This is a genomic window from Pseudoalteromonas sp. McH1-42 (assembly GCF_022347845.1).
Lineage (GTDB): Bacteria > Pseudomonadota > Gammaproteobacteria > Enterobacterales > Alteromonadaceae > Pseudoalteromonas > Pseudoalteromonas rubra_D.
Window position 1 is genome coordinate 57,672 of the sequence record NZ_JAKRFU010000014.1, and the last position, 57,671, is coordinate 115,342.

The 57,671-nt window shown below is 47.4% G+C and carries 55 protein-coding genes (2 of these 55 cut by a window edge); 30 read left to right on the plus strand and 25 right to left on the minus strand.

Annotation, left to right across the window (positions count from 1 at the left end):
• Positions 1-1,389, plus strand: the 3' end of a protein-coding gene (locus MHN31_RS14130; protein ID WP_239444542.1) for a PAS-domain containing protein. It extends 2,040 nt beyond the left edge of the window; 1,389 of the gene's 3,429 nt are visible here — the last part of the coding sequence; its start codon lies off the left edge, out of view; its stop codon occupies positions 1,387-1,389.
• Positions 1,390-1,419: 30 nt separating this feature from the next.
• On the opposite strand, the gene MHN31_RS14135 is transcribed toward MHN31_RS14130, so the two are convergent.
• Together MHN31_RS14135 and panP are read right to left on the minus strand one after the other, a co-directional pair.
• A complete protein-coding gene (locus tag MHN31_RS14135) occupies positions 1,420-2,454 on the minus strand; it encodes a sensor domain-containing diguanylate cyclase (RefSeq protein ID WP_194868496.1) in 1,035 nt (344 codons plus the stop codon).
• A 146-nt stretch (positions 2,455-2,600) separates the two neighbouring features.
• Complete coding sequence (panP, locus tag MHN31_RS14140; protein ID WP_194868497.1) at positions 2,601-4,229, minus strand: pyridoxal-dependent aspartate 1-decarboxylase PanP; 1,629 nt, start codon at positions 4,227-4,229, stop codon at positions 2,601-2,603.
• A gap of 314 nt (positions 4,230-4,543) precedes the next feature.
• Between panP and MHN31_RS14145 the strand changes: the two genes are divergently transcribed.
• Positions 4,544-6,442, plus strand: coding sequence for a GGDEF domain-containing protein (locus tag MHN31_RS14145; protein WP_194868498.1), 1,899 nt, complete (start codon positions 4,544-4,546; stop codon positions 6,440-6,442).
• Positions 6,443-6,478: 36 nt separating this feature from the next.
• On the opposite strand, the gene MHN31_RS14150 is transcribed toward MHN31_RS14145, so the two are convergent.
• The 7 genes from MHN31_RS14150 to rph form a co-directional block, all read right to left on the minus strand.
• Complete coding sequence (locus tag MHN31_RS14150) at positions 6,479-7,144, minus strand: SAM-dependent methyltransferase (RefSeq protein ID WP_125559092.1); 666 nt, start codon at positions 7,142-7,144, stop codon at positions 6,479-6,481.
• Between the two features lie 122 nt (positions 7,145-7,266).
• Positions 7,267-8,034 carry an ABC transporter permease gene (locus tag MHN31_RS14155; protein ID WP_125559197.1) on the minus strand — a complete coding sequence of 256 codons (768 nt, stop codon included), beginning with the start codon at positions 8,032-8,034 and terminating at the stop codon, positions 7,267-7,269.
• 2 nt (positions 8,035-8,036) lie between these two features.
• Positions 8,037-8,957: an ABC transporter ATP-binding protein gene (locus MHN31_RS14160; protein WP_010383482.1), complete on the minus strand. Its 921-nt coding sequence runs from the start codon at positions 8,955-8,957 to the stop codon at positions 8,037-8,039.
• 125 nt (positions 8,958-9,082) lie between these two features.
• Complete coding sequence (locus MHN31_RS14165) at positions 9,083-9,700, minus strand: flavin prenyltransferase UbiX (protein WP_010383483.1); 618 nt, start codon at positions 9,698-9,700, stop codon at positions 9,083-9,085.
• Between the two features lie 4 nt (positions 9,701-9,704).
• The gene (gene mpl, locus MHN31_RS14170; protein ID WP_239444543.1) at positions 9,705-11,054 is read right to left on the minus strand and encodes a UDP-N-acetylmuramate:L-alanyl-gamma-D-glutamyl-meso-diaminopimelate ligase; all 1,350 of its coding nucleotides are present in this window, start codon (positions 11,052-11,054) and stop codon (positions 9,705-9,707) included.
• Positions 11,055-11,246: 192 nt separating this feature from the next.
• Entirely contained in the window at positions 11,247-11,891 is a 645-nt protein-coding gene (gene pyrE, locus MHN31_RS14175; protein ID WP_125559088.1) for an orotate phosphoribosyltransferase, read from the minus strand.
• A 25-nt stretch (positions 11,892-11,916) separates the two neighbouring features.
• On the minus strand, positions 11,917-12,630 hold the full coding sequence (gene rph / locus MHN31_RS14180; RefSeq protein WP_010383487.1) for a ribonuclease PH: 714 nt from the start codon (positions 12,628-12,630) through the stop codon (positions 11,917-11,919).
• Positions 12,631-12,855: 225 nt separating this feature from the next.
• On the opposite strand from rph, the gene MHN31_RS14185 reads away from it, so the two are divergent.
• The 11 genes from MHN31_RS14185 (at position 12,856) to MHN31_RS14235 (ending at position 24,712) form a co-directional block, all read left to right on the plus strand.
• Complete coding sequence (locus MHN31_RS14185; RefSeq protein WP_125559086.1) at positions 12,856-13,716, plus strand: YicC/YloC family endoribonuclease; 861 nt, start codon at positions 12,856-12,858, stop codon at positions 13,714-13,716.
• Positions 13,717-14,282: 566 nt separating this feature from the next.
• Positions 14,283-15,260, plus strand: a complete 978-nt coding sequence (locus tag MHN31_RS14190) for a hypothetical protein (RefSeq protein WP_125559084.1) — start codon at positions 14,283-14,285, stop codon at positions 15,258-15,260.
• 12 nt (positions 15,261-15,272) lie between these two features.
• Positions 15,273-16,310: an SPASM domain-containing protein gene (locus tag MHN31_RS14195; RefSeq protein ID WP_239444544.1), complete on the plus strand. Its 1,038-nt coding sequence runs from the start codon at positions 15,273-15,275 to the stop codon at positions 16,308-16,310.
• On the plus strand, positions 16,294-16,722 hold the full coding sequence (locus MHN31_RS14200; protein ID WP_239444545.1) for a hypothetical protein: 429 nt from the start codon (positions 16,294-16,296) through the stop codon (positions 16,720-16,722). The genes MHN31_RS14195 and MHN31_RS14200 overlap by 17 nt, the downstream gene beginning before the upstream one ends.
• A 173-nt stretch (positions 16,723-16,895) precedes the next feature.
• Positions 16,896-17,093 carry a hypothetical protein gene (locus MHN31_RS14205; protein ID WP_239444546.1) on the plus strand — a complete coding sequence of 66 codons (198 nt, stop codon included), beginning with the start codon at positions 16,896-16,898 and terminating at the stop codon, positions 17,091-17,093.
• A 664-nt stretch (positions 17,094-17,757) separates the two neighbouring features.
• The gene (locus MHN31_RS14210; RefSeq protein WP_239444547.1) at positions 17,758-18,930 is read left to right on the plus strand and encodes a MerR family transcriptional regulator; all 1,173 of its coding nucleotides are present in this window, start codon (positions 17,758-17,760) and stop codon (positions 18,928-18,930) included.
• Positions 18,931-19,040: 110 nt separating this feature from the next.
• Positions 19,041-19,664, plus strand: a complete 624-nt coding sequence (gene gmk / locus MHN31_RS14215; protein ID WP_239444548.1) for a guanylate kinase — start codon at positions 19,041-19,043, stop codon at positions 19,662-19,664.
• A gap of 164 nt (positions 19,665-19,828) precedes the next feature.
• On the plus strand, positions 19,829-20,104 hold the full coding sequence (gene rpoZ, locus MHN31_RS14220) for a DNA-directed RNA polymerase subunit omega (protein ID WP_010383499.1): 276 nt from the start codon (positions 19,829-19,831) through the stop codon (positions 20,102-20,104).
• A gap of 260 nt (positions 20,105-20,364) precedes the next feature.
• The gene (gene spoT / locus MHN31_RS14225; RefSeq protein WP_010383500.1) at positions 20,365-22,467 is read left to right on the plus strand and encodes a bifunctional GTP diphosphokinase/guanosine-3',5'-bis pyrophosphate 3'-pyrophosphohydrolase; all 2,103 of its coding nucleotides are present in this window, start codon (positions 20,365-20,367) and stop codon (positions 22,465-22,467) included.
• Positions 22,468-22,477: 10 nt separating this feature from the next.
• Complete coding sequence (locus MHN31_RS14230) at positions 22,478-22,870, plus strand: RidA family protein (protein ID WP_010383501.1); 393 nt, start codon at positions 22,478-22,480, stop codon at positions 22,868-22,870.
• Between the two features lie 231 nt (positions 22,871-23,101).
• Entirely contained in the window at positions 23,102-24,712 is a 1,611-nt protein-coding gene (locus MHN31_RS14235; RefSeq protein WP_138539327.1) for a FapA family protein, read from the plus strand.
• A gap of 42 nt (positions 24,713-24,754) precedes the next feature.
• Here MHN31_RS14235 and asnA read toward each other — a convergent pair whose 3' ends face one another.
• Positions 24,755-25,750, minus strand: coding sequence for an aspartate--ammonia ligase (gene asnA, locus MHN31_RS14240; RefSeq protein WP_125559070.1), 996 nt, complete (start codon positions 25,748-25,750; stop codon positions 24,755-24,757).
• Positions 25,751-25,929: 179 nt separating this feature from the next.
• Between asnA and asnC the strand changes: the two genes are divergently transcribed.
• From asnC to recG, 3 genes are read left to right on the plus strand one after another with little or no spacing between them, the layout of a single operon-like run.
• Positions 25,930-26,388: a transcriptional regulator AsnC gene (asnC, locus tag MHN31_RS14245; protein WP_239444549.1), complete on the plus strand. Its 459-nt coding sequence runs from the start codon at positions 25,930-25,932 to the stop codon at positions 26,386-26,388.
• Between the two features lie 52 nt (positions 26,389-26,440).
• Positions 26,441-27,139: a tRNA (guanosine(18)-2'-O)-methyltransferase TrmH gene (trmH, locus tag MHN31_RS14250; protein WP_239444567.1), complete on the plus strand. Its 699-nt coding sequence runs from the start codon at positions 26,441-26,443 to the stop codon at positions 27,137-27,139.
• Between the two features lie 2 nt (positions 27,140-27,141).
• Positions 27,142-29,226 (plus strand): ATP-dependent DNA helicase RecG, encoded by a 2,085-nt coding sequence (gene recG / locus MHN31_RS14255; RefSeq protein ID WP_239444550.1) that lies wholly within the window; start codon positions 27,142-27,144, stop codon positions 29,224-29,226.
• 17 nt (positions 29,227-29,243) lie between these two features.
• On the opposite strand, the gene MHN31_RS14260 is transcribed toward recG, so the two are convergent.
• Positions 29,244-29,639: a VOC family protein gene (locus tag MHN31_RS14260; RefSeq protein WP_125559067.1), complete on the minus strand. Its 396-nt coding sequence runs from the start codon at positions 29,637-29,639 to the stop codon at positions 29,244-29,246.
• 13 nt (positions 29,640-29,652) lie between these two features.
• Between MHN31_RS14260 and MHN31_RS14265 the strand changes: the two genes are divergently transcribed.
• Together MHN31_RS14265 and MHN31_RS14270 are read left to right on the plus strand one after the other, a co-directional pair.
• Positions 29,653-29,928 (plus strand): ribbon-helix-helix domain-containing protein, encoded by a 276-nt coding sequence (locus MHN31_RS14265; RefSeq protein WP_125559065.1) that lies wholly within the window; start codon positions 29,653-29,655, stop codon positions 29,926-29,928.
• A 134-nt stretch (positions 29,929-30,062) separates the two neighbouring features.
• Positions 30,063-30,746 (plus strand): hypothetical protein, encoded by a 684-nt coding sequence (locus MHN31_RS14270; RefSeq protein WP_194868361.1) that lies wholly within the window; start codon positions 30,063-30,065, stop codon positions 30,744-30,746.
• A gap of 92 nt (positions 30,747-30,838) precedes the next feature.
• Here MHN31_RS14270 and galU read toward each other — a convergent pair whose 3' ends face one another.
• From galU to rplU, 6 genes are all read right to left on the minus strand, one after another.
• On the minus strand, positions 30,839-31,714 hold the full coding sequence (gene galU / locus MHN31_RS14275; protein WP_125559063.1) for a UTP--glucose-1-phosphate uridylyltransferase GalU: 876 nt from the start codon (positions 31,712-31,714) through the stop codon (positions 30,839-30,841).
• Between the two features lie 209 nt (positions 31,715-31,923).
• A complete protein-coding gene (locus MHN31_RS14280) occupies positions 31,924-32,298 on the minus strand; it encodes a DUF3718 domain-containing protein (RefSeq protein ID WP_010383515.1) in 375 nt (124 codons plus the stop codon).
• A gap of 77 nt (positions 32,299-32,375) precedes the next feature.
• On the minus strand, positions 32,376-32,867 hold the full coding sequence (gene folA, locus MHN31_RS14285; protein WP_230090587.1) for a type 3 dihydrofolate reductase: 492 nt from the start codon (positions 32,865-32,867) through the stop codon (positions 32,376-32,378).
• Positions 32,868-32,957: 90 nt separating this feature from the next.
• Positions 32,958-34,106, minus strand: coding sequence for an Obg family GTPase CgtA (gene cgtA, locus MHN31_RS14290; RefSeq protein ID WP_239444551.1), 1,149 nt, complete (start codon positions 34,104-34,106; stop codon positions 32,958-32,960).
• A gap of 194 nt (positions 34,107-34,300) precedes the next feature.
• Positions 34,301-34,558, minus strand: a complete 258-nt coding sequence (gene rpmA / locus MHN31_RS14295; protein ID WP_010383519.1) for a 50S ribosomal protein L27 — start codon at positions 34,556-34,558, stop codon at positions 34,301-34,303.
• A gap of 17 nt (positions 34,559-34,575) precedes the next feature.
• Entirely contained in the window at positions 34,576-34,887 is a 312-nt protein-coding gene (rplU, locus tag MHN31_RS14300) for a 50S ribosomal protein L21 (protein ID WP_010383520.1), read from the minus strand.
• 358 nt (positions 34,888-35,245) lie between these two features.
• On the opposite strand from rplU, the gene ispB reads away from it, so the two are divergent.
• The gene (gene ispB / locus MHN31_RS14305; protein ID WP_125559061.1) at positions 35,246-36,217 is read left to right on the plus strand and encodes an octaprenyl diphosphate synthase; all 972 of its coding nucleotides are present in this window, start codon (positions 35,246-35,248) and stop codon (positions 36,215-36,217) included.
• Positions 36,218-36,271: 54 nt separating this feature from the next.
• On the opposite strand, the gene MHN31_RS14310 is transcribed toward ispB, so the two are convergent.
• Positions 36,272-36,544 (minus strand): oxidative damage protection protein, encoded by a 273-nt coding sequence (locus tag MHN31_RS14310; RefSeq protein WP_125559059.1) that lies wholly within the window; start codon positions 36,542-36,544, stop codon positions 36,272-36,274.
• A gap of 34 nt (positions 36,545-36,578) precedes the next feature.
• Positions 36,579-37,637: an A/G-specific adenine glycosylase gene (mutY, locus tag MHN31_RS14315; RefSeq protein ID WP_239444552.1), complete on the minus strand. Its 1,059-nt coding sequence runs from the start codon at positions 37,635-37,637 to the stop codon at positions 36,579-36,581.
• A 130-nt stretch (positions 37,638-37,767) separates the two neighbouring features.
• Here mutY and trmB point away from each other — a divergent pair, with 130 nt between their 5' ends.
• From trmB to arcA, 5 genes are all read left to right on the plus strand, one after another.
• Positions 37,768-38,493: a tRNA (guanosine(46)-N7)-methyltransferase TrmB gene (trmB, locus tag MHN31_RS14320; RefSeq protein WP_049864640.1), complete on the plus strand. Its 726-nt coding sequence runs from the start codon at positions 37,768-37,770 to the stop codon at positions 38,491-38,493.
• 49 nt (positions 38,494-38,542) lie between these two features.
• A complete protein-coding gene (locus tag MHN31_RS14325; RefSeq protein ID WP_239444553.1) occupies positions 38,543-39,580 on the plus strand; it encodes a methyltransferase in 1,038 nt (345 codons plus the stop codon).
• 187 nt (positions 39,581-39,767) lie between these two features.
• Complete coding sequence (locus MHN31_RS14330) at positions 39,768-41,390, plus strand: HAMP domain-containing sensor histidine kinase (protein WP_125559053.1); 1,623 nt, start codon at positions 39,768-39,770, stop codon at positions 41,388-41,390.
• A gap of 5 nt (positions 41,391-41,395) precedes the next feature.
• Positions 41,396-41,914: a YfiR family protein gene (locus MHN31_RS14335; protein ID WP_125559189.1), complete on the plus strand. Its 519-nt coding sequence runs from the start codon at positions 41,396-41,398 to the stop codon at positions 41,912-41,914.
• A gap of 107 nt (positions 41,915-42,021) precedes the next feature.
• On the plus strand, positions 42,022-42,741 hold the full coding sequence (gene arcA, locus MHN31_RS14340; protein ID WP_010383531.1) for a two-component system response regulator ArcA: 720 nt from the start codon (positions 42,022-42,024) through the stop codon (positions 42,739-42,741).
• Positions 42,742-42,748: 7 nt separating this feature from the next.
• Here arcA and arcB read toward each other — a convergent pair whose 3' ends face one another.
• On the minus strand, positions 42,749-45,076 hold the full coding sequence (gene arcB, locus MHN31_RS14345; RefSeq protein ID WP_239444554.1) for an aerobic respiration two-component sensor histidine kinase ArcB: 2,328 nt from the start codon (positions 45,074-45,076) through the stop codon (positions 42,749-42,751).
• Positions 45,077-45,347: 271 nt separating this feature from the next.
• On the opposite strand from arcB, the gene folE2 reads away from it, so the two are divergent.
• The 4 genes from folE2 (at position 45,348) to MHN31_RS14365 (ending at position 48,790) form a co-directional block, all read left to right on the plus strand.
• Complete coding sequence (folE2, locus tag MHN31_RS14350) at positions 45,348-46,268, plus strand: GTP cyclohydrolase FolE2 (RefSeq protein WP_239444555.1); 921 nt, start codon at positions 45,348-45,350, stop codon at positions 46,266-46,268.
• Positions 46,269-46,412: 144 nt separating this feature from the next.
• Entirely contained in the window at positions 46,413-47,003 is a 591-nt protein-coding gene (locus MHN31_RS14355; protein WP_010383537.1) for a DUF2726 domain-containing protein, read from the plus strand.
• A 127-nt stretch (positions 47,004-47,130) separates the two neighbouring features.
• Positions 47,131-47,838, plus strand: coding sequence for a 5'-methylthioadenosine/S-adenosylhomocysteine nucleosidase (mtnN, locus tag MHN31_RS14360; RefSeq protein WP_010383539.1), 708 nt, complete (start codon positions 47,131-47,133; stop codon positions 47,836-47,838).
• A 1-nt stretch (position 47,839) separates the two neighbouring features.
• Positions 47,840-48,790 (plus strand): cobalamin biosynthesis protein, encoded by a 951-nt coding sequence (locus MHN31_RS14365; protein WP_239444556.1) that lies wholly within the window; start codon positions 47,840-47,842, stop codon positions 48,788-48,790.
• Between the two features lie 56 nt (positions 48,791-48,846).
• On the opposite strand, the gene tyrS is transcribed toward MHN31_RS14365, so the two are convergent.
• Positions 48,847-50,046, minus strand: a complete 1,200-nt coding sequence (gene tyrS / locus MHN31_RS14370) for a tyrosine--tRNA ligase (protein ID WP_239444568.1) — start codon at positions 50,044-50,046, stop codon at positions 48,847-48,849.
• Between the two features lie 162 nt (positions 50,047-50,208).
• Between tyrS and MHN31_RS14375 the strand changes: the two genes are divergently transcribed.
• Positions 50,209-51,546 (plus strand): peptidoglycan DD-metalloendopeptidase family protein, encoded by a 1,338-nt coding sequence (locus MHN31_RS14375; protein ID WP_125559047.1) that lies wholly within the window; start codon positions 50,209-50,211, stop codon positions 51,544-51,546.
• A gap of 62 nt (positions 51,547-51,608) precedes the next feature.
• On the opposite strand, the gene MHN31_RS14380 is transcribed toward MHN31_RS14375, so the two are convergent.
• On the minus strand, positions 51,609-52,526 hold the full coding sequence (locus MHN31_RS14380; protein ID WP_125559045.1) for a hypothetical protein: 918 nt from the start codon (positions 52,524-52,526) through the stop codon (positions 51,609-51,611).
• Between the two features lie 13 nt (positions 52,527-52,539).
• On the minus strand, positions 52,540-53,910 hold the full coding sequence (radA, locus tag MHN31_RS14385) for a DNA repair protein RadA (protein ID WP_125559043.1): 1,371 nt from the start codon (positions 53,908-53,910) through the stop codon (positions 52,540-52,542).
• Between the two features lie 136 nt (positions 53,911-54,046).
• Between radA and MHN31_RS14390 the strand changes: the two genes are divergently transcribed.
• Entirely contained in the window at positions 54,047-56,548 is a 2,502-nt protein-coding gene (locus MHN31_RS14390; RefSeq protein ID WP_239444557.1) for a PilZ domain-containing protein, read from the plus strand.
• Positions 56,549-56,588: 40 nt separating this feature from the next.
• Here MHN31_RS14390 and ampE read toward each other — a convergent pair whose 3' ends face one another.
• Positions 56,589-57,473 (minus strand): beta-lactamase regulator AmpE, encoded by an 885-nt coding sequence (ampE, locus tag MHN31_RS14395; RefSeq protein WP_239444558.1) that lies wholly within the window; start codon positions 57,471-57,473, stop codon positions 56,589-56,591.
• A gap of 11 nt (positions 57,474-57,484) precedes the next feature.
• On the minus strand, positions 57,485-57,671 hold the 3' portion of the coding sequence (gene ampD, locus MHN31_RS14400) for a 1,6-anhydro-N-acetylmuramyl-L-alanine amidase AmpD (RefSeq protein WP_125559037.1). Its footprint extends 350 nt past the window's final position; 187 of the gene's 537 nt are visible here — the last part of the coding sequence; its start codon lies off the right edge, out of view; it ends in the stop codon at positions 57,485-57,487.

Sequence of the window (57,671 nt, forward strand, 5' to 3'; positions counted from 1 at the left end):
GTCGAAAAACGCGTACAACATTTGAAAAATGGCACGCCCCACCACTTTATTCGTCACCGCAGCAATGGTCAGGTGTTCGAAATGACAGGTAATCCGCTGCCAGAAGGTGGCTTTGTTACCAGCTTTTCCGACATCACCAGCCATATCGACACCCAAAACGCGCTTGAAGAGGTGAATATGGATCTGGAAAACCGCATTGAAGCGCGCACCCAGGAAATTCGCCTGATCAATCAGGATCTGAAAGCGCAGATAGCCAGCCGGGAAGAAACCGAACAAGCCCTGGTAGGCGCTAAAAAGGAAGCTGAACGCGCCAATGACAGCAAAACCCGCTTTCTGGCCCTGGCCAGCCACGATATTTTGCAGCCCCTGAATGCTGCCCGACTTTACCTGGCGGCGATCGATGAAGATAAGTTACAAGGCAATGATCGCAGCAACCTGGAAAAACTGGGTGCCAGCCTGGATTCAACCGTTCATCTGATGTCGGCGTTGCTGGATATTGCCAAGCTGGAACAAGGCGCCATGAAGCCAACCCCCCGCCATTTTGATATCAACGACATCATGTCACCACTGGCCAATGAATACGCCATTTTATGTCAGGAAAAAGGCCTGTCATTACAAGTGCGTACCAGCCACCAAATCATTCACAGCGACATTACCTATCTGCGCCGAATTGTGCAGAACCTGGTCTCCAATGCGGTGAAATACACGGAGCAAGGGCGGGTTTTGCTGGCCTGTCGTCGACGCAGCCACAGTGTCCGCATTGAAGTGTGGGACACAGGCCCCGGTATCTCGGAGCATGAACAGCAAAAAATATTCAACGACTTTTACCGTATTCAGAGTGGCGATAACAAAGGGGTCGGACTGGGGCTGGGTGTTGTGAAGCGACTATGTGAATTGCTCAGTATGCCGTTGGAGATGCAGTCAATCCCCGGTAAGGGCAGCCGTTTTTGTGTCGAAGTGCCGCTAGGCGACCAACAACAAGTACAGCAAAAAACCACACAGTCAGAGCAAAAACCAAGCGCAAAAACCCGCTTGAATCTGGTAGTGGTTGACGATGATCCGAAGAATCTGGCTGCGATGGCCAGCTTGCTCGATAAATGGCAGTTCAGTTATCAGATGTTTGAAAGGGCAGACAAAGCCCGACAGCATGCCACCCAAAGCCAGGCACCGGATTTTATCCTGATGGATTATCAGCTCGATAATAATGAAAACGGGGTTAATTTGATCACGGAATTAAGACAATGCTGGAACGCCCAGATCCCGGCGGTACTGATCACTGCGGTACGTGACGAGCCTTTAAAATTACAGGCTAAACAGGCGCAGATCCACTATCTGAGTAAGCCCCTTAAACCGGCTAAGCTTAAAGCACTGCTCAACCACAGTACCTGAGGCGCACCTCAGAGTAGGTGCTAAGAGTCACTAATAGGCAAGCTGGATCTGGTCACGACCATTCGCCTTGGCACGGTAAACGGCCTGATCGGCCATTTTCAGGGCATGGCTGAATGGCATGCTGGGGTTGACTTCGGCAACCCCAAAACTGGCCGTAACATGGATAAGCGTGTTTTCCTGACGCACTTCCATCTCACGGACCGCAGTACATAACCGGTTTGCTACCATATGTGCATCACTGACCGAGGTTTCAGGTAGTAAGACCACAAACTCCTCACCGCCCAGACGACAAAAACAATCTTCAACGCGCACCACATCCAGACAACATTGAGCAAACTTTTGCAGCACTTTATCGCCCGCATCATGACCAAAATCGTCATTGATCCTTTTAAACCTGTCCAGATCCATCATGATCAGACTCATAGGACGCTCAGTGCGCTGATGACGGCTCATTTCACGCTTGGCGTGCTCCATTAAAAAGCGCCGGTTATTCAGACCCGTAAGCATGTCCTGAAAGGCCATTTTAGTGAGCTTTTCCTGCATTTGATACAACTCGTGTACCAACAAACGCCGACTACAGCAATCCGCGACCATTTCTGTGATCGTTACCTCCCACTCCTGCCACTGGCGTACATCGGCCAGTCCCTCACAACACACCACACCCAGTGCAATACCATTTTTAAAGATGGCAGTATCTAGCATGGTCGCAATGTTATTAGGCTTGAGATAGATATCGGTGAATTCGCAGGTGCGAGGATCTGTACAGGCATTTTCTGCTGCAATCGACTGACCGCTAATAATGGTGGCAAAGTAAACAGGAAAATCATCAATGCTCAGCACCGGTAGCTGGCTTGGCACGGCCTGCCAGTCTGTATTGGCATAATTGAGCAGCTTGCCTGGCTTGTGCATGTCGTCAAATAACCACACCGACACACGATCGACCTGAAGCAAAGATTTTGCCTCAAAAATGATATCATGCAGAAAGCGCTGATGTTCGCCGGAAACATCGACTTCTTGCGAGCTGATCCGCCGCAGTTTTTGCGTGCTCTGGGTTAATCGATTCAAAGGTACTACCAAGTCGCAAAGCTGTTGAAATCAGGCATCATACCAAAGTGATGCCATATCGTTGTCACACTCTAATAGTATAGCGCCTGTCACAAAATGCACTGTTTTCTTTAGTCCGGGCATGCCCAACCCTGAAAACAGACGCACTAAGCCATATATTTTGCCAGGTACTTTTTAAAGACTGGATCGCTCTGTGCTAACCCTTTTTGTTCTGCCAGAATTTCTTTTAGCATCTGCTTGGAAGTCAGAGGATTGGCCAGCACCACTCTGAATACCACGGTAGGCTGATACTGATATTGTGAAGGGGTTAAGCGCGTCCGTGATACAAAAGAGCGGCCTGATTCACGCTGACGCTTCTGCATACTGGCAGTAAATCGGTTCAACGCCGCATAAATGTCGATGCGCTCCTGTTCATCGGCTTGTTCAATCGCCTGACGGATCTGTTTTGGTACATAGCGATAGGTCAGCAGACATAACTCGGGCTCTGAGACCAACTCAAAATCGTCTTCTTCGCGGATCAGGTCTGCAAAAAATTGTGCTTTTTCAATGCCTTTATCGATCAGCATTTCGTACCCTTTGCGGCCTATCACCCGTAAGCATGCATGAACCAGCATAGCCATACCAGGGCGACTGCCCTCAAGTGTATGACTACCCAGGTCTTTTGAACCTTTACGCAAAATGTACTCAGCATGGTGTTCTATGGCATCTGTTGCGGTGGGGTCTTTAAACAGTACTATGCCTGCGCCCATTGGCACATACATTTGCTTGTGCGCATCAATGGTGATCGAATCAGCTAACTCAATGCCTTTAAGCAAATGACGGTAACTCGCTGACAACAAAGTCGCGCCGCCCCAGGCTGCATCAACGTGAAAATGACATCCCAGTTCCTGAGCCAGCGCCGCCATTTCAGGTAAGGGGTCTATGTTGCCCGTTTCAGTAGTGCCGGCCACGCCAACAATCGCCATGACCTTAATACCCTGCTCACTCAGCGTCTGTGCCTTAGCGCGCATCGCCTCAACGTCAACTTTATTGTTCTCATCGGTTTTCACGGCAATGAAATTACTGCGGCCAATGCCCAGAACGTCGGCAGCTTTACCCAACGAGTAGTGACCACGTTCAGACACCAGCACAGCCAGGCCTTTATACCCATAGTGCATCATGGCTGCCATGATCCCTTCACTGGCAAGTCCTTTGAAGTCACCATCCGGCCCCAGCAAACGGTTGCGGGCAATCCACAGAGCCGAAATGTTGGCAATGGTCCCCCCGGAGCAAAATGCGCCGAGTGCAGTCTTGGCACTGTGCATCCACTTTTCATAGAAGGTATCATCTTCGCCATAGGCTAAATGATGCATCATGCCCAGCACCTGGCGCTCCAAAGGCGTAAAGGCCTTTGAAGTTTCTATTTTTACCAGGTTCTGATTCAAACCGACCATCAGCTTTGACAACGGCAGAACAAAATGCGGCAGCGCTGAGGTCATATGCCCGATAAAGCTTGGCGACGCTGTATGTACAGAATGCGCAACCAATTGCTCCATAATATCCTGAGCATAGTCAGAGACAAACATCGGTTCTTCGGGGATCATTGCCGACTGAAAGTCTTTTTCTATCTCATGCAATGGTTTTTCAATTGCTGCGATATTTTCATTCAGAAAGCCCGCCAGATTACTGGAAATTTCCTGCTCTATTACACTTAACGTGGAGCTGGGTGCTTCTGGAACGGTAAAGATACGCATTAAGCTTTCTTCAGAAGCGACTGCACAACGCTTTGGACCCATTTTAATACCTAATCATGCGTGGGTAACTGATGTGGGGAGTTACCTTGCCAAGTTGATACGAAATGACTAACTTTACTGTAAAGTGATGGGAAAGTCTGCAATGCAGTCAAAAAAAATGAACTCTGCTTGATAATTTGATGAACCTCTGATGACACAGCATCGCACAATAAACCCAGTATTTAGTACGATGCATGTAAGGAATAGGGTTCATAAATAAGGCAAATTCGTTAAATATTTTGTCAGCATTGTCAGAAATGGATAGTATTAGGAACAATTCGTCCCACCAAACTAGCAGACTCAAACGGAAACTGACAATGAATAAACGGAATTTTGCGCTTAGGGCCTTATCTCTGACCTGGATAGTCATCGGCTTTGTGGTTTTTATTGCCTCTTTGTCGGCCTATGTGCTTTACACCTATCATCAGACCCGTACCACCATAGTACAAGGGATAGATCAAAAGCTCCTCATGGCAGCCCGCAGTACCCAGCTCATATTGGGAGAAGACTATCATGACCGGCTTAACGAAATTGACAGCGACGAATACCGCCACAAGAGTATGCAGTTATCTCAACTCGCGCAACATCTGGGTGTCGAATACGTGTACGCCATGGTCTATGATGCGCCCTATGTCCGTTTCAGTGCCTCTAGTTACACCCAAAATGATGTCTTACAAGACAAAGTCACGCGCATGCTCGACCTCTACCCCGAGGCGACATCGGTTAACAAAAGCGCATTTCGCTCAACACAGCCGCTATACGAAGTGTCTGAAGACAAGTGGGGCCATTTTAAAACCATTTTTATTCCTCACGTAACACGAGACGGGAAGGTCTATCTGACCGGAGCCGATATTAAAACATCGCACATCCAAACCGAACTGGCAAAAAGCGTTAAAGAAGCCTTGTTTACTGCCTGCTTTTTCTTTGCTGTTGCTTTACTGGTAGCAGGGATGTATTTGCTGATACTGAGAAAAACCCTGACAACCGACCCGCGTACCGGATTTCCCAATCGTCTGGCTTTAGAGCAGGATCTGGCCAAAAACCCCACTCAGCACCTTAGTTTGGCCATTATTGCAATCAACGAGTTGGAAGAGATCGTGAGTTTTTATGGCACCGATGTCGGTGATGAGATCATACGCAGGGTGATGAGCCATTTCAGTGAATTTACCGCACCATTTAAAGTATACCGCCTTGCCACTGCAAAACTGGTGTTATTGAGCGACGCAAACAAAGGAGAGCACTACCTGAGTAGCTTGATCAATGAATTTCCTGCCACAACCCCGATTTTACAGGACCCACATTTATACATTCAGGTAACCGCAGGCATAGCCAGTGGCAATAAACGCCTGCTGTTAGAGAATGCGTTTATTGCATGCCGACAGGCACAACAAAAACAGCAACGGGTATGCATATATGGACAAGATCCAACGCAGATAAAAACCATTCAGGAATCCCACATCGCCATTGCAAAAACAGTTCAAAGTGCTTTTGAACAACACCGCATTCTGCCCTACTTTACGCCACGCATGGGCACTGAGAGCAAAGCCGTCGAGCAATATCATTGCACCCCGAGAGTACTCACAGAGCAGGGCCTTATCTTACGTCCTGAATCTTTCTCAGAAGTGATCCGCCACTCCAGGCTGAGCTCTCAACTAACCAAAGTCATGCTAGAACTGTGCACCGCACATTTTCGAAAATCACATCACGCCTGGAGCATGCAACTGAGCTGGCAGGATCTGGCCGACCCGCAAATCATGGAGTTTATTTTTGCGCAACTCAGGCGCTATCCGCAGCCGGCAAAAATTACCTTTGAACTCGAAGAACAAGAAGTGATTGAACACTTTGCCGACATGCGGGTTTATATCAATGTGCTAAAAAGCAAAGGTGTGAATATCATGGTAGCGTCGAGCAACAGTGGATTGCTGACTATCAGCCGGGTGCTGAAGCTCACCATAGACAGCGTTAAGCTTACTTCCAGCGTTATAGAGCAGCTAAGTGAAGAGAGCGAACTGCATGAATATATTGAACACATTGCCAGGCTCTGCCATGAGCGCCAGATCACTTTGTTGGTAGACGGTGTACAAAGTAAATATCAACTGGAGCAATTGCTAAGCTGCAACGTTAAGTTGGTTGAAGGGAGCTTGATTGGTGCACCTGGCCCACACATCAATGTCAACCAGAGCAATATGGGGAGAGATTTCCAGGCCAGTGCCTGACCTATCACCTGCAATAACACAAGTGATAGGGAAACCTTATAACTGAGCAATCAGCCGGGTACTTTGTTGCCCACTGGCCCAGTACTTACGCTCAAACGGCGTCATGGCTGTGTCACTTTCATAGTTGCTTACCGTTGCCTGAACTCCCGCGAGTGCCAGACTGCGGGCAAACTCCTCTACGTAAATTGCCCAGTTACTGCGTAGTTCAAGTCGTCCCCCCAGCTTCACGATATATGGGAATACCGCCGCTCCATGCCAGCGCCTTTGCAGGTGTTTCGCTTTAGGCCAGGGGTTAGGGTAAAGCAAGTAATGATGACTTGGCTGCCAATTGGCCTCGCAGGCAAGACGCCAGAAATCATTTAGATCTGCCTGAACCAGAATATAGTGACCCGACTCTGTTTGCTTATATTCAATGTCGTGCTTTTCAAGTCGATGCTCTGACTTATCAATACCTATGACCAACGCATTCGGATGTAGTTTGGCTAAATTCGCCGTACTTTCCCCCACCCCACAACAGGAATCCAGAATGATCGGACCATCGAATGCCTGTACTTTCTCATTCACCTGCTCAAAGGCTTGTTGTGTATGCACAGCAATAGGTTTTTTGAATGGCGTGTTGAGGTGCTTTTGTACTACCTCATCTAACTTTTCATGCAGTCCGGTCTGATTACTGGTGATGCTTCTGGAATTGGCGTCTGACATAACAGCGTGTTGTGGCTCGTAGTGTGAAAAATATTACGAGTATTTTATCTCAGTCTGCAAGATTAAGTAAGCGGTTGTGTGGCAGAGTCTTCCCCCTGCCACCTTGCTTGATAGCCTGACCATCAGTGACGCAAGCCGACGCCGCGCTTGATCAGGTTCAGTGCCACTGCAAATAACACGGTGATGAAGCCCAGCAATACACCAAAGGCCAGGGTAATATTGACATCAGACACTCCCAGGAAGCCATAACGGAACGCATTCACCATGTAGATGATTGGGTTTATCTGAGACACCCCCTGCCAGAATTCAGGCAACAAGGTGATGGAGTAAAACACCCCGCCCAGATAAGTCAGTGGTGTCAGCACAAAGGTTGGAATGATACTGATGTCATCAAAGCTATTGGCAAAGACGGCATTGATCAAACCACCCAATGCAAACACAGCAGAAGTCAGCAATACCGTTAATACAATTACCGCCAGGTTGTGAATTTGAATATCCACAAACAGCAGGCTGACCAGAGTCACTATCAGACCCACCAGCATACCCCTCGCCATGCCGCCGCCTATATATCCCAGCACTATGATGTAGTTTGGCACCGGTGCCACTAACAACTCTTCAATGCTTTTCTGGAACTTAGTAGAATAAAAGCTTGATGCCACGTTTGAATAGGAGTTGGTGATCACCGACATCATAATAAGACCCGGCACAATGAACTCCATATAGCTAAACCCGCCCATTTCACCAATTCGTGAGCCGATAAGAGAGCCAAAAATCACAAAATACAAAGTCATGGTAATAGCCGGTGGTACCAGAGTTTGTACCCAGATCCGTAAGAAACGAATGCACTCTTTTATCCAAATACTTTTTAGTGCCACGCCGTAGTTTAAGATTTTCATTCGCTGCGCCCCTGTTCCAACAACCCAACAAACAATTCTTCCAGACGGTTTGCCTTATTTCGCATACTCAGCACGGTATTACCTTGTTCATTCAGCTGGGTAAATACCCCATTGAGCCCCTGAGATTTCGCGACTTCAACTTCCAGCGTATGATCGTCTGTCAGGACAAACTCGTAACCTGCCAAGTTAACCGGATTAATGGGTGCCTTGAGGTCCAGTACAAAGGTTTCTTTGTCCAGCTTCGCCAGCAAGGCTTTAATGGTCGTATGTTCGACAATTTTACCCTGGTCGATAATGGCGATATTACGACACAGCAATTCAGCTTCTTCCAGATAATGGGTAGTCAGAATAATGGTGATACCCTGAGCATTGATTTCACGTAAGAAATCCCACATTGAGCGGCGCAGTTCAATATCAACACCCGCTGTTGGTTCGTCCAGGATCAGCAGCTTAGGTTCATGCATAAGCGCACGGGCAATCATCAAACGGCGTTTCATACCACCTGATAAAGTCCGTGCCTGCTTGTCTTTTTTATCCAGTAAACCCAATTGCTTTAGATATTTCTCGGCACGCTCATGGGCCTGAGCCCTTGGTACACCATAGTACCCCGCCTGATTGACCAAAATCTGATTAAGGGTTTCAAACTGGTTAAAATTGAATTCCTGTGGCACCAGGCCCAGATGAGATTTAGCCGCTTCCAAATCGGTGTCTATGCTTTGGCCAAATACTTCCACCTGACCCGCCGTTTTGTTCACCAAGGATGAAATCACACCTATAGTCGTCGACTTACCGGCACCATTTGGGCCCAGCAGCGCAAAGAAGTCGCCCTGCTCAACCTGTAAATCAATCCCTTTGACGGCCTCAACGCCGTTACTGTAGACCTTACGCAGGCCTGATATATTTAATGCCTTTGTCATGTTATTGTTTTTCCTCACATCCCCATGTTGTTGTTTTCACTTACTTTGTACCAATGCGCTTTGTTACCCAGTCTGGTAAAAAGCGCCACATCTCAGCGCCTGTGATGTATTACCGCTGCTGAGGTTTAGTCGCCGTAGCCCCAGCGCTTTGCTAACCGATGCTCTATGCCCAAATGATCTAAAATACGCGCCACCATGAAATCGACTAAGTCCTCGATACTTTGTGGCTGATGATAAAAACCGGGGGCTGCGGGCATAATGGTGACCCCTAGCCGACTCAGCTTGAGCATATTTTCCAAATGAATGGCACTGAACGGCGTTTCTCTGGGCACCAGGATCAGCTCACCACGCTCTTTGATCACCACGTCGGCCGCGCGCTCCAACAAGTTGTCGGACGCGCCCATGGCAATGGCCGATACACTCCCTGCACTGCATGGGCAGACCACCATTTTCTTAGGAGCCGCAGAGCCCGATGCCACCGGGCTAAACCAGTTGTCTTTACCAAACACCTGGATCTGTCCTGCTTTGGCCTGATAGAGCTCGCTGAGCTGTGCTGTGGCCTTGTCTTCATTACCAGACAATTTGATATTCGATTCGGTGTCCAGCACCACTCGGGCAGCACTGGAGATCAACACATAAACCTGATAATCCAGCGCCACCAGTACTTCGAGTAAACGCAATCCGTAGGGCGCACCCGACGCCCCGCTGAACGCCAGTGTAATCGCTGGCTTAAATTGTGACATAACTTTATGACCTCTTTTCGCGCAGTGCACTTAACACTGCCTCATGGATCCCATTAAACCCACCATTGCTCATGATCAAGACATGCTCACCCGGCTTTGCCTGCGCCGCTACCGCCGCAACAATCTCATCGGTGTTGTGATAGCATTCGTACCCTGCTTGTTGAGCGGCTTCTTGTAATGACCAGCTCAGCTTAGGCGGCTCAAACAACAGCACCTCATCGGCTGCCGCCAGAGAGTCCATCAACGTTTGCTGGTGAACCCCCATTTTCATGGTGTTAGAACGCGGCTCCAGAATCGCTGTAATTCGGGCATCACCCACCTTGGCACGCAATCCGGCCAGAGTGGTTTCAATTGCTGTGGGATGATGAGCAAAATCGTCATACACACAGACTCCATTAACCTCGCCCAGCAATTCCATCCGCCGCTTAGGTGATTTAAACTCACCGAGCGCCTCTATACTGACTGACACAGGAATACCCACATGACGCGCAGCGGCGATCGCCATCAGCGCATTTTTGACATTGTGCTCACCAATGGCCTGCCAACTTACCATGCCCTGGCTTTCGTTGTTCAGCAGCACCTCAAACTGGCTGCCATCTGCTTTGCACAGACGATAACCCCAGTCACCACCAAGCGTTTCTTGCTGGCTCCAGAAGCCTTTGTCTATCACTTCACACAGGGGTTTATCCGCTGCCGGGTAAATTGCTTTACCCTGCGCAGGTAAAGTACGAAGCAAATGGTGGAACTGGGTCTGAATTGCAGCCAAATCAGCAAAAATATCGGCGTGATCAAATTCCAGGTTGTTCATGATCAAGGTTCGCGGCAGGTAATGAACAAACTTACTGCGCTTATCAAAGAACGCCGTGTCATATTCATCGGCTTCAATGACAAAAAACGGGGTATCACTGGTGCGCGCCGATACACCAAAGTTTTGCACTATGCCCCCGATCAGGAAACCGGGACGCAATCCAGCGTATTCCAGTAACCAGGCCAGCATACTGGCAGTTGTCGTTTTCCCATGAGTGCCGGCCACTGCCAGTACCCAGCTGTTTTGCAAAACGTGATGTTTTAACCATTCGGGGCCAGAGGTATAAGGTAAGCCGCGTTCCAGCACATATTCTACACAGGCGTTACCGCGGCTCATGGCATTGCCAATCACCACCATATCGGGTGCTGGGTCCAGCTGGGCCGGATCGTAGCCTTGGGTTAATTCAATACCAAGCGACTCCAGCTGAGTGCTCATAGGGGGATAAACGTTTTGATCGGATCCCGTCACCTTATGGCCCAGCGACTTTGCAATGGCTGCAATGCCACCCATAAAGGTGCCGCAGATCCCAAGAATGTGAATATGCATGATTTTATTAATTAATTAGCTGACTAACCCGCTTAGGTTATCATACTCGCCTGAACCTTGGCTGGTTTTATGAGCAGAACCACACAAAACACTTTTGCAGCTGGTGCAAAGTCACTGCTACAGACATGAAAAAACCGGCTTAAGTGCATCACCTAAGCCGGTTTTTAAATACAATTTTAACGAGCTACTTAATTAAGCAACACCGTACTGGTCACGATACGCTTTAACCGCTTCCAGGTGCTCAGCCATATCACCTTGTTGCTCAAGATAAGTGATCAAATCAGCCAATTTTACGATAGACACCACAGCGGTGTTAAAGTCGCGCTCAACTTCCTGAATAGCAGACAGCTCACCTTTGCCTTTTTCCTGACGATCAAGGGCAATCAACACCCCCGCCAGATCAGCGTCATTGGCAGCGATGATTTCCATCGACTCACGGATAGCCGTGCCCGCCGTGATCACATCATCCACCAGCATGATACGACCTGTCAGCTCAGAGCCTACCAGGTTACCACCTTCACCGTGCTGCTTTTTCTCTTTACGGTTAAAGCAGTAAGGTACGTCTTTGTCATAATGATCTGCCAGTGCAACAGCCGTGGTCGTCGCAATTGGGATCCCTTTATATGCCGGACCGAACAGGACATCGTAGGCAATGCCAGCATCTTCCAGTGCGGCTGCGTAAAAACGACCTAAACGCGCCAAGTCACGGCCGGTGTTGAACAATCCTGCATTGAAGAAATAAGGGCTGGTACGGCCAGATTTAAGCGTAAATTCACCAAACTTCAGCACCTGCTTTTGTAGGGCAAATTCAATAAAGTCTTTTTGATACTGTTTCATGCGATACCTTCTTATTTACTTATACTTATGCCAGAGCCTGTTTTTGCAGGTCAATGATCTCACGGATTGAATGCTTGGCCAGTGCCAGCAGCTCATCCAATTCTTCAAATGAGAAAGGTTCGCCCTCGGCCGTGCCCTGCACTTCAATCAGTTTGCCGGTTTCCGTCATGATCACGTTCATGTCGGTCTCAGCTTCTGAATCTTCCAGGTATTCCAGATCGGTAATGGCCTCGCCGTTGTAAACACCCACTGAGATAGCTGCAATCATAAACTTCAGCGGGTTAGCATTGATCATGCCCTTGGCACGCATGTGCGTCAGTGCATCAACCAGTGCCACACAAGCACCGCTGATAGATGCAGTACGTGTACCACCGTCTGCCTGTAACACATCACAATCGATGGTAATGGTGTTTTCGCCCAATGCGCTCAGATCAACCGCAGCACGCAATGCACGGGCGATCAGACGTTGGATCTCCATGGTACGTCCGCCCTGCTTACCTTTTGCCGCTTCACGGCCATTACGCGTGTGAGTAGAACGCGGAAGCATCCCGTATTCTGCAGTGATCCAGCCTTTGCCCTGGCCTTTCATAAAACGCGGTACACCCGCTTCAACCGTGGCAGTACACAACACCTTAGTGTTGCCGAACTCAACCAGCACCGAGCCCTCGGCATGCATAGTATAGTTACGTGTAAAAGTTACCGGTCTGATTTGATTTGCAGTTCTTTCGCTTGGACGCATCCACCTTCCCCTATCATCAAAGTTTCGCGATATTATAAAGGGTTCCCAACCGCTATGCCATGCGGATCGCGAATAATTCACACCCAGCCACTAGAGCTGGGCGATGTTTCAGCTATAATGGCGATGTTTCGTTCATGGCGATGTGTGTGTTCACCAACGACAGCGCTGTACCTTAGGTAGCCACATGCAGACACGCCGCAACCTTAAATTAAATTAGGAACTTATATGATCCATAGTATGACCGCTTATGCCCGTAAAGAGATCAAGGGCGACTGGGGCACCGGTGTGTGGGAGATCCGCTCCGTCAACCAACGCTATCTTGAAACCTTTATCCGCGCACCGGAACAGTTCCGAGGCCTGGAACCGGTCATTCGCGAGCGCCTGCGCAAACACTTACAGCGCGGTAAAGTGGAAGTATTTTTGAAGTTCACCGCCAACCCGGCGCACGTAGGTCAGCTGTCGATCAACGAAACCCTGAGTAAACAGCTGATCGAAAATGCCAAGTGGGTCCAGTCGCACAGCGGTGGCGAGATCAACCCAACAGACATCCTGCGCTGGCCAGGCGTCATGGAAGCCGAAGAGGTAGATCTGGACACAGTGAACAGCGAGCTGTTAAAAGGCTTTGATGCCCTGGTTGAAGAATTTAAAGCAGCGCGCGCAAGCGAAGGTAACAACCTGGAAACCATGATCACCACCCGCCTGGATGGTATTCTAGAGCAGGTTGCCGTTGTTGAAGGTCACATGCCAGAAGTGGCTAAATGGCAACGTGAAAAACTCACCGCCAAGCTGGAAGAGCTGAAAGCCGAAATCGATGAGAGCCGCCTGGAACAAGAGCTAATCTACCTGGCACAAAAACAGGACGTGGCAGAAGAACTCGACCGCCTCAAGTCACACGTTAAAGAAACCCATAAAATCCTAAAAAAAGGCGGCGCCTGTGGCCGACGCCTGGATTTTATGATGCAAGAGTTCAACCGTGAGTCCAACACCCTGGCGTCTAAGTCCATCAATACCGAGATCACCAACGCCGCCGTTGAACTCAAAGTACTAATTGAGCAAATGCGCGAGCAGATCCAGAATATTGAGTAAGATTTTTTAAATATTTGGACTTACTTAAGCTTACTAAGCCCCTGTAAATAGGGGCTTTTATATTTCAGCAAAGTTTACGCCACCCTACTAGATTATAAATTCTCAGTGACTGTTCTGTCCGTACAGCTTTGCTGCGGCACTTATTACTGAATGGCTCTTCCAAAGTCTCTCGAATATAGGACATTGGTCACTTTTCAAGTCCACATATACTTAATTGTTACATCCTCATTTTGCTCAAATGAGTAAAATTCATCTCCTTTATTGTTGTTTTGACACTATGGTTCTGGCTAACAAATCCCTGTACTCGTCAAGCCGAAACTCTGCACGAAAATAGCATACCGGCATCAAGACCCTGGAAAACAACGCAACAACATTAAAAATAAATCCCCCTAGTAAACCTCTAATCACACATAAAGAAACCACATAAATTCACATAATCCAACAAGGATACCTGACCCAAAACATGTGAAATATTAATGACAAATATGTTTACTTTAAGTTACCGAGTGGCTAGTCTTGAATTTAGTTTTTCTAATATACTACTGTCACTCAAAGGAATTGTTCTTATGTCAAAACCATCAAAGAAAAAGTCATTAACGCTAGCTGGAGCATCACTAATCATCCCCGTCCAGGCTATTTCAAATGAAGGAAACACACTTTACGGTGTACCAGACAGCCTGAAAGAATCTGTCGAATTAAATGAAAGTAGTAATACGTTAAGGATAAAAGTCAAAGACTCACAGTTTTCAGATATTGAGAGCCAAATTGATGCACTTATACTACGATTATATGAAGATCCCGATTTCGCCTCAGACTTTTCTTTGAACAAGTCAGATATATATAGAAAAATGGGTATCAATGAGAAGCAGGTTGAGTCTGATCCGAACATTAAGTTATTAGAGCTAATATCTTTACCTGAATTCAGAAGCGCAACTCAAAGGCAGGACTTTGAGCAGCTCCTTTATATAATGATTGATAATGGATTGATAGGAAAAGACGACTTCAGCTCACTGGAAAATAAATACACAAGTTTCTTGCAAGAAAACAAATCAACATATGAAGAGCTGTTTAACAAAAATGGATTATCAAATTTATCTCAAATGCCCGGAAATTTAGACCCCCAAGCTTGTGTTACATGCATATCATTTGCAGCGGTTGCAGTGAACGTTGCCGCAGCCACAAATGTTGTAGCAGCCGTTGTTGCTGTTGTATACGCAGCGGTGTATGTATGGGGAAGCCCCTGTGATGGTGCACCTGAAAGCCTTGAAGATAATAATAGGTTTGGGAGCGTCGCTTTAACAGATAAAAACATTGCGAACAACACAAGTACAGCTTTAAATGCAGCGCATTTAGCGGGGATGAATGGGTTTGAGAAATATATATACAGAGATCTTGCCAAGCTAGAAATAAAAGCATTTTATAACGCGGCATTCAATATTGGCTTAATTGAAAATGAAGAGACTCTTGCACTCATAATAGAAGGCGCATTGAGGGAAGTTGACTCCTCCATTGAAGTTTCAAAGCATATCGAAAAATGCCAATAGGTAGGTATAAGAATGGCTATACCATCACCAAAAACACTCACAATACTGCCAACCTACCGCTGCACAGCGGCATGCAAAGAGTGCTGTTTTGAATCGAACCCAAACTTGAAGTCAAGACTAACTCTGGAAGAAATGTCCAGCTGCATTAATGAAGCTGTATCTACATTTCCTCAACTTGAAAACGTTGTGTTTAGTGGAGGAGAGTGCTTCACATTAAAAGATGATTTATTTAGCTCAATTTCTCTGGTTTCATCTTATGGTTTAAAAAGCAGATGTGTCACCAATGGTTACTGGGCCAAGAAAGAAAGTAGCGCGATGAAAATAGCGAAAGCACTTTCAGATTCTGGTTTATATGAAATTAATTTCAGCACGGGCTTGGACCATCAGGAATATGTAGATGAAAAGTCAATCATAAATGCTGTTAAAGCTTGTGCAAGCTTTAATATAACACCACTAATAATGGTTGAAAAGGACTCTGAAGACTCCAGATGTAGAGCATCTCTTGAAGAAAATGCAGAAATTAAATCTTTATTAGATAACAATAAGCTCACAATAAGTAGTAATACATGGATGCCTTTTCAAAAAGATTATGTTGATCGAGGATTCCAAATTTCACCTGAAGAACTTGAGACAGGGTGCAATCAGGTTTTTGAGAATATCGTCATTACACCACACGGCAGGGTTTCAAGCTGCTGCGGACTGACATTCGAACATATAAAAGAGATGAAGATTGGCCACATTTTCGAGAATGAGTTTTTAAAAAAAGCTCACCAATCGCAACTCGAAGACTTTTTGAAAATATGGATAAAGGTAGATGGTCCTGCTAAAATCATTTCCCTACTCATGGGTGACGATTACGCTGAAAGCAATATTGGGACCGTCAGCCATAATTGCCAGGCTTGTGTATACTTGCACAAAGATAAACAAATAATCGCTAAGCTAAAGCAGAGGTATGCGGAATTTTTGCCGAGTGTGATGTTCAGGTATAAGGCTAAAATTCGAGTAGACTCACGTTTAGAGCATAGGAGCAGACATGGAAGATTATTATAATGTTCAGTATGGCTTTTCATTTTTATATATAATTTGCCTAGTTATTTTTATTGCGCTCTTTATAATAAAAACAAGTACTATTACATCATACTTCTTATTTGCTATCTCTGTAACAATTGCTGTGAACTTTTATAGTCTAAGCATAACTATTGCAAATAGCACAATAAGCTGGAAGATGGGAATTGGTTTTATTTCAGGCACTGTTGATATTGAGCAAATTGAACACGTTGACTCCGTAACTAACCCTTGGTATTCAGGCTGGGGGATCAGAGAGATTAGCAATGGTAAACTCTACAATGTGTCAGGGTTTGAGGCCGTGCATATCACATTAAAGAATGGTAAGAACATTCGTTTGGGAACAAATGAACCCGACAAACTTCAATCTGCGATCCAAAATCAGCTACCTCAATAACTAACGTGGCAACAACCCTTAATCCCTTCCCTGGTTTTGCGGTGAGTTCAAATAAGTGTTCTCACCCAAAGCCCAGTATTCATAGTAGAAGAGCTCTTCCATTCGAAGCGTAAAATGGATTAAAAACTAAGCTAATCGAATACCTCAATATATCGCCATTGCAGAAATACGTAGTGATTAGTCAGGATGTCACCGACGAATCCATTTACCGCAAAAGCGATGGCTGGCGCTCTGTGCATCACTTTATAGGCGAAGAGATACATCTTGACTCCATTGACTTCACGGTTGAGGTTGAGGTTATATATCTGCGCGTACAAAACGAAGATATGCAAACCTATCTGGCAGAGCAAAACGCCGCTGACCCCGAGTAATTTGTTTGAATGCCATCCATTAACGACTGGTTTCTTATGCAACTCTCCCAAACTGAAGCACTATTACATTGTCCAGTGCGATCTCTACTTCGCAGCCAATTTATGTATATCTTCATGAAAAAAGCGCTGAATGCACTTTTTGTTTTAGCAATTAAGCAGGCTTTAGCCACCACAGCTCTTTTTAGGATCCGGGTGAGCCTCCTGAACTCTGTCTGGTAAATCAGGGCTCCCCCATGAACCATGCACTTTTTCAGGCTTTCTGTTTGTAATTGCTTCATAATTGTCTGACATCCTCCATTCGTCGTTATTTAGATGGATTACCCGCCCTCTGCATAATGATGTCGATTACTATCATAAACGTTATTGTCCAAAGGTATCGCCCAAATTTTTAGTTTCCTGCTCGCTAATAAGCCTTTTCACGTTCTACAAATTACTCTCTGGAATTTGCCGTCATTGAGTACGCAAATAACGCTAAACTAATTCATCATGTGAAACAGCAACATCAGTTTATCTCGCACATATAGCTTGAGCGGCAAACCTTACTTTTTCTTTGCCCTTGCCCATTGACCTGTCTATAACTTCATAGTTTATCGTTTTCGTTTGTTACAGCCTGACTGCGCTTATTTTTGGCCAGTCTGGCATACATAAAGAGGAGCCGCATTTAATGTATCGGATTTCGGAATTGGCGGCACAACTGGGTTTAGCGCGTTCTACTTTGTTGTATTACGAAAAGCGCGGGTTGATCTGTGGCAGACGGGCCAGCAATGGTTATCGGGTTTATGGCGAGCTGGACTTACAAAAGCTCAGACTACTGCAGCAACTACAGGCTGGCGGACTGACGCTGAGTGAATGCAAACAGGCGCTGGAGGCCAGGCTAGATCGCACCGTACTCAGCAACAGGCTCGCTGAGCTGGAAACCGAAATTGCACATAAGCAGCAGGCGCATACTTTGTTGTCTGCGCTGCTTGGGCGCGGTTCACTGCGCGACTGGCATGCACAGGCCGATAAACTGGCACCCGATGCACACAGAAACTGGCTTGAACAACAGGGGTTTGATGAACAACAAACCCTGTACTTAAAATGGTTATCAAAAGACATGAACGAACACGATACTTATATGGCCGACTTTATGGCGGTCTTTCATCGGCTGGAACGCTGGGGACCCGGCAGTAATACCGATACACGCAAGGCGTTAACGCACATTCCTTTTACACCGCACACCGTGCTGGATATTGGCTGTGGTAAGGGCTTTGCTACGGAGTTACTGGCACAACAGACACAGGCGCAGATCACGGCAGTGGATAATGAAGCTCAGGCAATCGACAGCCTGGCGGCGCGACTAAAACACGCGGAACTGGACGAACGTGTCACCCCTCTGTGTGCCAGTATGACTGCTTTGCCCTTTCAGAGCGGCAGTTTTGATCTGCTCTGGGCTGAAAGCTCCGCCTATATAATGGGCTTTGAAGCGGCGCTGAATGCCTGGCGCCCGCTTCTGCGTTCAGCCGGTTGCCTGATGGTCAGCGATCTGGTGTGGTTAAACGAGACGCCCTCTCAGGAGGCAATCACCTTCTGGCAACAGGAATACCCGGATATGCAAACAGTTGCTGTACGGCTCGCACAGATTGAGCAGGCCGGTTTTCGGGTCTTGAGCCACTTTACGCTGAGTGAGCAGGCCTGGACAGACTATTATGGACCACTCAAAGCTGAAGTTGAACAACGACTGAGCCACCAGCCAGATTCCGCTGCGCTTCAGGACATGGCCCGGGAAATTGCCATCTACGAGCGTTACCTGGGCGAGTTCGGCTATCAAATGTTTGTGCTGCAACGCAGCGATTGAACACGGTGAGGCTGGTAAGTTAGGTGATATGGCTTTAAAATAACTCTTTTGGACAACCAGCGGTGTGACCACATTCACATCGCTGTACTGCAACCCTATAGGTCTGACGTATGCCACATCAAAATCGCGGTAATTTGTTTATTCTTTCAGCGCCCTCTGGTGCCGGAAAGTCAAGTTTGATTAAAGCCCTGCTGGAAAGACAAGATAAAGTCAGGGTCTCGGTGTCACATACAACTCGCGCGCCTCGCCCGGGTGAGAACAATGGCGAGCACTACCACTTTGTTTCTGTGAATGAGTTTAAAACACTTATCAACCAGAATGACTTTTTCGAATGGGCGCAGGTTTTTGATAACTACTACGGCACCTCTAAACAAGCCATCGAAAACCAGCTTGCACAAGGTATTGACGTATTCATGGACATTGACTGGCAAGGTGCCCGTCAGGTTCGTGAACTGCTGCCTGAAGTAAAAACCATCTTCATTCTGCCGCCGTCAAAGCAGGCACTGGAAGAGCGTTTAAACAACCGTGGGCAGGACTCTCAGGAAATCATTGCCTCGCGTATGGAGCAGGCCAAATCTGAATGCTCTCACTACAATGAATTCGACTACCTGCTGGTCAACGATGACTTTGAGACTGCCCTGAATGAACTGGAGCACATCGTCGTGGCTGCACGTCTGGAGCTGAAAAAGCAACAGGTGAGCCAGCAGGCTTTGATAGCAGAACTGCTGAAGTAAGTCACATCCGCGGCTGACTGTTCCGTGTTTCGCACTGGCTGCAAAGATTGCAGCCACATAAAGCCGTAACGACCCGATATTTTTTAACCATGTACTTGGCGAATCCGGCGCTTTTTAGTAGACTAGCCCTTTGCTAAATGTATTGAATTTTTTGGAGTGCTTCGATGGCTCGCGTAACAGTAGAAGACGCAGTAGATAAAATTGGTAACCGTTTCGACCTAATTCTTGTTGCAGCGCGTCGCGCTCGTCAGATTGCAGTCGGTGGTAAAGACCCTCTGGTTGAAGCTGAAAATGACAAGCCAACCGTAATCGCATTGCGCGAGATCGAAAAAGGCATGGTCACCAGCGATTCACTGGACATGATCGATCGCGAAGAGCAACAAACTCAGGAAGCTGCAGAGCTTGCTGCTGTTGCTGCAATTGTGGGTGGCAATCGCTAATCCACTGCGACCAGTACGACAATAACGCCAGCTTTATAGCTGGCGTTATTGTTTCTGCAGCACAGGTCACTGAACACCTCTATCTAGACTAATAAATGTGTTAGTCGATTGGCTTCGACGTCAATTCATCGTATATTCAGTACTTAACTTATTATTAATACCAATCAAATGTCATAACAACCAAGGTAAAGGTGTTATAGCCTGACTGCAGGTAGGTTAATACGCATTTGATATAACTTCGCTGGAACATTGGAGTGTGAATGTATCTGTTTGAAGGCTTAAAGAAAAAAATATCAGAGTATCTGTCACCCGAAGATGTGGAACTGGTGCAAAAAGCCTACGTGGTTGCCCGCGAAGCGCATGAAGGGCAAACCCGCTCCAGCGGCGAGCCTTATATTACTCACCCGGTTGAAGTCACCCAGATCCTGGCCAGCATGAAGCTGGACCACGAAACACTGATGGCAGCATTGATGCATGATGTGATTGAAGACACCGACTTCAGCCAGACCGATCTGGCCGAAATCTTCGGTGATACAGTTGCCGAACTGGTGGCGGGTGTCAGTAAGCTGGACAAACTCGACTTTAAAGATAAAAAAGAGTTTCAGGCCGAAAACTACCGTAAAATGATCATGGCCATGACCCAGGATATCCGGGTGATCCTCATCAAACTGGCCGACCGCACCCACAACATGCGCACGCTGGGCTTTTTACGTCCGGAAAAACGCCGCCGGATAGCCCGTGAAACCCTGGAGATCTTCGCGCCTATCGCCAATCGTCTTGGTATCCATGACATTAAGAACGAACTTGAAGACCTTGGCTTTGCGGCCTTATACCCGATGCGTCACAGAGCACTAAAATCAGAAGTGGCCAAAGCGCGGGGTAACCGTAAAGAAGTGATCAGCAATATCCAGTCAGAGATAGAGTCTCGTCTGGAAGAAGCTGGCATTGATGCATCGGTCAGTGGCCGTGAAAAGCACCTGTACAGCATTTATAAAAAGATGCTCAACAAAGAGCTGCTGTTCAACGAAGTGATGGACATTTACGCTTTTCGCATCAACGTCAACAGCATAGATACCTGCTACCGGGTATTAGGTGTGGCGCACAACCTGTATAAGCCCATAGAAACCCGTTTTAAAGACTACATTGCTGTACCTAAGACCAATGGTTATCAGTCACTGCATACCTCTTTGGTTGGGCCGCACGGTATTCCGGTGGAGATCCAGATCCGCACCCATGATATGGATCACATGGCTGATAAAGGGGTTGCGGCGCACTGGATGTACAAAAAGTCTGGCGACACAGCGGGCCATACCGCACAGCAACGTGCCAGACAATGGATGCAAAGCCTGCTTGAATTGCAACAAAGTGCCGGTTCATCGTTTGAATTTGTCGAAAACGTAAAGACCGAGCTGTTCCCGGAAGAAATTTATGTCTTTACGCCGGATGGCCGCATCATCGAATTACCCATGGGTGCAACGGCTGTCGATTTTGCCTATGCCGTTCATACCGACGTAGGGAACACCTGTGTTGGCGCGCGCGTCAACCGTAAGCCTTATCCGCTCAGCAAAGCGCTGGACACAGGGCAAACTGTCGAGGTGATCACCAGCTCTGGCGCGCACCCCAATGCCACCTGGTTAAACTTTATTGTCACAGGTAAAGCGCGTCTGGGCGTACGTAATTACCTTAAGAGCCAGCACCAGGAAGAGTCTATCCTGCTGGGTCGACGCTTACTTGACTCCGCACTGGGTGAGCATAAGCTGGATGATATTCCAACCGAACAGATAGACAGAGTACTGGAAGAGCATGACCTAAACACCGTGCTTGAGCTGTTAGTGGAAATTGGCAACGGCAACATCATGAGTATGCTGGTTGCAAAACGCCTGCTACAAGCCGATGATGAAATCGAGAGCCTGGCACAAAAAGCCAAAGCGCCGATCATTGGTACAGAGGGTATGCTGGTGACTTATGCCAAGTGTTGCCGGCCTGTCCCGGGTGATGACATCACCGCCTATGTTAGCCAGGGCAAGGGCTTAATGGTCCACCGTCAGGAATGTAAAAACATTAAAGGCTGGCAAAATGAACGTGCCAAGTACTTTGTGGTAAAGTGGGAAGATAACCCCGAAAAAGAATACATCGCAGCACTGCGGGTTGAGATCATCAACCACCAGGGTGCGTTGGCCAAATTAACCAATGTGGTTGCAAGCACACAAGCCAATATAGTGGAGATTGCAACCGAAGAAAAAGAGAGCAACCTGTACGTGATTGATCTGGGTGTTACCGTCAAAGACAGGATCCACGTTGCAAATATTATGCGCCGGATCCGGGTAATGCCAGATGTACAACGTGTAACCAGGAAGCGATAAAGGAAAGACAATGAATAAAGCCATTATTTCAACCGATCAGGCGCCGGCAGCAATCGGCACCTACAGTCAGGCAGTTAAAGTCGGTACGGCGGTTTACCTTTCGGGGCAGATCCCTTTGGTGCCTGAAACAATGGAAGTGATCTCAGAAGACTTTGCAGAGCAAACACAACAGGTATTTAAAAACCTGACTGCCGTGTGTGAAGAAGCGGGCGGCCAATTGCAGGACATGGTCAAGGTTAACATCTTCCTGACTGACCTAAGCAACTTTGCTACCGTCAATGAGATCATGAGTCAGCACTTTAAAACGCCCTACCCGGCGCGTGCTGCTATCGGCGTAAAAGAGCTGCCTAAGGGCGTACAAATTGAGATTGATGGCATCATGGAGCTGCCTTCAACCAACTAAGACACCGAGTGTATTAGTTATATTACTCAAGCCCGCTTAATGCGGGCTTTTACTTATCTGTACAATGATTTTTCATGCGCTTAACTTTGATCTTAAACACTTGACCGCATACTATTAATTTAGCAATCTGGTGTTATACGAAGCACTTTGTGCAATCTTGGTAACGCCGCATTTTTTGGCAATTTGAGGTATTCATTATCGTAGTTGGTTTAAAGCAATAAGGATAAGCCTGTGTTTAAACTCGCAAAAAATGGCAATATATTGATGGACGTCGCGGCTGCGTCGCCCCCCAGTGCAGCGTTTGTGGTTGAAGCACTCGAGCGCTCACCCTATGCTGACTGCGCAATTGATCATGAATCCATTGCCGCTTACTTCAAACAAGATACGCCTGTCACTCAGCTGATTGTGGCACAACAAAAAGATGCCCATATCGAAGTCGCATTGAGCGACGACAAAATGCAGGCCATCGCCAAACTCACCACCGCACAGGGTGGTAAAATGATCAGCCTGGAGGATGCCAAGCGCGCCATAGTCAAAGTCGGTGTCACCCGGGGCTACAAACAAGTCTATCTGGAAAACTTGCTCAAACAGCAACTGGAGTCTCTGCCAGGCACAGAAGTCACAGGCATCGTTGCTCAGGGGCGTCCGCCCGAAAATGGCATACCTGCCAAGCTGATGCCACATGTACAAACGCTTAAAGAACGCCTGAAACAACCCAAGTTACGTGAAGACGGCACCGTTGATATGCGCGATTTTGGCGCACTGGCCAGTGTTGCACCCGGCACCTTACTGGTCACGCAAAGGCCGGCAACCCCAGGCAAAGAAGGCTTTACGGTTACCGGAGACAGCATTGCACCTAAGCCCGGAGATAGCTTTCAGCTGGTTGCCGGTGAAGGTACCGAGATTTCCCCAACCAATCCCCTGCAGCTGATCTCAACCATTGCTGGTTGTCCGTCCGATGTGCCGAATGGCATGCGGGTAGACGATATCTTTACCATCAGTGACGTCAACGTACGCAGCGGCCACATTGAATTTAGCGGCAGTGTGCTGGTTACCCATAATGTCGACCCAGGCATGAAGATCAAAGCGCACGGCGATATCACCGTCATGGGGACCGTAGAATCGGGAGAATTAATTTCCGATGGCAACATCGAAGTACGTGGCGGTGTGATTGGTCACCTGGATCATCGCAACGACGATCAGGGGCTCACCTGCCGTCTGATTGCCAAAGGCGATGTCCAGATCACCCATGGTCAATACACCTATCTGGAAGGGCAGAATGTCTTTATCCAGAAACAAAGTAATCACTGTGATATCAAAGCACGTAACCTGTTACAGGTTGGCCTGGACGAATCCCCTAAGGGTAAGTTGGTCGGCGGCACCATTTTTGATGCCAAGATGCTGGTGGCGGGCGAAGTAGGCAGCAGCTCAGGTGCGACCATGGCTGTTTATCTGGCACGCAGTGGCATGGAGATAACGGAACGTACCGATCTGTGCCTTAAAGAACTGACTCTGACCGATGAGCAGATCACCAATCTGCAAAAAGCGGTCGAAAAAGCCGATAACGTAAAGGATGCTGAAAAGAAAAAAACCTTGCTGGCCAAAATCGGCGCGACACAAGAACACTATTGTAAGCAGGCCGAAGCGCTGGAACATCAGCTGTCAGAATTAGACCATACTCTGCATGATTTACTCGATAACACCCAGCTGGTGGTGAACACCTCTTTGCACTCAGGTGTCGAGATCCATATTTTCGATAAGGTCTATAAAACCACCCGCAGTTACCCGCCGTGCAGCGCCAGACTGCTCGAAGGCAAAATAGAAATTGAATTTAAGATGTAAGGGAGCCCCTTGAGGCTCCCTTACTGTGTGTCGCCGTCGCCTCTAAAGTAACCCAGAAACTTCAGTTTTAACATGCTCAGGCCACACACCAACCTGGACCTGACCGATATGTTGCTTTTGTAATAACAACATCACCAAACGAGACTGACCAATACCACCCCCTATGGTTTGTGGCAATGCACCTGCCAGCAGGCTCTGGTGCCAGTCCTGCTCTAACCTTTGCTCATCCTGCGTCAGACTCAATTGGCGTTGCAAGCTGTCCGGACATACCCGGATCCCCATAGAGGAAATTTCAAAGGCATCTTCGAGCACCGGGTTCCAGACCAGAATATCACCGTTCAACCCCTGATACTGCTCACACGTTGGCGTTGACCAGTCGTCGTAATCCGGTGCTCTGACATCATGGATTTTGCCATCTCCCAGTTCACCGCCGATACCAATCAGAAACACAGCGCCGTACTCCTGCGCAATCGCTTTTTCTCTTTGCTTAGCACTAAAGTCTGGATACATAAGGCGCAGCGCCTCACTGTGTACAAATGTGATTTGCTCCGGTAAAAACGGCGTCAGCCCATATTCAGAAGCCAGTTGCTGTTCAGTTTCACGAATAGCGCCATATAATGTACGAACTGTGTCTTTGAGCTTATCTAAAGAGCGTTCAGACTGTGCACAGATCACCTGCTCCCAGTCCCACTGATCAACATACACGGAGTGTATTGGGGATAGTTTGTCTTCATCCGGGCGCAACGCCTTCATATGTGTATACAACCCCTGCCCTGCGCCAAAGCCATAGTCACCAAGCGTTTTACGCTTCCACTTCGCCAGTGAGTGAACCACTTCATAATCGCTGTCGCTGAGCGTTTTAACTTTAACCTTCACCGCTTTTTCGGTGCCGCTGAGGTTGTCCTGAATACCATCTCCTACCTTTGCCAGGATAGGCGCCTGTACTTCGATCAGGCCTAACTTGTCAGTCAGTTGTTGTGAAAAAAGTGCTTTCGCACGCGCTATTTGTTGTTGTGTTTGCAGATACTGTTGCAACATATCGGTTTCCTCATTCCCAATGGTGTTGAATAACGGTGCAGGCTTGCTGCGTTAAATCTATCCTCAACAAAAATGAGTAAAGATTCAATAGTCCACAACAAAAACACCTTTACACTATTTTTTTCATCAAAAATTAGCTTTAATAATTATTGAATCAATAATTAGCGTGCGAAATATCCATGGAAAATTATCAAATCGATAATCTCGACCGTTCTATCCTTCATGCCTTAATGGACAATGCCAGAACCCCCTACGCCGAATTGGCCAAGCGCTTTGCCGTCAGCGCGGGAACCATTCATGTGCGGGTCGAGAAAATGAAGCAAGGCGGTATTATAGTCGGCACACGGGTCAGCATAGATGCCAAGCAGTTGGGTTATGATGTCTGTTGTTTTATCGGCGTAAACCTCAAACATGCGCGGGATTACCCGGCTACCATTGAGCAGCTGGAAGGCTTTGAAGAAGTCGTTGAAGCCTATTACACCACAGGCAACTACAGCATTTTTATCAAAGTCATGGCACGTTCTATTGACCATCTGCAGGACGTGCTGATCAATAAGATCCAGACAATCGAGGCCATTCAGTCAACCGAGACCCTGATCTCCCTGCAGGCACCAATAATGCGCGAAGTAATGCCTTAGCGGGGTGCTTTTTGTTATAATCGCCGCAATTTTGTAGTTAAGAGCTGTAATGATGGAAGAAAACCGTTTTCAGCGCGTGAAGCGCATTTTGGATCAACGCCAGACTGATTTAACTGTGTGCCTGGATGAAGTCCACAAGCACCATAATCTGTCGGCCATAGTGCGTACAGCCGATGCGGTCGGCTGCCATCATGTTCATGCGGTATGGCCGCAGGAGCAAAGACGCCTGACCAATAACACCTCAGGTGGCAGTAAAAACTGGGTAGAAACCCATATGCACGATGACATCGATCAGGCCGTTGCCACTATCCGTACACAAAATCCTGGGATCCAGCTGCTGGCCACCAATCTGAGTGATACAGCCGTGGATTTTCGTGAGATTGATTATACTAAGCCAACGGCCGTTATTGTGGGACAGGAGCGTCTGGGGATCTCAGACAGAGCGCTCGAACACGCCGATCAACACATCGTGATCCCAATGGCTGGTATGGTACAGTCATTAAATGTTTCGGTGGCTGCTGCATTGATCTTATATGAAGCACAGCGTCAGCGCGAAGCCGCAGGGCTATACCAGCGTGACGATATGCTCGACCCGGCGATTAAACACAAACTCTTGTTCGAAGGCTGTCACCCTATCATTGCCAATCGCTGTGTCGAAAAAGGCCTGCCCTACCCGGCTCTGGATGAGGTGGGTGAAATCGTGGCCGATGATACTTTCTGGAACACACTGAAATTCAGTCAAAAAGGATAATTATGTCTCTTCCCAATTTAGCCCAGTACGCCATAACCGATCTCAAGGGAGTCGGCCCAAAGGCCGCAGAGCGGCTGGCCAAATTGGGGATCCGCAGTGTTCAGGATATGCTCTTTCATCTGCCACTGCGTTATGAAGACAGAGCCAGAACCTATCGCATCGCGGAATTGATGCCACATACCCATGTCAGTGTTGAAGGCGAAATCGAGCAGGCCAACATCACTTTCGGCAAACGCCGTATGCTGGTATGCCAAATCAACGATGGAACAGGCCGTATTACCCTGCGCTTTTTCAACTTCAGCGCCGCGCAGAAAAACACCATGCAGAGCGGCAAAATCATGCGCTGCTTTGGCGAAGTGCGCCGTGGCCGGGTCGGTCTGGAAATGGCTCACCCTGAATACAGTATTCGCGACGAGCTCAGTGAAACACCGCAAGGCGCGGATACACTCACGCCGGTTTATCCGACCACTGAAGGGCTAAAGCAACTAAGCATTCGAGCCATTGCCGAGCAAGCTATCGCATTGCTGCAAAAATACGATATTGAAGATCACCTGCCCGCTCAGTTCAGACCCAATCAGCTGAGCTTGAAAGAAGCCTTACTCACACTCCATCAGCCGCCTCAGGATGTGGCACTGGATCAGCTTGAACTCGGTCAGCACCCAGCGCAACAGCGGCTGGCGTTTGAAGAATTGCTGGCGCAAAACCTTAGCCTGCTGCAACTCAGACAGCAAGGTCAGGCCGTCAAGGCGGTATCGCTGCCGCCGAATAATATGTTAGAAACAGAGTTTCTGGCCCAGCTGCCCTTTAAACCCACTTCAGCACAAAGTCGAGTAGTGGCTGAAATTAAAGGGGATCTGCAAAACCCTTTTCCAATGATGCGACTGGTACAGGGTGACGTAGGCTCAGGTAAAACCCTGGTTGCAGCACTGAGCGCACTCACGGCCATTGCCAAAGGCTATCAGGTCGCTCTGATGGCCCCCACAGAGATTTTATCAGAGCAGCATAATATCAACTTTCAGAACTGGTTTGCCGCACTGGGCATAGAAGTGGTGTGGCTGGCAGGCAAGACCAAAGGCAAAGAGCGCGAGCGCGTGCTGGAACGCATCAGCTCAGGCCAGGCGCAAATGGTGGTTGGCACACATGCACTGTTTCAGGAGCAAGTACAGTTTAGTAATCTGGCCCTGATCATAATTGATGAACAACACCGTTTTGGTGTTCACCAGCGCCTGTCGTTACGCGAAAAGGGCAAGTTTAACGACTGCTACCCGCACCAGCTGGTCATGACGGCAACACCCATCCCACGCACGCTGGCGATGACTGCCTATGCCGATCTGGAAACCTCAGTGATCGATGAGCTTCCACCCGGGCGCACACCAATCACAACCGTCGCCGTCCCGGATACTCGCCGCGATGAGGTGATTGAGCGTGTTCGGCGTGCCTGTATCGAACAGCAGCGCCAGGTGTACTGGGTATGTACTTTGATTGATGAGTCCGAAGCTTTACAATGCCAGGCGGCAGAAGATACCGCAGAACAACTCACCAAAGCGCTGCCCGAGCTCAATATCGCACTGGTTCATGGCCGTATGAAGGCACAAGAAAAGCAGCAGATCATGCAAGACTTTAAGCAGGCAAAAAGCCATGTGCTGGTTGCAACCACTGTGATAGAAGTCGGGGTAGATGTCCCCAATGCAAGCCTGATCATTATAGAAAATCCAGAGCGGCTTGGATTGGCACAACTGCATCAGTTACGAGGCCGGGTTGGCCGGGGAGACATCGCTTCGCATTGTTTGTTGCTTTATCATGCACCTTTGTCAGCAACAGCGCAAAAGCGCCTGGGCGTGCTGCGTGACAGTAATGATGGCTTTGTGATTGCCGAGCGGGATCTGGAGATCCGCGGGCCCGGAGAAGTCCTGGGCACTCGTCAGACGGGGCTGGCTGAGCTTAAAATAGCCGACTTAAGCCGGGACAAAGTGCTGCTACCACAAGTTCGCAGTCTGGCTTTTACCATACTCCAACAACACCCACAAGCCGTTGAGCCACTGGTCCAGCGCTGGTTGCCTGACCGCAGTGAGTTTGCTATGGCTTAGTCATAACTAAGCCAGAATTACCTAAACGTCTCAGAACGTTCAATGACTTCAATCTGATAGCCATCGGGATCGGCAATAAAGAAAAAGCGTGCCACCAGAGTATCGCCATTATAAAACGACTTCATCTCCTTAGGCTGGTAACCTAGCACCTCTGCCTTTGCATGCACAGGTGCTAAGTCATCAACGACAACTGCTATATGACCATAGCCATTCCCCAACTCATATGGCTGCTGCGTATCATGATTCCAGGTCAACTCCAGTTCAAACTCAGCTTCTTCATTCCCGAGATAAACCAGACTAAAGTGCTCAAACTCAATACGCCTGCGCTCGCCGAGCGCCAGTACATCATGATAAAATGCCAGAGATTTTTGCAGATCCATTACCCGAACCATGCTGTGAATGAGTTTTGCCATCAAGGAGTCCTCTATGTGTGAATTGTATGCCGCGGCCGATCCCGCCAGCTATGAAGTGATACGCCGCTCAATGCGGATTCAGGGGGCAGTAACTAGCCTGGCACTAGAGCGTCGGATCTGGGATCTGTTACAGGAGATCGCCTCCAAAGAACAGCTCAGTGTGGCTGAATTCGTTTCCACCCTCTATCAGGAAGTACTGATGCGTCAGGGGGAAGTAAAAAACCTTGCTTCTCTGTTGCGTATCACCTGTTTAACCTACTTATCCGATCTTACGTCTGATCGCCGCTAAAGGGGTAGTATCTGGTTACTACATTGACATTAGACTTTTGCTTATTAGCAAAAGCCGATACACTGATCTCGATTCATTCTTAGTAATCCTTTGAATTGTGTGAACTATTTAGGCACAAGGTATAGCGCAATCATATGAAATCTCATTTAGGCCGACGCGCATTTTCCAACATGGAGCTGTACACCCTGTTTAACGGCTACATTTATGGTGACGAAAAACAAAAGCGTGAGCAGCCAAAGCATTGGCACTTCTGGCTACCTGTGCTGGCATATTATACCGGGGCCTACAGTGACGAAATTGGCAACCTGACGCTCTCTGATATCAGTAAACAAGAGCAGGTTCGTGGCTTTACGTTTCATACACACGGTAAATTACAGGCCCGGTTTGTACCGATCCACCCAGCCCTGTGGCATGCCGGATTACAAGATTATCTGCACTTTGTAGAACAACAAGGCCAGACCCGGCTAATGTTTGATTTGCCAGCCAAGTCGGGGCGCTTCAGTGAGAAAGTCAGGATCTGGTTTTCCGGAGAGGGCGAGCGTCTTGGCTATTTGCAAAAGTGCGGTCTGCCCAATGTGGATCAGCAAGGCATGAAAACTGCTATCAGTAGCCTGAGATTAAACTTTGAGCAGCAGATACACATCTCCGCCATTCAGCAGGGCAACAAAGCCGCTATGTTCTATCTACTGGGGCTGAAACAGGATGGCCAGATCCTCACTCAACCCAAAGCGCATCAGCTCAAACAAGTGCTTACGCAAGTCAGAGTCATTAACCCCAACATTCACTGGCAACGCTTTACAGAGCGTCATGGCCAATAACCTGGCAAGCTCTGTGCGCTCAACCTGTACCAGGTGCTAAACACACAAAAAACCCGACATTGAGTCGGGCTTTCGTATTATGGCGGACGAGGTTACAGTGCCTTTACGAACTCACTGAAATCTTCGCCCAGTTTTTCATCACGCATTGCGTACTGAACGATAGCTTTCAGATAACCCAGCTTATCGCCGCAGTCATGAGCCCGGCCACTCATGTGGAATGCTTCAACGGTTTCACTTTCCATAAGCATATCAATTGCATCAGTTAGCTGGATCTCGCCTCCGGCTCCCAATGGCGTACGCTCAAGCAAAGGCCAGATATTACGTGATAATACATAGCGACCCACAACGGCAAGGTTGGAAGGCGCTTTATCAACAGGCGGCTTCTCGACCATGTGATTGATTGGTGCACTTTCGCCAGGCTTTAGCTCAACGCCCTGGATGTCTGCAATACCGTACTTGTTGACGTCTTGTTGAGGAACCGGCTCAAGCATAATTTGACTTAGCTTAGTGTCTAAGAAACGTTTAACCATAGCCGCCAGGTTCTCATTACTTTGATCTGCCGTATACTCATCCAGGATCACATCAGGTAAGACAACCACGAAATCGTCATCACCAACAATAGGCTTTGCGCACAAGACCGCATGACCAAGCCCTTTTGCTTCGCCCTGCCTAACATGCATGATAGTAACGCCTTCAGGACAAATTGAACGAACCTCTTCCAGCAGAGTACGCTTAACCCGCATTTCCAGTGTTGCTTCCAGTTCAAAACTGGTATCAAAGTGGTTCTCAATCGCATTCTTTGACGAATGGGTCACCAAGACGATTTCGGAAATGCCCGCAGCTGCGCACTCTTTCACTATATATTGAATAAGAGGTTTATCGACTAAAGGCAACATTTCCTTGGGGATAGCCTTCGTCATAGGCAACATCCGCGTACCAAGTCCAGCTACAGGAATTACAGCTTTCATAGTTCATCCATTATTACATAAAATGGCGGAAGAATTTCTCACCATAAGAATAGTTGTGTGACAGAGTATTCTAATCGAATCCGCTGGCAGTGCAAGTTTAATAATATCCCTTTTATAGCTGTGGAAATAAAAAATGCCCGCTCACTATAAAAGTGTCGGGCAATTTCTAAATACTTTAATGTTTTCAGACGCTAAGTCCGATAGAGTTCTTACAGACCAGCACGCTTTTTAATAGCTGCGATCAAGGCTGAACCACCATGGCCGTTGCTCTCAGCCCAGGCGATGTCAGCGCCATCAGATAATGCACTTTTAGGTAAGCTTTTAACGATAAACTCGCCCGCATCCACCGCGTTATTAGCGATTGCATGGCGCAGCATGTTATTACCATTACACTGAACTGAATCGTACACGTTACGGATTTTAACCCGTGAGCTCTTTAGCGTGCTGCGGATACGTCTTTTATCGTCAGCCGCAATATATTCACACAAAGACACTGCTAACTGATCGTTTGCTTTGCTCGCAAAACTTACGGTTAATGCCGAAACGCCAAGACTCACACCAATAACTAAAGGAATTACTTTCATCACCAATCACCTAGTACTTTTTTCGTAAGAACAAACGCTCAATATTGTATCAACCAATACAATTGTTAGCAACAAAGTTATATTCCTTTATTTAGAGTTACGAACTTATAACTATACAAATTTTTCTCATCTGCTTCATATGTTTCGCTTGCAATTTCTTGCCACTCACCGGCCTGAGAGTGGTCAGGAAAGCGCGTGTCGCCAGAAACATCCAAGTCGATGTATGTTAAATAAAGCCGATTACTTAAGGGTAGAAACTGTTCATAAATATTTCCACCTCCAATGATCATAACTTCCTCACACCCGTCAACTAAAGCCAACGCATCTTGTGGTGATGAAACTACCTCAATGCCCTCAGCACGGTAATTTTGGTTTCGACTGATCACAATATTTCGTCTGCCAGGAAGAGGACGACCAATAGATTCGAATGTTTTGCGCCCCATAACCACAGGTTTATTCAAGGTGACGGCTTTAAAATGTTTCAAGTCGGCCGGTAAATGCCAGGGCATAGCGTTATCATCGCCGATGATACGTCCGTTTGCCATCGCTGCAATCATTGATATTATCACAATACACTCCACTCATACTTTTATACTAAAAAAGGGCCAGAGGCCCTTTTTGTATCAACCCGCTTAGTGAGACGCTAAGACGGATCGCGCTTATCTTTCGTAGACGACTTCTACGTCGTAATCATCTTCGTCCCAGTCATCCCAGTCATCATCGTTATCCTGAGTTGCCTGACGGTGATAGGTATCCCATTTGAACTCGACTTCTTCCTGCTCTTGCTCTTCGAACTTATCGCGTGGCATGCTATCCAGCAGGCCTTGAATGTCGTAGCACAACTGCTGTGTATTAAACTTATTGGCAGCAGAGATACGATACACCTGTTCAGCATCCAGCTCTTCGGCAATACGCTGACAAACCTCTTCTAACTCATCCTCTGCTAGCAGGTCTATTTTATTCAACACCAACCAACGCGGCTTATTGGCAAGTTTTGGGCTGTACTGATGCAGCTCATTGATGATTGCGAACGCATTATCCACTGGGTCTGTGCCATCAACTGGCATGACATCGACAACGTGCAGCAATACACGGCAACGCTCCAGGTGCTTCAGGAAGCGGATCCCCAGGCCTGCACCATCTGATGCGCCTTCAATCAAACCCGGAATGTCGGCAATCACAAAGGATTTGTTCGCTTCAGGACATACTACACCCAAATTTGGCACCAAAGTCGTGAATGGATAATCAGCCACTTTAGGCTTAGCAGCCGATACACTGCGAATAAAGGTTGATTTACCTGCATTTGGCAAGCCTAGCAACCCAACATCGGCTAGCAACATCAGCTCCAGCTTCAGGTTTCGCACTTCGCCAGGCGTGCCCAGTGTTTTCTGTCTTGGCGCACGGTTTGTGCTCGATTTAAAGCGCGTGTTACCTAAACCATGATAACCGCCTTTAGCGACCAGTAGTTTTTGTCCATGCTTAGTCAAGTCACCCAGACACTCCTGCGTATCAACATCAGTTACACGCGTCCCTTCCGGTACTTTCAGGATTAAGTCGGTGCCCTTTTTACCCGTCATATTACGGCCATGACCATTGGTACCTCGCTCGGCACGGTGGAACCGCTCAAACTGATAATCAATCAGGGTATTGAGGTTTTCGTCTGCTTCAAGATAAACGCTACCTCCGTCTCCGCCGTCGCCCCCATCCGGGCCACCGTCGGGTACAAATTTTTCGCGGCGAAATGAAACGACACCGCTTCCACCGTCTCCGGCTTCCGCGCGGATCTCTACTTCATCGACAAACTTCATGGTTACTCTCTTACTGGTTGTTCAGCACCTGCTATTATAGCAAGTTCATAGCGGCTTGATCAGCATGGGCAAATGCCTAACTACCGGTCTGTGGCGCGTATTTGACAGGAATAAGGTTAGAGCAAAATTCAGGCTCTGCTCTATAAAAACAAAAAACCCCGCCTAAGCGGGGTTTTTCAGTATTCTTTTACCGATTACTCAGCAATGATGCTAACGTATTTACGGTTTAAAGGACCTTTCTGCTCAAAAACAACTTTACCGTCTGCTTTTGCGAAGATTGTGTGGTCTTTACCGATACCTGCGTTAGTACCAGCGTGGAACTTAGTACCACGTTGACGAACAATGATGTTACCCGCTAGTACAGATTCACCACCGAAACGCTTAACACCTAAGCGTTTACTTTCTGAATCGCGACCGTTACGAGTACTACCAGCTGCCTTCTTATGTGCCATCTTTCTGTACCTCTAAATTAAGCGCTAATGCCAGTGATTTTAACTTCAGTGAACCACTGACGGTGGCCCATCTGCTTACGAGAATGCTTACGACGTCTAAATTTAACGATCTTAATTTTCTCGCCACGACCGTGAGATACAACTTCAGCTGTAATCTTACCACCGTTTACGAACGGCGCACCGATCTCGATTTTTTCACCATCAGCTACAAGAAGTACTGAATCAAATTCAATTGATGCACCAGTCTCAACGTCTAGTTTCTCTAGACGAATTGTTTGACCTTCAGTCACACGGTGCTGTTTACCACCACTTTGGAAAACCGCGTACATAATTAACTCCGTCTGTGCGCCCTCAAATCGACGCAACTTAATATTCTTCAATAGGGCGCGAAGTTTACGCTAATGTGCTACTTCGCGCAAGCCCTAGATCGCAAATAAATGAATAAAAAATAGCTAACTTGAGGGCGTAATAATATTTTCATTTATTCTAACGAATAGGTGTGATAAGCCAAGCTCTTTTTTGCTTTTTCAACATCGGAGTTCTGATCAGAAACAACCGATAAGTGCAAAAAACATACAAAAGCACTGATTTTTTAACCTCTCTTACGGCAAGTTATCGAGTCACGGTGAATTTTAATGTACACTTGCGGCTCGAACATCCCTGAATGAGGCTTTAGCTCGGAGCGTTATGGATATCAAAGCGATCCAGAGATTGATTGAGCAAGACATGCTTGCCGTTAATCGACTTATCAGCGACCAAATGCAATCTGACGTCGCATTGGTTAATCAACTTGGCTTATATATAGTCAATAGTGGTGGCAAACGGATCCGCCCTATGCTGGCACTTTTGGTGGCCAAAGCATTAGGGTATCAGGGCGATAAGCACATTACACTGGCGACCATCATTGAATTTATCCACACCGCAACTTTGTTGCATGATGATGTGGTTGACGAGTCTGCCCTGCGCCGTGGTGAACCAACTGCCAACGCTGAATTTGGTAATGCCGCAAGTGTTTTGGTTGGTGACTTTATATACACGCGTTCTTTTCAGTTGATGGTCGGGCTGGAAAATATGGAAGTGATGCAGATCCTCGCAGATGCAACCAACGTGATTGCTGAAGGTGAAGTGCTGCAGCTGATGAACTGCAATGACCCAGACACGACTGAACAAAGCTACATGCAGGTGATTTACAGCAAAACAGCCAAATTATTCGAAGCGGCAACTATGCTACCGGCTGTTGTGTTAGATCAATCAGCAGCGACCAAAGAAGCACTTAAATTATATGGCATGCACTTAGGCACTGCTTTTCAGCTCGTAGACGATGTCCTCGATTACAGCGCCAATGCTGAGCAGCTTGGTAAAAATATCGGTGATGATTTAGCCGAAGGCAAACCAACCCTGCCGTTAATTTATGCGATGCGCCACGGCAGTGAAGCGCAAGTTGCACAGATCCGCGATGCCATTGCCAATGGCAACGGGCTTGATAACCTGACGGAGATTCTGGCCACGCTTGAGCAGACAGAGGCGCTGGAGCATACCATGGAACGTGCGCGAAAAGAGTCACAAAAAGCCATTGAACAACTCAGTGTACTAGCTGAGTCAGAACACAAAGCCGCGCTAATTTCATTGGCGAAACTAGCCGTTGAGCGCAGCTACTAAGACAATCGCCAGACATTAAAAAGGCTGCTCATGCAGCCTTTTTAATCGAGTAGATTATGCGTCTTTTGGACGGTAACCTTCGATTTCAACCTCTTTACCTTCAAACAAAAAACCCACCATTTGTTCTTCCAGCTGTTGACGATGTTCAGGATCCATCATATTTAAGTGCTTTTCGTTGATCAGCATAGTCTGCTTGTGCTGCCACTGTTGCCACGCTTCTTTACTAATGTTATTGAAGATGCGTTCGCCAACCTCTCCCGGATAAAGTTGAAAATCTAACCCTGGAGCTTCTTTTTGTAACTTTTGACAAAATACGGTACGTGCCATCTCTTTACCCTTTATACATTCGTTGTAACTAAGTTTACCCCATTGCCTTTAAGACTTTAACCAACTTTTTAGTTGGTGCTGCTAAACCCACCTCAGCAGGCTGCGCCAGCTCATACCACAAGAGTGGATTATCGTGAACACAATCCGGCGTCACATCTAATGAGACCACCACAGGCGTGATGGTCAGTTCAAAGTGCGTAAATATATGCACAAATGGCGACAGCGTTTGCTGGCTACCCGATAACCCTTGTTGCGCCAAAAAAGTTTCCAGTTCAGTTAGTTCACTAAACTCAAAAAAACCAAACAAGCCACCCCAAATGCCGCTGCTTGGCCGCTTCTCCATGAGTACTTTATCATCAGCTCGCACTATCAGATGATAAGCCGCTTTCTTTGGCTTGGCTTTTTTCGGCTTAGAGTTAGGAAACTCTTTCACTCTGCCCTGATGATGTGCCTGACAACGACTGACTAACGGACAAGCCTCACAGTCAAAGTTGCTGCGGCTACACAGACTCGCCCCTAAATCCATCATCGCCTGATTATATTCTGAAACACGATCTTTAGGTGTTAGTGCATCGGTCAGTGCCCATAAATGATTTTCGACCTTTTTGACGCCATACCAACCTTCTACCATGAAAAAACGTGCCAGTACCCGTTTCACATTGCCATCCAGAATGGGATGCGCCTGACCCAAAGACAAAGAGAGTACAGCCCCAGCTGTGGAGCGGCCAATTCCCGGTAAGGCCATCACGGCTTCTAAAGTTTGCGGGAACTGACCCTGATATTCATCGCGTACAATTTTGGCGGTTTTATGTAAGTTACGCGCGCGTGCGTAATACCCAAGCCCCGTCCAGTGATGAAGCACTTCATCCTCCGGCGCATCGGCCAGGTCAATGATAGTTGGAAAGCGCGCCATAAAACGCTCAAAATACGGGATCACGGTCACAACTTGAGTTTGCTGTAACATCACCTCAGATACCCAGACCTTATATGGGGTTTTTTCAAGCTGCCAGGGTAAGGTTTTACGCCCATGTAACTGATACCAGTCGACGACCTGTTTGGCAAACCATTGGGCCTGCTCATTATTTACTGTCATTGCTAGACTCTGCTTTTACTTGCTAATACACGCGCCAGTGTATGAAGCTTTTTTCAAAGGTCAAGCTCTTGTACTTGGCGCTGTGAATAGCGATAATGTGCGCCCATTTTTTACACCGAAGATGAAGACCATGAACGAATCGAGTAAAACCGCTCTGGAACAAGCCGAACAGGAAGGCAAATACATTCGCAAAGTACGCAGCTTTGTAAAACGCGAAGGCCGCCTGACCAAAGGGCAAGCTGCCGCCATTGAAAAATGTTGGGCAACGATGGGCCTGGAGCACGCTCAGGGTCGCCTGGACTTTACCGAGGTGTTTGGTAACGACAATGATGTTGTGGTTGAGATTGGCTTTGGTATGGGCAAATCGCTGGTCGAAATGGCGAAAAATTCCCCTGACCAAAATTTTATTGGCATTGAAGTACACCGCCCGGGTGTTGGCGCCTGTCTGATGGAAGCGGATGAACAAGGTGTCACTAACTTACGCGTATTCGAACATGATGCAGTCGAAGTACTGGCTGATTGCATCCCGGACGCCAGCCTGGCGAAACTCCAGCTATTCTTCCCGGACCCTTGGCATAAAAAACGCCACCATAAGCGTCGTATCGTTCAGGCTGAGTTTGTCGAGAAACTGCGCACTAAGCTGCGTATTGGTGGTGTTTTCCACATGGCAACTGACTGGGAAAACTATGCAGAGCACATGCTCGAAGTGATGCAGGCAGCGCCTGGGTTTGCAAACCAATCTGACAACAATGATTATGTACCACGCCCGGATTTCCGCCCACTGACTAAGTTTGAGCAGCGCGGTCATCGTCTCGGCCATGGCGTTTGGGATCTGATGTTCGAACGTACAGCCTGATCTGTTACAGCTTTTCGGGGCAACCAGCCCCGCTTTTTCTGGATCTCAGATGCAAAAATTAACCAACCCCAGTTTATTACTGCTGCGCAATGAAGAAGAACTGACAGGCCAGCAAATCTTGGTGATCAATCACCAGCGCGACGGCTTTTTGTCAGAACTAAAGCAATTGAATCCGCAGGCAAATATCAGCGCATTCAGTTATGACTTTGCCGATCATCAGGCTGCCGATAAGGTCGCTAATATCACCAGCTATGTGTCACATAGCCTGCCTAAACTCAACGATATTGACCTGGTCATTTATTACTACCCGAAATCAAAACCAGAAGCACAGATGATGTTCGACAATATTCGTGCCTTGTGCTCTGAGCAAACTCGTTTACTGGTAGTTGGAGAAAATAAAGGCGGCGTTAAATCTGCAGAAAAACAACTGCAGGACAAATGTGCAGCGCATTACAAACTGGACAGCGCTAAACATTGTATTTTATATGAGTTTGCCCAGCTACAATCCCTGGCGCAATTTGACATTGCCAGCTATCAGCAGACATTTAGCATAAATGTTGCCGGGCAGCAGTTTGATGCAGTCAGCGTTCCAGGCGTGTTTAATCATGGTAAACTCGACATCGGTACTAAGTTACTGCTAGAGCATCTTGATTTGCCCACTAAGGGCAACATGCTCGACTTTGGGTGTGGTGCCGGGATCATCGCTACTTTTGTGCTTAACCAGTCACCCAAAGTACGCTTCAGCTGCCTGGATGTAAATGCGCTGGCTCTCTATGCCTGTGAACAAACTTTACGCTTAAATGGTCATGAGGCTGAATTGGTACTCAGTGATGGTCTCAGACAATTGAAAGGCCGCTTTGATGCCATTATCAGCAACCCCCCCTTTCACACCGGTATTAAAACTGACTATGACATTGCAGAAGGGTTTATCAAAGGTGTGACTGAACACATGGGTAAAGGGTCACAGCTTCACATTGTTGCAAATAGCTTTCTGAAGTACCCACCACTGATTGAAGCATGCTTTGGTCAATGCGATACCCTGATCAAAAATACCAAATTTGCCGTCTATCGGGCCCGCATAAATTGAGTGTCGGTCAGTTCATCCTTGCTGTGAACTGGCCTTATTTGTCTTGTTATACCTGCCGTCTTCGGCTGCTAAACCTCTGCTAGTCAGCAAAGTGCTGAATCGTTTCGTAAAATGTGAGCTTTTTTGTGTTCTATACTGCTAAACTAAAGTGAGTGAATAGCAGGCAAGCGGGATTTGTGGTCTCCCAATGGGTAAATACGCAACCAAAACAAGTATAAGAAAAGTGCTGATCAGTGCCGTCATGCTAGTAACGGCGCTGTCTTTGTCCCTGTCTATCTCAATTTCAACCTATCTCGACGTTAAAAAGCAAAAACAGCTGATCATCAATAAGCTGGAAATGATCGCCGAGATCATTGCATTTAACGCTCAGGTAACGCTGATTTTTGACGACAGAAAAACGGAAGAAAAGCGTCTCAAATCATTTGATAAAGTCGACCTGGTGAAAAACATTCACATCTATGCAATTGATGATGTCACCAATCGGCCGGTCTTTTTCACCAGCTACAATGCCAGTAAAACACCGCCCGTACCGCTCAAGGTCAATCAAATTGAGGAGCTTCGAATACCGAAGATTTCTGAAGATTATATCGAGCTGATCTTGCCTGTTGAGTATGAAGGCAATATAGAGGGCTACGTATATCTGCGTGGTGGGCTCGAGCACCTGGCCGAATACATCAACCGAAAGATACTGGTAGATATCGCTTTAACGCTGTTTGTACTGGTGCTAGTGATGTTTGTTGCACGAGGGATCCAAAAACGAATTGCCAGCCCGATAGAGTCGCTATCTGTATTATTGCAGGATGTTTCAAAGAACCATAACTACGCCACCCGAGCGGAAAAAAGCGACATAGAGGAAATCAATATCCTCGCCAACAACCTCAATATCATGCTAACCCGGACACAAAATCAGCTTGAGCGCCATCAGGCAGATAAGCTGGAAATTAAACAGCTCAACCAAAGCCTGGAAGAAAAAGTCAATCAACGAACCATCGCGCTCAGGGAAGCAAACCAGGAGCTGCTTAATACACTGGAACGTATGCACCAGTATCAGAATCAGATAGTTGAAAATGAAAAGATGGCGTCACTGGGCCAGATGGTTGCGGGCGTAGCCCACGAGGTTAATACACCTATTGGTCTGGGTGTCACCGGTTCGACATTATTACGCGATAAACTCAGTGACATTGAAGTGGCTTTCCAGCAAAAAACGCTCACATCAAAACAACTGGAACGATTTATCAAAGAAGGGATCGAAAACCTGGATCTCATTTATCGTAACCTCAATCGGGCCGCAGATCTGATCTCCAGCTTTAAGAAAGTCGCGGTCAGTCAGGACATAGAGATCAATTCAGACGTCAATATCACTAAACTACTCAATGCAGTAATGGGCGCAATGCGCACCGAACTGGAGCTTAAAGCCCCTCAAATTCACCTAGATTGCCCTGAAGAGCTCACCATCAGAAGTAAGTCTGGGTTGCTGCAGCAAGTGTTCGAGCAATTGTTCTCAAACTCGCTATTGCATGGGTTTACCAGCAATGAAAATAACGAAATTGCTATAAAAGTGAACAAAGAAGACCAGCAATTAACGATTGTATACAGTGACAATGGTATTGGCGTGCCAAATGCCATCAAAAAGCGCATATTTGACCCATTTGTTACCACGCGCCGAGGAGAAGGTGGTAGTGGACTGGGCATGCATTTAGTCTATAACCTGGTCACTCAGGCGCTGGGTGGAAGTATCACATTAAAAGAAGACTATAAATCGGGTACTCAATTTGTGATCAGCTTGCCTCTGAAAGGAGGTACACAGTGAGATTTATGTACCTATTTATTTTTTGCTGTCTTTCACTTTTTTCTACGTTTAGTTTTGCGAAATCGCCGGAAGAAATCCGCTCGGCCTTTTTATATCAAATGGCAAAGTTCATTGATTTTCCTGAGCAAAAGAATAAGAAAACGACTCGATTTTGTTTTTATGACATAAAAAACGGACCAGGTGCTGTTTTATATAGTAACCGTACCTTAAAAATACGTTTAAAGCCGATTGAAATAATAGAAGTGAAAAAGTCTGAGTCTTTGCGGGAACTTTCCCAAAGATGTGATATCACATACATTGATGAAACATTGGAAGATGATATACTGTCCGCTTGGACCGATACAATGGCCCTAAGTATGGTAACTGTGGGCGAAAGTATCGAATTTTTGGAAGGGGGTGGGATTGCGTCCTTGGTCCAGGAAGGGAGTAAGATAAGACTGTATATAAACAAGCAAGAAGTCACCCAGCACAACTTTAAAGTGCTTTCCCGGTTGCTTGCCGTCTCCAAGTTTTATCCTAACTGATTTTACTTGTTAACAATTGAATATACTCCTATAATCGTTAACATTCGGTTTTATTATATAACGCCGATGATTTTGTAAATACAATATTCCGAAAAGGTTAATTAATAATGCAAACGCCAGTCATTCTAATTGTTGAGGATGAAGACGTAACTCGACTGAACCTCGTTAGTTTATTTGAAGCCGAAGGTTATAAGGTAATTGAAGCCATTGATGGCGATGATATGCATGAAAAATTGACGTCAAATGACGACGTCAACTGTGTGATCATGGATATTAACCTGCCTGGTAAAAATGGCCTTATCCTGGCTCGTGAGTTACGCCAGAAGAAAAACATCGGTCTTATTTTCTTGACCGGTCGTGACAACGATGTCGACCGTATTCTTGGTCTGGAGATCGGTGCCGACGACTATGTCACTAAGCCTTTCAACCCACGTGAACTTACAATCCGTGTGCGCAACCTGATCACTCGTACCGGCTCAAGCCCGGAGGAGTCTAGTATTGACAGCAATGGCGTCATTACATTTAACGGTTGGGAACTGGATGAGAATAGCCGCTGCCTGACTTCACCAACTGGTGAAGCGAAACGTTTGCCGAAGGGCGAATATCGTGCACTGCGTCTGATGTTGGACTCACCAGGTCGTATCTTCAGTCGTGAGCAGCTGATCAAGCACATGACAGGTCGTGAATTGCGTGCCAACGACAGAACGGTAGACGTCACCATTCGTCGTATCCGTAAGCACTTTGAAACCGACAACAACACGCCTGAACTGATCAGCACCATTCATGGTGAAGGCTACCGCTTCATCGGTAAGATCGATAGCCAATAAGTTTGCGTTACGAGTTTTCAGCGAGCTTTGCAATTAATGAGTGAAGGGCAGATTGCCCTTCTCTTATTTTCACCTCTAGTTCATCTAACCAATCCGCACGTTGCTCTTTGTCTACCTGAGCACCTTCCAGCTCCATCGTTTTAGCATGCAATTGCACATTCTGCAGACCAACAGAGCCCGCGGCGCCTTTTAGTTTATGTGCCACAGACACATAGGTCTCGGTATCCTCATTTTGATTAGCCTCATCCAGCTCTTTGTGATAAGTCGGATTAAGGCGAGCAAATAAGTCACAGCTGCGCTTAAAGGGCTCTATACCCATAGATGATACAAAGTCAGTGATTGTTTCCACATCCAGCAACGCTTGCTCTTGCTCGCTCAATTGCAACGGCTCAGACTGAGGCGAAGCTTGTTTGTCTTTGCTTGCCTCTATCCCAAACAGCTCCGCAAGCATCTTATCCAGCTTTGTGGTGTTGATAGGTTTTGCCAGTGCGCCCTGAATATCAATTCCTTGCAGCTCTTGCTCTGCGCTACGCACATTAGCCGTCAGTGCTACGATAGGTAACTCATCAAAGTGGCTATCGGCACGGATCTGCCGCGCAATTTCATCACCATTGATGTCTGGTAACTGCATATCAAGTAGGATCAGATCCAACTCATCCTCAGTTTCAACCATCGACAAGGCATCTTCCCCGGTTTCTGCCCAGACGACCTCATGTCCACGTTGTTCCAGCAAGTTAGTGGCAATTTCAGCATTCAGTGGCACATCTTCTACCAACAAAATGTAAAGGCTACGGCCCGCATAGCTTTGCTCATTTGGCGCTGAGCAGAGCTCCAAAGGTAGCTCCACATCAAAGCGACTGCCTTCCCCCTGCATGCTGCTGACGTGAATTTTACCTTTCATGGCATGCACCAGCGCTTTTGTCACCGCCAGGCCAATCCCTGAACCAATGGCATTATTACCACTGGCATCGGGTGCTTTGTAATACATGTCGAAAATGCGATCTTGTTGATCAGAAGGGATCCCCACACCTGTATCGATGACACTGATCGACAACCAGGGGCCATCAGCACGGTTTTCGCGACGACACTCCAGAGTAACGCCACCTCGGTGAGTAAACTTCACAGCATTGTTGATCAGGTTCCACAACACCTGACGCAAACGAGTTGGATCTAACAGCGCATAGATATCCAACATACCTGAACGCTTGATATTGAACTCAAGGGCTTTTTGTTCCGCTATCAGGCCTGCAAAGTTGACAACATCATTGATAAAGTCCGACACATTAATGCTGTCTGTGGCAATATCCAGCTGCTCTCTGTCTATCTTATCCAAATCGATAATGTCATTGAAGATATTACCTAAAGTTTCAGCACTGGAGAAAACGGTATTGCACCAGCTTTTTTGTTGTTTTGTCAGTTCAGTGTCCAATAACATGCGTGTCAGACCGACAATGCCGTTGAGCGGTGTGCGTAATTCGTGACTCAACGTGGCAATAAATTTCCCTTTATCTTTATAGGCCGTTTCCAGTGCCTGCTCCGCTTCTTTACGACTGGTAATATCACGACCGAACGCCAGCAGCCCGATATATTCCCCATCATCATTAATGAAGGGCAGTTTACGCATCTCAAACCAGCAGTTTTCATTGGCGACCGGGTATTCTACGTCAACATTAATCGATTGCTGGGTCTCAATCACTTGTTCATCAGTTTGCAGTACCCTCGGAACATCCTGTTCACCAAACACTTCCTGTACCGTGTGGCCGATCAGTTGTTCGCTAGTTTTGCCAATGACTTGTTCAAACTTCTTGTTGCAACCCGCAAATACGCCCCGCTCATCACGGTAATAGAATAAGTCAGGAGAGGAATCGACGATACTACGCAGTAACATACTCTGCTGAGCCAGCTCTTGCTCAGCTTTGCGCCGCTCCGAGATTTCTTTACGCAATTCTGCGATTGCCCGGTGCTTTGCATGCAGCGCCATTTTCCGCTCGTCAATTTCGTTATTGAGCCGGTTAATGTTGTCTTTGAGTGTCTGGTTGAGCAGTTTTTCTTGTTGTGTGGCGGATTCAAGATACTCTTTCGACGCATCCAGCTGACGCATTGCATAGATAGCAACAGAAAGCAGTAATGGAGAGGTTAATGCGGCAAATAACACCACCGACAGCACATTGACCAGTGTGACTTCACCGAGCGCCACGTAGTAAAACATACACGCTAAAACCAGAGACACAACCAGTACGAAAGCATAGGCCACAACCCCAGCCCAGCGGTCTCCGTAGTTTTTAATCAAATTCGATAAAATTCGGGCCCAGGTCCCAAATGAAGAGTCAAGCATAATAAAATCACCTAGTTAACCCCTACATTATACCTGACCAAAACACAGAAGCGAGTGACCAAAGGTCGCAGGCGACATTGCACAAACTAAAATAACCTCTGTAGCGCCCGTATTCAGTGCCTTTTGTGGATGTGTAGAAAGTCGACATCAGCGTACGAAATTTTGCACACTTGGGCGATTTTTTTACCAGAATTTTTCTTGCGGGCTCGGCAAGTTGTGACATTTTGGTGTAACATGCCCAACCCTGATAGTCGTGATTAAGAGAGTTCAAATGCCAACTTCAATGCCTGACATTGCACATTCTGCAGACGCCTTACAAGAAGGCAAGCTAGACTGGGTCGGAATGGGAAATATCGAGCTACCTTTACTGTTATCAAGTAAAGGCTTGAATGATACGCCCGTAACAGCCAAAGCGGATGCGTTTGTCAGCCTGGACAGGGAGGATGCGAAAGGTATCCATATGTCACGGTTATTTTTGGCACTCGACTCGCTGTCCTGTGAACAGACACTGACACCCGCGACGATTCGCTCAGTACTGGATAGCTTTATTACCAGTCATGAAGGGCTGAGCCACAGCGCCAAAGTGACGTTTCACTTCGAACTACCGCTGCGCCGTGCCTCCTTATTAAGTGGTAAGCAAGGCTGGAAAAACTATCCTGTTGTGATCACTGCTAACCTGGCAAACGGCCAGTTTAATCTGGAATTAGCCGTTGATGTTACTTACTCATCAACTTGCCCTTGCTCTGCAGCCCTTGCCCGTCAGCTGATCCAAAATGCCTTTGAAGAAAAGTTTACCGATCAGCCACTTGATCATGCCAGTGTTCATGCCTGGTTAGGCACCACTGAAGGCATCCTGGCAACACCGCACTCACAACGCTCTGTAACGAATATCAAGGTCAAACTGGATGAGCATTGTCAGGAGTTTGACATCTTGGGTCTGGTAAACATGGTAGAAGATGAACTAAAAACGCCTGTACAGGCAGCGGTTAAACGTGAAGATGAGCAAGAGTTTGCCCGCCTTAACGGTCAGAACCTGATGTTCTGTGAAGACGCCGCCAGAAAACTCAAAGCCTTGTTTGAAGCTGAAAACTACCCAGACTACTATATAAAGATAAACCACTACGAATCTTTGCATGCACACGATGCCGTTGCATATGCAGTAAAAGGCCTGAAAGACGGCTACCGCGCTTGATCCAGTCAAGCACTGTGCTTTCCTTATCCGCTCGGCCATCCCAAACCGCCGAGCGTTTTTAATTCTTCAGCATTCAGAAAAATCACTTTAGGCACACTCTTTGCTTAATAATCTGCAAGTCAAATTGTTGTCGTGGAGTGATTTATGGAACTAACATTATTATCTATTCTGGCGCTGGTCGTTATTGCTTCCATTGTTATTTCAAAATATACGGATAACGGCGGTAACCCCTATCCGTTTAATCGAAAAGAGTCTGTATTCACAACAGTCGAAGCCTCCTTTTTACAGCTATTAGAGCGTTCAGTAGGTGACAAGTTTAAGATTGTCAGCAGAGTTAAGCTGATTGAAATTATCGAGTGTAAACCTGGATTATCCAAAAAGGCACGCCGGGCTGCCATCACCAAAGCGCAAAATAAGCAGCTCGATTATGTGCTGGTTGATAAAGAAACGCTCAATATTGTCGCTGCCGTTGATCTGGTAAACAACGCCAATAAAAACGGCCACAAAGCACAAAAAGACTGGTTCGTCAGCGGTGCGCTGGAGTCAGCCGGGATCCCACATATTCGCATGAAGGTAAAAAGTGGTTACAAAAGTGCTGAAGTGCGGGCTGCCATCCTGTTTAAACTAGGCAAGAAACCAGAGCCACAGGGCAAGCCTCGCAATCGCAATTACAAACCTGCGGTACTTTCACCGTCTCAGGCCAAAGCCGCGGCAACCCAACTGGCAGAAATTTAGCCTGCCACACTCACTGTCGGCCCAACTCAGGGCTGACAGCAAAACGTTTTAACCTGCCTAACATCATATTTTCTAACACCAGTTTTGATATATAATGAGCAACACGGTTAAAAAATAAGAGAAGATTATGAAAGTAGGTATTATTGGCGCGATGGAACAGGAAGTCACAATCCTGCGTGACGCAATGAACAATACACAAACCGCAACTAAAGGCGGTTTCACCTTTTATCACGGTGAACTAGGTGGACATGAGGTAACTCTGGTTCAGTCTGGTATTGGCAAAGTGGCCGCGACAGTGGCAACGACGCTGCTAATCGACAACTACAGCCCTGACTGTGTGATTAATACAGGTTCAGCCGGCGGCTTTGATCCTGAGCTGAACGTCGGCGATGTCGTGATCTCGTCAGAAGTAAGACATCATGATGTTGACGTCACTGCATTTGGCTATGAACTGGGTCAGGTACCACAAATGCCAGCAGGCTTTAGCGCACACTCAGCTCTGGTTGAAGCCGCTCAGCAAAGTGTCGGTGAACTGACAGACATTCAGACAAAAGTAGGCCAAATCTGTACCGGTGATTCATTCATGTGTGATCCAGTCCGTATTGACAAGACGCGCCAGGACTTCCCACACATGCTGGCGGTTGAAATGGAAGGCGCCGCAATTGCTCAAGCCTGTCATGTGTTACACACCCCATTTGTCGTGATCCGCTCGCTGTCAGACATCGCCGGCAAAGAATCGCCGCAATCATTTGACGCCTACCTGGAAGTTGCCTCTGTAAACTCTTCGAAGCTGGTTACTGCCCTGTTGGCAAAGCTGGATCAGGTTTCGCTGTAAGGTGTTAACTGAACATTTGCAAGCCCACACGGGCTTGCTGATTTTCTTACTGGCAACACTCAGCGCGATAGGATTCAGAACCTCCAGCCTGTATCACCCCAATGTCGTCATGACGCTGTTGTTTACTAATCTGGCTCAAAAAGTTTACCGTCCTAAGGCACCAAATAGCTATCAACTGCTATCCGGCAGTATGGCATTTATCCTGCCAATGCTGATCATCTTGCTCATTTTGGCCGCTCTGGGCTATTTGTCATTCTATCCTCAATGGCTTGGTGGCCTGGTATTATTTTTCTGTCTGGATATTCAACACGAACGGCGTGCCAAGCGGATTGCGATTTTACTCAAACAACAACAAAAAGCGGCTGCACGCCAGTTACTTGGCGCTATGGTAAAGCGGGATGTGGAGAAACTGTCTTTGATGGGCATATGCAAAGCATGCCTGGACAGCCTGGCATTACGTGGCATGCGGCATTTCTATCTGGTCATGGTGTTTTATCTGATTGGTGGCCCTCTGCTGGCATTGAGCTATAAGTTGATGTTGCTCTGCGATCACGCCTGGCGCAGCAAGATGCGTCCAGACACAGCATTTATTAAACCGCTGCAACTGAGCCTGACGATTCTCGAGTGGTTGCCCGTCAGGCTGTTCGTTTTAATGATGGCGCTGACACAAAACCTGGGGAAAACACTGCACTACCTAAAACATTATGGTCAGTTCTACCGCCCAGCCAGTTCAGGTTGGATCCTGGCTTTGTTTGCAGCCAGCCTCAATACCCAGCTCGCCGGGCCACGCTTTTATCAGCAGCAGCGATTTGACAATATGCGCATTGGCAGCGACAGACCGCCAGAACCGGAGATCATAAGCCTGATGCTCAAGTTGTTGGCAACCATGCGCTGGTTTTTCCTTTGTGCCCTATGCCTGTGCTGGTTAACCATCAATATTCTCACCCATTAAAAAGGGCGAACCAAATGGCCGCCCTTACTTTGAGTTCACTTCGTTAACTCAGTCGATTATTCAACAGTGATTTTGGCGAACTTGCGTTTACCTACCTGGTATATCGCTGTCGAGCCTTTCTCAACGCTCAGCTTAGAATCGGTGACTTTCTCTTCACCATTGAGCTTAACCGCGCCTTGTTTAATCATACGCATCGCTTCTGAGGTGCTGGCAACCAAGCCAGCTTCTTTTAACACATTAGTAATGAAAGTCGCAGGCTCAGCAATGGTGATGGTTACCTCTGGAATATCATCAGGCAGGGCATTTTTCTGGAAACGCTTAATGAAATCCTGATGTGCAGCTTCAGCATCTGCTTCGCTGTGGAAACGTGCGATCATCTCTTTCGCAAAATCAATCTTAATGTCTCGTGGATTACGACCACCAGCCACTTCTTCTTTGAGGCCCGCAATCTCTTCCAGTGACTTAGCGCTTAGCAACTCGTAGTAGCGCCACATCAGTTCGTCAGAAATCGACATCACTTTACCAAACATATCGTTTGGCGCATCTGTGATACCAATATAGTTACCCAGTGACTTAGACATCTTCTGCACGCCATCGGTGCCTTCCAGCAATGGCATCATCAGCACGGTTTGTGGCTTCTGACCTTCTTCTTTTTGTAACTCCCTGCCCATTAACAGGTTAAAGCGCTGATCGGTACCACCGAGTTCAACATCCGCTTCCAGCGCCACTGAATCCCACCCCTGTACCAGCGGGTAAAGGAATTCATGAATAGCAATTGACTGGCCACCCGCATAACGCTTTTTGAAATCATCACGTTCAAGCATACGCGCAACCGTTTGACGCGCTGCAAGCTTAATCATGCCCGCACTGCCTAATTTTTCCATCCATTCAGAATTGAACGCTACAGTGGTTTTAGCCGGATCCAGGATCTTAAATACTTGCTCTTTATAGGTTTCAGCATTAGCCAGTACATCTTCACGAGTTAGCGGTTTACGAGTGACATTTTTACCCGTAGGGTCGCCAATCATGCCTGTGAAATCACCGATCAGGAAAATAACCTCATGCCCTAAGTCTTGGAAAGTTTTTAGCTTGTTGATAAGGACCGTATGGCCCAAGTGCAAATCCGGGGCTGTTGGATCGAAACCCGCTTTGATCCGCAACTTTTTACCTGACTTCAGCCTTTCTTTTAAATCTTCTTCAATCAGAATTTCTTCAGCACCGCGCTTTATCTCTGCCAATGCCGTATCTATGTCCACAGTTGTCACGCCAACCTCACTCCAACAATTTAATCAGTTAATCGCCCGATTTTAGCTTATATTTGGGGTAGTTTAAATGTATAAAAGACTGGTATTTGCGCATTATTACGTATATGCTGCACTATTATTTGCAATAATTCTTGACAGCGGAAAAGGCACGTTATGGTACATGCAGTGCACAAACTCCCAAAAAAACACAAGTTGCTGATCCTGGGCTTGCTGTCAGCAATGGTCGCTATTGCACTCATTCCGTCTGAGAAGGCAACAGCCTCCCGAGATCACGACAAAGACGCGCTCGAAGTCGGCAAGCGCTATGAGCTTCCTTTGAATGTCGAAGAGCCACAGCCTCAACTGACTGAGCTCAGTGAAGCGCCCGATATCATTGAACAGCCGCTTGCTCCCGAAGCCCCACAATACGATTTCGTTGACCACCAGGTCCGTAATGGCGACAGCCTGGCAGTGATTTTTAAACGCGCCGGCTTTTCAGCACAAACGCTGCATAAGCTCGTCAATACCAATGCCGAAACACGAAAACTTACCAAAATCCATCCAGGCGAAGTGCTGAGCTTTGCCAGTAATGAACAAGGTGAGTTGTTACAGCTGAAATATGTGCTATCAAAAACAGATACACTACTTGTCAGCCGTAATGAGGAAGGCAGTTATGCCACGCGGATCGAAAGCAAAGAAATAGAGACTGTCGAAAAGTCAGCCGGGGGCGAGATCAAGTCCAGCTTTTGGACGGCCGGTATCACCGCAGGCTTATCTGAACGTCAGATCATGAACTTTGCGCACATCTTTGGTTGGGATGTCGACTTTGCCAACGATATTCGCAAAGGTGATCAGTTTTCTCTTATCTACGAATCACATTTTGTGGATGGTGAGGAAATCGGCACTGGCAAAATCATCGCTGCTGAATTCATTAATCAGGGTGAGCGCTATACCGCAGTACGTCACTCCGACGGTGACTTCTACACCCCTGAAGGGCGCAGTATGAAAAAGGCCTTCCTGCGTGCACCGGTTGATTTCAAATATATTAGTTCCAACTTTAACCCGCGCCGTCTGCATCCTGTCACGGGCCGCGTGTCGGCGCACCGCGGCATAGATTACGCCGCCAGAGTCGGCACACCTGTGGTCTCTGCGGGTAATGGTAAAGTCATTAAATCGGGCTTTAACCGCCTGAATGGTAACTATGTATTTATACAGCACGGCAGTCAGTATGTGACTAAGTACCTGCATTTACATAAGCGCCATGTCAAAAAAGGCCAGAAGGTCAAGCAGGGCCAGAAAATTGGTACTGTTGGTGCAACGGGTCGCGTAACCGGTGCTCATCTGCATTATGAGTTTCTGGTAGATGGCGTGCACCGCAACCCACGTACAGTCAAGCTGCCCAAGTCACAGCCCTTACCTGCGGCGGAACTCGCCACCTTTAAGCCACTGGCACAGCAAATGCTCGCCAAGCTGGAACGTAATCGCGAGCTGATGCTGGCATTGAATAACTAACACATACACCTAATACGAAAAAAGCCACCGAGAGGTGGCTTTTTACTGTTTGACAACCTGGCTCAAGAGCCAGTTATTTTCAGATTTAAGAACTTTTCAAGTGCCTCCGGATCAGCGGACAGTGACTGGACTTGCTGAGAAAATGCATTGAAGTCCATCGCCTCATCTAATGACACACTAACCTCCAGAGCATTTAGGCCAGCCGCAAAACCACTGAGTCCCTGTTTGGCTTCTTCAGAAACCGGTACCTGTGCCAGTTGCATGGCCAGCATCTGCTCAAATTGCTCTTTGCTCAGTCCCTGGTTGGTCAATAACTCTGTCACCAGAGCGTCTAACTTCGGCTGTCCGGCAATAGCAAACGTCAGGGTTTGTGGTTGCAGCGACTGTATCGCAGAAATCAGCTTGCTTTGCATTTGCAATTCCTGCTCCAGCGTCATCTCAGAGTCCTGTTTCTGCATCTCTAAAGAGGTTGTCATCAACTCTGTACTGTTGCCCAGATCGAAGTTGAACTCAACACCCACTACCCCATCCGCGTCAACGGAAGATTTGAACTGACTGTTGCCGCTGTCCGGGTTATAACGTAAAGATGAGGTAAGCGCATAACTGGCACCAGCCAGCGTAGCAGCTTGCGGCGCCAGTTCCGCCGCCAATACAGGGCTAAGTGTCACATTCGCCAGCTTTACTTCAGTAAACTCACTGATTTTGTCTGCTTCGTAGCCCTGTAAGCTGAATTCACCAATGTTCAGCAACACCTGTTGCTCCGCTGCGTCTTTGATCTCCAAAGACTGAACTTTAATTGTGTTGGTAAACAAATTATAGGACGACCCCTGATGCTCAATGAGCAGCTCAGATTGTTCAGCAAATTGTGTGATCTGCTTCTGCACCACCAACTCAGCTTGTTGATTCGCATAAAAGTGTGCGCCAACAACAGCAGCTGACAACGCACCAGCCACCGCCAACATGATCGTAGATTTTTTCATTTTTGAGGATTCCCTAAAACAAGGCTTCGAGCGCATCACTGAGGCTGGCAACGGCAACCACCTCCATTCCCTCAATGACATCCTTTGGTTTATTCGCGATAGGTACAATAGCACGTTTGAAGCCATGTTTCGCGGCTTCGCGTAGTCTTTCCTGGCCACTGGGCACCGGACGGATCTCTCCCCCTAACCCAACTTCTCCGAACACCACCATCTGACGTTCCAACGCATGGTTTTTAAAACTCGAGACCAAAGCAGCAATTAATGCCAAATCGGCACTGGTTTCTGATACCTTAACGCCACCGACGACATTGACAAAGACATCTTGATCAGCCACCTGCAAACCACCATGACGGTGTAACACAGCAAGCAACATAGCCAGGCGATTTTGCTCCAGGCCAACAGTAACACGACGTGGGTTTGCCAGTTGAGAGTAGTCTACCAACGCCTGAACTTCGACCAACAGTGGCCGGGTACCTTCCCAGATGACCATTACCAGAGAGCCTGGCGTTTGCTCCTCGCCACGATTGAGGAAAATAGCTGACGGGTTACTGACCTCTTTCAGGCCCAGGCCAGTCATAGCAAATACCCCAAGCTCATTAACCGCCCCAAAACGGTTTTTATTACCACGCAGCGTTCTGAAACGGCTGTCACTGCTGCCTTCCAGTAAAATAGAGCAGTCAATACAGTGCTCCAGTACCTTAGGGCCCGCCAGGGAGCCGTCTTTGGTCACATGGCCTACCATAATGATAGCGACCTGATTTTGCTTCGCAAAACGGGTCAGGTACGCGGCACTCTCGCGCACCTGAGACACGCTCCCAGGTGCCGACTGCACATCACTCATGTGCATCACCTGTATCGAGTCAATGACCATAATCGCGGGCTTTTCACGCAAGGCCAGCTGGCAGATACTTTCCACGTTCGTTTCGGCCAGTGTGCGTAATTTGTTAGTCGGCAGACCCAGCCGCTTTGCACGCATCGCCACTTGCTGCAAAGATTCCTCACCCGTTACATATAGAGTCGGCATGGATTCGGCCAGCAAACACATAGTCTGCAACAGCAAAGTACTCTTACCAGCTCCCGGTTCACCACCAATCAGGATGGCGCTGCCCGGCACCACACCACCACCTAGAACACGGTCGAACTCTTTGAATCCAGTAGAAAATCTAGGTAACGACTCAAGGTTAACTTCATCCAGCGTCTGGACCTTGGCTTCGACGACACCAGCGTATCCGGCCATAGTTCCGCCACGCGGTGCTGCTTTCACTGATGGCACCCTGAACTCAGTAATTGTATTCCAGGCTTTACATTCAGAACATTGCCCTTGCCATCGAGCAAATTCCGCTCCACAATCACTACAGACAAATGCGGTTTTCTTTTTTCCCATAAAAATCAAGGCATAGTTATTGCTTAAATTAAAACTCAATTAAGCTTAGTTCAACAGTAAGCGTTAATACTGACATAAATTTGGCAAAGGCTGAAACAATAACCGGGTAAGATCTGCTGATTTAAAATGTGTACCTATGGCTGAAGATAAATTACAACAATACCAAGACTTAATAGATGAATTAAAGATTGATCTCGGCGATCCAAATTTTGACTTTATCTTCAAGCAAAAAACGGCGCAACTCAGTAAGCCTGACCAGTTCCTGCTGAAGATGGAAATGACCCGGCTATCTCAGCCCGTAGCACGCTTTATTGACCTGCGTGGCCAAGTGTCCGGGCAGGTAAAACCCTATGAGCATGACGGCAAGCAACATTTTATGGACGATGTTGCAATACGGGTATTTGAGCAAGAAGTCGCACGTTATGGCGGCTACACCTTAGCCGTTTACGAAGCGGTCATGAACACCGACAATAACTTTAAGGTCATGCAAAAGCAGGCGGCCCAACAACAAGAAGAAGATACGCCTGGGCTAGATCTGTCTCAGTCAACACAGTACATCCGCTTTGCTTCATACGAGAGTCGTATAGAAGAGCGGATGAATTATTCAATCAAGATCACGGTAGAGTTTGGCAATCAGCGGATCGCCAATGCCAGTACGTCAGACATATCCCTCAGTGGCGCGAAAATAAAGCTGGCCCCAAACTATCACTTACATAAAGGCAATTTAGTGTCGCTGAGGCTGGTCGGCCTTGAGCAGGATTTTGAACTGGGCCTGAAAAGTGGGATCCAGTACGAAGTGGTCGCCGTCGATCCGGTCTCCAGCGAGTATAACCACATTCGCCTCAAGCGTACTTTTGTAGAGAATAACAGTGGATTTGATGACTTTTTACAGAGTTTTATCCACGGCAATAAACGCCGCTACAAAATCAACCTGGATAACACCATGGATGCCGTTGTGTGTAAGGGATATGAGCAATATTACCTGCCCAGGGTCAATTCACTGTTCGTGTTTTTTAGCCAGGCTAAAACCATGCTCTACCCGAGCCTGGTGCTCACAAATGAAAACAACGCACACATCAACTATTACTTTGAAGATGAAAGAAAAACATCTTCACTATACAGTGTCTTTAATCAGCAGCGCCTTGATATGCTACTGCTTCGTCCTGAGCCGGTGAAAGAAGCGTACTGTTACACCTTCACCCATGGCAAAAATGGCAAAATCTATTTTTACTCAGCATTTGACTGGGAACTCAAAAAATCGGCCGAATTACGTGATTTATTTATGGGATTTGGCAGTCAGAAAGACAGCTGGCGGATCTTTAAAGTCCAGCTGATGCCCAGCCACCATGAAGATGCCTTCATTCCGCTCTCTTTACCCTCCAGCGCTGGCAAGAATTTGGAGAAGCTCAACAAACGTCCAACCCCACGTGTACAGGGGCTGATTGAAAACGTGAAATACCTGATGACCCTCAGCGATATTACCACCGAGCAACAAACGGCATATTATCAGGCACTGGATTATCCAAAAGAGCAAGTTAATCTCATTAAGCAGTTTGGCCATGGCAAAGCTAAAGTGCCTCCCCCACTGGAGGTCGTCGCACTAGAGTACGTCAACCTGCGCTCACACAAACGCTATCTGTATAAGACCTCAGCAACGGTGATACAAGAGGATGGTCAGGCGCTGCATGGCCATACCCGCGATTTCTCAGTCATGGGCCTGCAAGTCGCACTTGAAGAACCAGCGACACTGCAAAAAGGCGATATTGTGCACCTCGACCTGCCCGAGCTGCAAAAAATTACCAAGCAGCATAATCTGACCAAACTCAGATATGAAGTTATGGCCGTCAATAAAGCAAAGACCATCATCAATCTGAAGGTCAACATTCTCAGTAATGTGCAGCATACTGCGATCACTTTTTTTAAGGTCCTGATTGAGAGTAATAAGAACAAACTTCAGCCATGCGAAGAAGCCCCCAGAATCCCCGGGCTCTCTCATGCGCTGCGTAACATGGTCACTAAGAGCATTTGCCAGTTTCCTTTGTACCTGCACAAATCTGCGGCCCATTTTAGAATTGGCGCCGTTGCTCAGGGACTCTACCCGACAGCGCTACACAAAGTGTTACTCAGCCAGGTGTTTCACCATAATCATCAAGAGTATGTCCAGAGCGAAGGTTTACTACCGAATGAGTTTATTGGTGACTATCTGAGTGAGCGCTTGCGCAAGCAGTCGCGTCAGGATAAACCCCTGCAATATACGGTATTCCTGCGCTTTGACCCTCAGGCCACGGAACTGAAAGAAGCACTGAAAAGCCAATGTGTCGCAGCGGGGGAGTCTCTGGATCCACTGTTTTTATTTATCAAACGGGCGCTCAAAAAAGAGTTACTATTTATATTTCATCTGTATATCTCCAAAACAGGCCGGCCCGATATGGATTACCTGGCCAACGAGCTGAGATATGTCAGCCATTATGCAATACACAAAGCCAAAGGCCTGGAAGAAGCACTGTGGAATGTAGCTGGGGTATGTGATCTGATAGATGTGACAGATCAGCTACTGTCAACGCTGGATGTTCAGCCCAATCAGTTGGCAGCAATGACTGAACGCAAGCAAACCTGGTTAGCTGCTCAGCCAGGTTAAGCGTGTTCCCGACAGGGTCAACTGTCGGGACAATTCGCTGTTAACTCAGACCACCAAACAAAGTCAGTAGTGCTGTCAGGACCAAAAAGAACAGAATATTACGTTTAACCAGGCGCATCATACAGGTTGCTTCATAAGTACAACCAAAAAACTGCTGCTCTATTTGCTCAGCGGCCAGTGCAATATCACTCACCACACGCCTATTGGGGGTGTCAAAATCCAGTAAGTACTTGAGCCAACACCCTGTGCCTTTTGTAAAGTTACCAATGATCAAATAACCAAAGCTGGCAACCCGGGCTGGCAACCAATCAAGCCAGAAGAGTAACCTGGAAAACCGCTGTGTTTGTTCCCCCAACGTACTGCGCAGTAACGCAACCTGCTCAGGCAGGTCGTCTTCCTGACGTTCAGTGAGCGTTGTAACCAGGTATCGCACCGTTGCATATAACACCGCACCTGGTGCGCCTAATACGACAAACCAGAACATCACCGCGCAATAGTGCTGAAAATTAATCCATACCAGCGTTTGCCCGAAAGTTTCACCATTTCGCTCTGATTCAGTCCGTTCCTGTCCCATTTGCAGTGCATACAGTGTCACTGCTTCAGAATCCCCTCGCGTCAATGCATTGAGATAACCTTTGTACAAGCGACGGTAACGTCCACAGCCAAAGCATACCAGTAAGATCAGTACATTGAGTATCAGCTGAAATATAATGAAGTCAGAAAAATGGTACACCATGGCAATCAACGCTGTGGGTAGTACCAACCAGATCATCACGCCAGGATCAGAACTGAAAACCCCTTTTTCACGAAGCTGATGTTTGCTCCATGTCAGGTACTTACCCATATAGTAATCAATCTGCCAATGTTCTGAGCGGGCACCAAGGCGCTCAATAACCAAAGCAATTATGATAGAAATTAACATCATGTCCGTTACTCTTATCTTATCAATGCAAAATATTTGTCCCAGTCGAACGCTACGCCAGGATCGTGTTTACGACCAGGTGCAATATCACTGTGCCCGACAATGCGCTCTCTGGTCAGCCTAGGAAGCTGCTGCTGCAACCATATCGTGAGCTGAGCCAGGGCCTGGTATTGTGCTTCAGTGTACGACGTCGTATCAGTC

Coding starts and splice junctions, on each gene's coding strand:
- panP (WP_194868497.1), bottom strand. CDS start 4,229: ATGGGTCCAAAGCGTTGTGCAGTCGCTTCTGAAGAAAGCTTAATGCGT.
- MHN31_RS14145 (WP_194868498.1), top strand. CDS start 4,544: ATGAATAAACGGAATTTTGCGCTTAGGGCCTTATCTCTGACCTGGATA.
- MHN31_RS14150 (WP_125559092.1), bottom strand. CDS start 7,144: ATGTCAGACGCCAATTCCAGAAGCATCACCAGTAATCAGACCGGACTG.
- MHN31_RS14160 (WP_010383482.1), bottom strand. CDS start 8,957: ATGACAAAGGCATTAAATATATCAGGCCTGCGTAAGGTCTACAGTAAC.
- MHN31_RS14165 (WP_010383483.1), bottom strand. CDS start 9,700: ATGTCACAATTTAAGCCAGCGATTACACTGGCGTTCAGCGGGGCGTCG.
- mpl (WP_239444543.1), bottom strand. CDS start 11,054: ATGCATATTCACATTCTTGGGATCTGCGGCACCTTTATGGGTGGCATT.
- pyrE (WP_125559088.1), bottom strand. CDS start 11,891: ATGAAACAGTATCAAAAAGACTTTATTGAATTTGCCCTACAAAAGCAG.
- rph (WP_010383487.1), bottom strand. CDS start 12,630: ATGCGTCCAAGCGAAAGAACTGCAAATCAAATCAGACCGGTAACTTTT.
- MHN31_RS14185 (WP_125559086.1), top strand. CDS start 12,856: ATGATCCATAGTATGACCGCTTATGCCCGTAAAGAGATCAAGGGCGAC.
- MHN31_RS14190 (WP_125559084.1), top strand. CDS start 14,283: ATGTCAAAACCATCAAAGAAAAAGTCATTAACGCTAGCTGGAGCATCA.
- MHN31_RS14195 (WP_239444544.1), top strand. CDS start 15,273: ATGGCTATACCATCACCAAAAACACTCACAATACTGCCAACCTACCGC.
- MHN31_RS14200 (WP_239444545.1), top strand. CDS start 16,294: ATGGAAGATTATTATAATGTTCAGTATGGCTTTTCATTTTTATATATA.
- MHN31_RS14210 (WP_239444547.1), top strand. CDS start 17,758: ATGTATCGGATTTCGGAATTGGCGGCACAACTGGGTTTAGCGCGTTCT.
- gmk (WP_239444548.1), top strand. CDS start 19,041: ATGCCACATCAAAATCGCGGTAATTTGTTTATTCTTTCAGCGCCCTCT.
- rpoZ (WP_010383499.1), top strand. CDS start 19,829: ATGGCTCGCGTAACAGTAGAAGACGCAGTAGATAAAATTGGTAACCGT.
- spoT (WP_010383500.1), top strand. CDS start 20,365: ATGTATCTGTTTGAAGGCTTAAAGAAAAAAATATCAGAGTATCTGTCA.
- MHN31_RS14230 (WP_010383501.1), top strand. CDS start 22,478: ATGAATAAAGCCATTATTTCAACCGATCAGGCGCCGGCAGCAATCGGC.
- asnA (WP_125559070.1), bottom strand. CDS start 25,750: ATGTTGCAACAGTATCTGCAAACACAACAACAAATAGCGCGTGCGAAA.
- asnC (WP_239444549.1), top strand. CDS start 25,930: ATGGAAAATTATCAAATCGATAATCTCGACCGTTCTATCCTTCATGCC.
- trmH (WP_239444567.1), top strand. CDS start 26,441: ATGGAAGAAAACCGTTTTCAGCGCGTGAAGCGCATTTTGGATCAACGC.
- recG (WP_239444550.1), top strand. CDS start 27,142: ATGTCTCTTCCCAATTTAGCCCAGTACGCCATAACCGATCTCAAGGGA.
- MHN31_RS14260 (WP_125559067.1), bottom strand. CDS start 29,639: ATGGCAAAACTCATTCACAGCATGGTTCGGGTAATGGATCTGCAAAAA.
- MHN31_RS14265 (WP_125559065.1), top strand. CDS start 29,653: ATGTGTGAATTGTATGCCGCGGCCGATCCCGCCAGCTATGAAGTGATA.
- MHN31_RS14270 (WP_194868361.1), top strand. CDS start 30,063: ATGAAATCTCATTTAGGCCGACGCGCATTTTCCAACATGGAGCTGTAC.
- galU (WP_125559063.1), bottom strand. CDS start 31,714: ATGAAAGCTGTAATTCCTGTAGCTGGACTTGGTACGCGGATGTTGCCT.
- MHN31_RS14280 (WP_010383515.1), bottom strand. CDS start 32,298: ATGAAAGTAATTCCTTTAGTTATTGGTGTGAGTCTTGGCGTTTCGGCA.
- cgtA (WP_239444551.1), bottom strand. CDS start 34,106: ATGAAGTTTGTCGATGAAGTAGAGATCCGCGCGGAAGCCGGAGACGGT.
- rpmA (WP_010383519.1), bottom strand. CDS start 34,558: ATGGCACATAAGAAGGCAGCTGGTAGTACTCGTAACGGTCGCGATTCA.
- rplU (WP_010383520.1), bottom strand. CDS start 34,887: ATGTACGCGGTTTTCCAAAGTGGTGGTAAACAGCACCGTGTGACTGAA.
- ispB (WP_125559061.1), top strand. CDS start 35,246: ATGGATATCAAAGCGATCCAGAGATTGATTGAGCAAGACATGCTTGCC.
- MHN31_RS14310 (WP_125559059.1), bottom strand. CDS start 36,544: ATGGCACGTACCGTATTTTGTCAAAAGTTACAAAAAGAAGCTCCAGGG.
- mutY (WP_239444552.1), bottom strand. CDS start 37,637: ATGACAGTAAATAATGAGCAGGCCCAATGGTTTGCCAAACAGGTCGTC.
- trmB (WP_049864640.1), top strand. CDS start 37,768: ATGAACGAATCGAGTAAAACCGCTCTGGAACAAGCCGAACAGGAAGGC.
- MHN31_RS14325 (WP_239444553.1), top strand. CDS start 38,543: ATGCAAAAATTAACCAACCCCAGTTTATTACTGCTGCGCAATGAAGAA.
- MHN31_RS14330 (WP_125559053.1), top strand. CDS start 39,768: ATGGGTAAATACGCAACCAAAACAAGTATAAGAAAAGTGCTGATCAGT.
- MHN31_RS14335 (WP_125559189.1), top strand. CDS start 41,396: ATGTACCTATTTATTTTTTGCTGTCTTTCACTTTTTTCTACGTTTAGT.
- arcA (WP_010383531.1), top strand. CDS start 42,022: ATGCAAACGCCAGTCATTCTAATTGTTGAGGATGAAGACGTAACTCGA.
- arcB (WP_239444554.1), bottom strand. CDS start 45,076: ATGCTTGACTCTTCATTTGGGACCTGGGCCCGAATTTTATCGAATTTG.
- folE2 (WP_239444555.1), top strand. CDS start 45,348: ATGCCAACTTCAATGCCTGACATTGCACATTCTGCAGACGCCTTACAA.
- MHN31_RS14355 (WP_010383537.1), top strand. CDS start 46,413: ATGGAACTAACATTATTATCTATTCTGGCGCTGGTCGTTATTGCTTCC.
- mtnN (WP_010383539.1), top strand. CDS start 47,131: ATGAAAGTAGGTATTATTGGCGCGATGGAACAGGAAGTCACAATCCTG.
- MHN31_RS14375 (WP_125559047.1), top strand. CDS start 50,209: ATGGTACATGCAGTGCACAAACTCCCAAAAAAACACAAGTTGCTGATC.
- MHN31_RS14380 (WP_125559045.1), bottom strand. CDS start 52,526: ATGAAAAAATCTACGATCATGTTGGCGGTGGCTGGTGCGTTGTCAGCT.
- radA (WP_125559043.1), bottom strand. CDS start 53,910: ATGGGAAAAAAGAAAACCGCATTTGTCTGTAGTGATTGTGGAGCGGAA.
- MHN31_RS14390 (WP_239444557.1), top strand. CDS start 54,047: ATGGCTGAAGATAAATTACAACAATACCAAGACTTAATAGATGAATTA.
- ampE (WP_239444558.1), bottom strand. CDS start 57,473: ATGATGTTAATTTCTATCATAATTGCTTTGGTTATTGAGCGCCTTGGT.